Here is a 55,342-nt window from a genome sequence, read left to right on the forward strand (position 1 = left end):
ATCAAAACCAAAAAGCCCGCCCCACAAAGGCGGGCTTTTCGGCGTCTGAATACCGCCGGGCGGGCCGGGTGTGGAAGCTGCCCGGATTACAAGGCTATGTGTCCCGCTGCGCGTCTCGGACACGCTCGACCTCCTCGGGCTCCTCGTCGTCCAGGCGCGTCAGCTCGGACCGGGCCTTCCCGTCGACCCGCAGCAATTCGTCCAGCTTCGCGTGAAGCGCCTGAGTATCGCGGTGCTCGGAGCGCTGGATGAACAAGGTCATCAGCCAGGTGAACAATGTCGCGGCTCCGTGCCAGTCCAAGGTGTCCGGCTGGAACACCGCCCACATCGCCGTGAAAACGATCACGATGAGGAACGCCGAAGGGCGCGCCATCAAGGTGCCGAGCGAAGTCAACCAGGAGTGGACATGTGGCATGGGGCGGCAACGTGCCTCCCCGCAGAAGGTTCCTCGATGGCGGGCCGCTAAGGGACCAGTTCGTGCCTTCGCCCGATCAAGGCCGCGGATCTTTGTTCGTCGCGGGAGAGGAACCACCCTCCCCGCCCTCGACGTTGTCACAGCAGCTACAGGAGACCGGAATGGCAGCCCCCAAGACATTGTCCAAGTTCTCGATCACGTCCAAGGGTGAGGAGTTCCTGCTCCGCATCGAGAGCGAAGGCGGCGAGGCCCTCGAATTGACCGCGTCCTACGACCAGCTCGACGTGCTGGCTGACCAGATCGACGAATTGCTCGACGCCGATGAGGACGTCCTCGAAGTGGAGGCGGACGAGGAGGCCAAGTAGCGCCTCGGATGGCAACGTTCTTCACCTCGGACACGCATTTCGGGGATCCGCGTGTCCTGCGGATCGACAAGCGGCCCTTCAAGCCCCTGCCGGTTCACGACGAGACGCTGATCGCCCGCTGGAACGAGACCGTGGCGGCCGAGGATATCGTCTGGCACCTCGGCGATTTCGCCCTTGGTCCGCCGCAAGCGCGCGTGCACGAGATCCTTGCCTCGCTCAAGGGCACGAAGCATCTGATCATCGGCAACAATGACGGTCCGTCCACGCTCGCTGCGCCCGGCTGGGCCAGCGTCCAGCATTACGCGGAGATTCGGATCGACGGAGTCGAACTCGTGCTTTGCCACTACCCCTTCCGCACGTGGAATCATATGGGGCGCGGCGTGATCGACCTGCATGGCCACAGCCACGGCAAGCTGAAGCCCCTGCCCCGTCAATATGATGTGGGCGTCGATGTGTTCGACTTCCGGCCCGTCACCTTGGAGGCCGTGCTTTCCTCTCGCACCCGGCGCCAGAGCGGAGACGCATGAGGCAGCCCCTGCTTGCGTACCATTGCCCGCTTGCCGTCCCGTTCCGTACCGAACCCCGGCCGATCGCCTGCGTTGATTTGAAAACGGGGCGTCGGTGATCGATGGCCCGGTTCAAACGGAGGTTCCATGTCGAAGCACATCAAGACCACCACCCCGAGCGACAGCGACTTGGCCGCCAATCCGCTGATCGGCGGCTCGAAGGGCGTGACCATGGCCGGCATCAGTCCCGACGAGCTCGCCAGCTTCGAGGGCGAGAACACGATCGAGGGCGATGTTGCAAACGACGTCAACGCACAGGGTGGGGTCGACAAGGCGATTGCCCTCAATGGTGCGCCCCGCCGCTGAGGAGAAGAGGAGAACGCCATGCAGGGCAACAAGACACACGAGCAGCTGACCCGCATGCTCGAACGCAAGCCCGACATGCCGGATGCCCGCCGCGTCGAGGCGGAGTCTGGCGAAGACACCGGAGCGGGCCTGCCGCGCGAGACGCATCCTGAAGCGCGGCAGAGCGAATTCGCCGTCAGCGTGCAGGGAGCGGCTCAGGAAAGCGACCACAACAAGCACAACAATGGCGGGCAGGCCGGGCACAAGCCGCAGAAGCACAGCGCCGCCGAAGAGAAACACTGATCAGCCGAAGGATCGACCATCATGGCCAATGCCAGCAAGAAGCATATGGGCGTCGGCGCGCAGGGTAAGCGCGACGGCTCCGGTGCGATGACCGAGATCGACAAGGATCTGGTGCCGGAGAACATGATCCTCTCCAACCGAGACAAGTCGGCACACACCGACGAGCGTGGGCTGGACAGCAAATGGGTCCAGACGGAGCAGTTTCAGGACCACCCCGAAGACCGGCTCGAAGACTGATCGGCGTTCGCCCGTCCGCTGCGATGCTTCGGAGCCGCGGCGGCGGGCATGCCGCTCTCGGATGGGGCAAACGACTTGATGCGCGTGTTGCCGGCGCCAGTTTATAGCTCATCCTGCTTGGACTATCGTGAGGCCGCTGCGCTAAGCTGGGCTCAGGTGCTGGAGAAATGATGGCGGCGTCCGGTCTTTCACGGGTGGCACGTCCGGCGGTGTTCAGCGCCGGGCTGGTGTTCCTTGCCGGCGCGATCACGCTGCCGCTGATGGAGCTTGGCACGCTTTCTCTGGGCATGGCGCTGCACATCCTGGCGATGAATGTGGTCGCGCCGATCGCGGCCATTCCCTTGATCGGCCGGATCGGTTCGGGGGTCATTCGGCCCGGCATCCTGGCCTTTGCGGCGACGGCCCAGATGGCGCTGCTATGGGCGTGGCACGCACCCGTCGTGCAACTGGCCGCCTCTGGCTCTCCAACTGCGCACTTCACCCTCGCGGCTCTGCTGTTCCTGGCTGCCCTGACGTTCTGGACCGTGTTGCTCGCGCTTCATGCGCGGCAGCGCTGGCGCTCGGTCGTGGCTCTGCTCCTGACCGGCAAGATTGCCTGCCTGCTCGGCGGCCTTCTGATCTTCGCGCCGCGCGATCTCTATGGCATTCCGGGCCTCGACCTCGTCTTCTGCAGCACCGGTCCTTCCTCTCTCGAGGACCAGCATCTGGCGGGGCTTCTGATGATCACGGCCTGCCCTCTCAGCTACGTCGTGGCGGGCGTCGTCGTCGCGGCGCAGATGCTCTTTGATCTCGAAGAGCGGGGTCCAGCGACCGCGTCTGCGCGCCTTGCTGCAAGCTAGGCTTTTCATCCAGTGGCTGCGGAGGCATTGGCGGCGGGCACTGGGCCTGACCGCGATGCTGGGACTTTCGGCGCTCGCGGGCGCCGTGCTGTTCGCGTGGTCCGGCGTCTACAATGTTGCCGCCAGCCGCGGGCACTGGTGGGTCACAGATGTGGTGCTGCGCTTCGCCATGGAGAGCTCCGTGCGCACCCACGCTCCCGACGTGGAGCCTCCCGAACTGAACGATCCGGATCTCGTCCTGCTGGGTGCCGGGCATTACTACTCCGGCTGCGCCTACTGCCATGGCGCCCCGGGAGACCCGATCGATCCGGTGGCCTCACAGATGCTGCCGAGCCCGCCGGATCTTTCCGAACGATCCGCACAGTGGACCGACACGCAATTGTTCTGGCTCGTGAAGCACGGCCTGAAATATGCGGGCATGCCTGCCTGGCCGGCGCAGGACCGGGATGACGAGGTCTGGGCGCTGGTGGCGTTTCTCCGCACCCTGCCAGACCTGGATGAGGCGGGTTACCGGCGGCTGGTGCATGGCCCCGAACGAACCGAAGCACCTCCCGGAGCAGCAGTGCTCGCGGCCGGCTCGCCTGACGACGTGCAATCCTGCGTTCGCTGCCATGGTGACGCCGATGCGCCGCGCAGCGCGCTCGTTCCTCGCATCCAGGGCCAGCCGGTGGAGGTTCTCAGCCGCGCGCTGCGTGATTATGCCTCCGGGCGCCGCCACAGCGGCGTCATGCAACAGATGGCCGCGGATCTGAAGTCGCCCGAGATCGACGCCCTCGCCGCCTATTACGCCAGCCTTCCCCGTATCGCGGCCGACCACGCCCCCGATGCCGAGGCGAACTTCGAGGCCGGGCGTGCGCTCGCGGAACAGGGGCTGCGGTCGGCGGATCTGCCCTCCTGCCTGTCCTGCCACGGCAATGACGGGCTGCCCATCTTCCCCCGGCTTCTCGGCCAGAACGCCCGCTACATGGAAGAGCAGTTGCGGGCGTGGAAGCGCGGCGGCAAGGGAACCTCGGACGCCGACCGCCTGATGGGGAACATCGCCCAGCGGCTGAGCGACGAGCAGATTCGCGATGTCTCGGCCTGGCTTGCGGCGCAGCCGGTGGACGGCGTGCGATGAGAGCGCGGTGGCGAGGGCCGTTCCTCCTCCTGCCGCTCCTCCTCGCCGGCTGTTCCACGATTCAGTCGGCGCTTCATCCGGTCGGGCCCGAAGCAAGCCGGATCCTCGATCTTACCTGGGTGCTCTTTGCGCTGGCCGCTTTCGTCACAATCATCGTGCTGTCGGCACTGGCGCTGGCCCTCTTTGGACCCGATCGGGCACGCCGGCGCATTGCCGATGGACGGACCATCGTCGCGCTCGGCATCGTCTTCCCCGTCGTCACTTTGACGGCGCTGCTGGGCTATGGCCTGTGGGTAATGCGCGAGAACACCTCACCTTCACCGGCCCAACCCGGGCTTCAGGTGGAGGTGATCGGCGAGCAATGGTGGTGGCGCGTCCACTACCGGCTGCCGGACGGCACCATAGTCGCCAGCGCCAACGAGGTGCGCATCCCCACCGGACGCGAGGTGGAGTTCGCGCTGCGCTCGGCGGATGTCATCCATAGCTTCTGGGTGCCCAGCCTTGCCGGAAAGCTCGACATGATCCCCGGCCGCACAAACCATCTGCGCTTCAGCGCCGACCGGCCGGGCGTGTATCGCGGCCAGTGCGCGGAATATTGCGGCGGCGCGCACGCCCTGATGGCCTTCGAGGTCGTGGCCATGGCTCCGGAGGATTTCGACGCGTGGCTGGCAGCCTTGCCGGCCACGCTGCCGCCGCCTGCGGAACCGGAGGCGACGCGCGGCGGCGAGCTCTTCGTGGCAGCAGGCTGCGGCGGATGCCATGCGGTGCGCGGGACGGCGGCTGACGGTACGACCGGGCCCGACCTGAGCCGCGTGGGCGAGCGTCGCACCATTGCGGCCGCCACGCTGCCGAACACGCCGGACAACCTTGCCCGCTTCATCGCCGAGCCGTCGCACATCAAGCCGGGAGTGCTGATGCCGCCCTTTACGGTGCTGTCGGCGGACGAGCGGCGGGCGATCTCACTCTATCTCGCGGGCCTCCGATGACCGCCGCTGCGTCCGAACTCGACCGCGACCTGCCGAACCCGCTGCCCCGGCCTGAGGGCGAGCTCGAACAGCTGCAGGCCATCTGGGCCAGTCCCAAGGGCTGGCGCATCTTCAGCGACGTCAACAACACCGTCATCGGCCTGTTCTACATCGGCACGGCCTTCCTGTTCTTCCTGATGGCGGGCGTGCTCGGCCTGCTGATCCGGCTTCAGCTGGCGGTTCCCAGCAACACCTTCCTCGACCAGAACACCTACAATCAGGTCTTCACCATGCACGGCACGGTGATGATGTTCCTGTTCGCGGTGCCGGTCGTGGAAGCCCTCGGGGTGCTGCTGCTGCCGCAGATGCTGGCAGCGCGCGACCTGCCCTTCCCTCGCCTCAGCGCCTATGCATTCTGGGCCTATTTCGTGGGCGGAATGGTGTTCTTCACCACACTGTTCTTCGATCTGGCGCCGCAGGGCGGCTGGTTCATGTACCCGCCTCTGACGAACGAGCGCTATTCGCCCGGCATCGCCGCCGATTTCTGGCTGCTCGGCATCGGCTTCATCGAGATCTCGGCCATCGCAGGAGCTATCGAGATCGTCGTGGGCGTGCTGCGCACGCGTGCGCCCGGCATGTCCCTGACGCGGATGCCGATCTTCGCCTGGACCATGCTGATCTTCGCGGGGATGATCATCTTCGCCTTTCCGGCGGTGATCCTCGCCACCATGATGCTGGAGCTTGAGCGCGCCTTCGGCTGGCCGTTCTTCAATCCCGATCTCGGTGGCGACGCGCTGCTCTGGCAGCACCTCTTCTGGTTCTTCGGCCACCCCGAGGTCTACATCATCTTCCTGCCGGCGGCGGGCATGATCTCGATGATCGTTCCCGCCATGGCGGGCGTGCCGCTGGTCGGCTACCGGCTCATCGTGGTCGCGCTCATCGCCACGGGCTTCTTCAGCTTCGGGCTGTGGGTGCACCATATGTTCACCACCGGCATCCCGGTGCGCTCGCTGGGCTTCTTCTCGGCGGCCAGCATGGCGGTTTCGGTGCCGAGCGGCATCCAGGTCTTCGCCTGGATCGCCACCATCGCAGCCGGGCGCATGAAGATGACGGCGGCCAGCCTCTTCGTCTTCGGTTTCCTCGTCATCTTCACCCTCGGCGGACTCACCGGCGTGATGGTGGCCATGGTGCCGTTCGACTGGCAGGTCCACGACACCTATTTCGTGGTGGCCCACTTCCACTATGTGCTGGTGGGTGGCATGGTCTTCCCCATGTTCGCTGCGTTCTATTACTGGATGCCGGCCATCAGCGAGCGCCCGCTCTCGGAGCGGCTCGGCAAATGGGCCTTCTGGCTCATCTTCCTCGGCTTCAACACCACCTTCTTCCCCATGCATCTCACCGGCCTGATCGGCATGCCGCGCCGCGTCTACACCTATCCGGAGGGGCTGGGCTGGGAGTTGCCGAACATGATCTCGACTCTCGGCGCATTCGGCATCGCCGCCGGCGTCGGCCTCGTCGTGGTCGATCTCATCCGCAATTTCCGTCCGGCCTCCAGCGGCGGGCCGGGCAATGTGTGGAACGCCGGCACGCTGGAATGGCTTCCGAACGACACCTACGCGACCCGCAGCGTGCCGCGCGTCGTCAGCCGCGAACCGCTGTGGGATCAGCCGGGCCTGTCCGAGGATGTCGAGGCCGGCCGTTACTACCTGCCGGGATCGGCGACCGGGATGCGCGAGACCATCGTCACCTCTCCGATAGACGGCGAGCCGCAATACCTGATGCGCCTGCCCGGCCCCGGCTGGTCTCCCGTGTTCGCGGCGGTATTCACGGCGGCGTTCTTCCTGCTGCTGACCGTCAAGCTCGTCACCATCGCCATGATCTGCGGGGTGCTGGCCATCGTCTCGGTGCTGGTCTGGATGTGGGGCAGCGATCCCGCCCCCACCGAGCCTGCCGATATCGGCGGCGGCGTGGTGCTGCCGACCTATGCCACCGGGCCGCTGTCGCACTCATGGTGGGCCATGATCGTGCTGATGCTGGTGGCCGGTGCGCTCTTCTTCTCCTACCTGTTCGGCTACCTCTATCTCTGGACGGTGAGCCCGCAGAACTGGCCGCGCCTCGACGCGCTGCCGCCGCTCCAGACGGCGCTCACCGCAGCGGCGCTTCTTCTGGTGAGCGGCTCGGCGATCCCCATTTCCGCCGCTCTTCTCAAGGCCCGCCGGTGCTGGCCGTCGCTCGTGGTCGCCACTCTTGGCGTCGCCACCTACGTCGCGGCCATCACCGTGGACGGCTGGAGCCAGTGGGCCAGCGGCTTGCGCCCGGACGGCAGCGGCTATGCCGCCCTCGTCTTCATGTCCTCCGTTCTGCAGGCGGAAATCGCCATTCCCTGCGTGCTGATGGTCGGTTTCCTCCTCGTGCGGCTGGCGGCCGGGCGCTTCGACGCCACACGGCGGGTGATGTTCGACAATCTGGCCTTGCTCTGGGGCTACGGCATCGCGCAGGCCCTGTTCGGCATGCTGCTGACGCACGGCTTTCCCCGGCTGGTGGGCTGATCCGTGACACGCCCTTCGAACCTCGCACCGCTGCGCTGGCTGGGTGGTCCGCTGATCTGGACCGCCCATTTCTTGCTGGTCTACGCGGCGGAATCCCTTGCCTGCACGCGGGGTGGTGGGCCGTTGCTGCACGATGCCATCACGGCGGTTGCCACCTTCGCCGCGCTGCTGGGGCTGGCCGTCCTGTTTCGCATAAACAAGCGCGCGGCTGATGCACCTTCCCGCGAAGACTTCGAGATGGCCGAGTGGATCGGCCTCGGACTTGTCGCGATCTCGGCGCTTGCCGTGGTGTGGAGCGGCTTGGCGGCGCTGCTGATCCCCGCTTGCGTGCTTCCCGCCTAGCGCAGCCTCTGGCGTGCCCGGTCGACGTCTTCCGGCGACAGGCCGAAGCGCGCCAGGAACTCGGCGTCCGCCGCCTGCCCCTCGCGGCGCACAGAGGCGTTGAAATCACGCCGCCAGTCTGCGAACGGCCCGTGCGTCTCCGAGTGGTTCACCGACGTGTTGACCACGTAGCTGCCCTCCACCGGCAGGCGCGCGACCGCGAGACCGTGCTCCCCGGCCACTTGGCGCCAGCGGTAATGCTCGTGCAGCAGGCTGTGAGGATCGCGCCGCGCCGGATCGGGATGCGAGGGGTCCAGCCGCGCGACGGTGCTCGACCCGCAGATCTCGTGGAAGCCCTTGTCGAAGACGCGGGGATGCGGCAGCGGCGCGGCGCGCAGTCCAAGCAGATCGGTCGCGTAGCCCGTTTCCACCAGCGCCCCGACATGCTCCCGCGTGATCTCGGCACGCGCCGCAGCCACCGTCCGGCGATCCACCCAGTCATCGGCGTCCACGAACATGAGCAGCCCGCCGCCCCGCTCCAGAACATGGCGCTGCATGGCGAACTTCTTGCGGCCCGCGTCCAGATTGTCCGCCCGCACCGCCTCGGCGCGCCAGTCAGCAGCAAGGAAGGTCGCGTCATCAAGCGGCAGATCGGGACGGTCATGCCCGGCGATCAGGATCTCGATGTCCGCTTCCGTCTGAGCGCGCAATGAGGTGAGCGTCAGGCCCAGCAGGACCTGTACCGCCTCCCAGTCCTGCGCTGATGCGCGCGCGATAAGCGGAACGCCGAAGAAGAACCTCTCGCCCTTCATGCCCGCACCACGAGCGTTGCCGCATGATCGGCGTAGAGGCGGCAGCACCGTTCATGAAGGCGGCGTAGTTCCGCATCCTTCATCCACTGGTCCAGCACCGCGCGAACCGCCGGAAGATGCCGCTGGATGCTGAGGTCCCGCTCCTCGTTGCGGTCGAACACCGGCCACCATTCGTCGCGCTCCCACGGGATGTTGAGCCCGCCACCCCTGTGGTGCTTCACGCGGTAATCCGCGCGCGAGCGGGTGTTGTAATGGTTCACCTGCGCCAGATCCCACGACACGGTGCCGGGCTCCGACTGCAGGAAATCGCCGCGCGTTTCGTCGTGGTACCAGTCCGGCAGCGCCCGCCCGCCGCCATCGACATAGACGAGCCGCTTCTGGCGCTCGTCGCGGGGAAAGCGCGGCTGATGCGGCATCACCGGGCAGTGGTAGAGATCCACACCACGATAGAGGGTCTTGAACGACAGGTTGACGCCGTGATCGAGCGGCGCGGCGCGGGTGAAGCGGTCCAGCACCGGCGCGGGCTTGAAGTCTTCGTGGCCGGAGCTGCCGAAGATGCGCCAGTTTACGAGGAAGGCCGTGGCCTCCGGAACCGCAGCGACGAGATCGCTCACGCGGCCCTCTCCGATGTGCACGTTCAGGAACTCGTCGGCGTCCAGCACCATCAGCCAGTCCGCCTCGCGGACCACCGGCAGTTCGGCGGCGCGGGCATAAGCGGCGAGCTGGGGCTTCTCGTCGGGCGCGAAGCTGTTGCGCAGGTGAGTGAGCGGAGCGAGTGCGGAGAGGCGGTCCAGCAGATCGGGTGAGCGATCGGTGCAATCATTGGTGCCGACGACGAGATGCGTGAAGCCGATGGCCAGATGATAAGCCGCCCATTCGAGAAGGAACGGCCCCTCGTCTCGCATGGTTGCCACAAGCACGGTGGAGAGGGTCATCGGGAGCCGCTTCGTGATCGGGAGCGGATCTCTCGCCCGCCGATGCAGGATTTAGCCGCCAACCGTGGATCCGGCCAGCAGGATGGTGCCGATACCTCAAGACGAGAAAAGGCGGCCTCGCGGCCGCCCCTCCTGCATCAGCCCTTAAGGGAGAAGCTCACTCCCACCAGGCGATGTCGCGAAGCTCGCCCTGTACGTCGAGCTTCACGGCTTCCTTGGCAGCGCCGGTCTTCATATCGACCGAGTAGAGCGTGCCGCCATGTGCGAGCCATGCATCGTTCTCGCCGCCGGCCTTGGCCACGATGTTGAACGCCACTGGGCCGGTCGGCGTCATGCCGATGGAGCCGACGGTGTTTAGGATGCCGTCATTCGGCGGAGCCTGCGTCACCAGCGCGCCGGTGGCGGCGTCGATGTTGTGCAGCGCGGTCTTCTCCGGCTTCGGGCCGTTCATCGAATTCGTATAGGCGCCGGCCACGACCTTGGGGGTCTTGCCCGCGTTCGCGTCGCCGTCCTTGTACTTCAGCGTGCCGTCGACCGTGGCCTTGCCGTCGTCGACGTTGACGCGGAGATTGGTGCCGTCATCGGCGATGACGCGGAGGCGGTCGGCCACGGGGTTGAAGTCAACGGTGGCGGTCACGCCGGCCTTGAGCATCTCGCTCATCTTGGCCTTCTCGGTGGTCTTGCCGGATTTCGGATCGATGGTGACGATCGCGTTGTCTGCGGTCAGGCCATAGAGCATGCCATCGGCCGGGCGCACATCGAGGCCCCAGATGGGCTTGTCGATCTTGACGGTGGCGGTGGTCTTTCCGGTCGCCGGATCGATCAGGACAAGGCTGTCCATGCCGACGAGGCCAACAAGGGATGCGGCCGATGCGGCCACGGGTGCGGCCAGGGCGCCGGCGGCGACCGAGGCGAGAAGCAGGGCGGACGTGATTTTCATGTCGTTCTCCCGAAAGGGTTCGAAACCGTGTGGTCTCGATGCGGCGGATACACACGGGACCGTGCGACTGGATGCAGCGGGATCACGAAAAACTTGGCTGCATCCATCAGCGGCCTCATGCGTGTATGGTGATGACGGCGGCCTGCGGAGATCCACGTGCTGAACCCCACGAGTTCTGGAGCGACCATCGACCATTCAGCGGCTTTGGCAGGATGCGCCTCGGGCAATGCGGCTGCCCTCCGCCATATTTATGAGGCCGAGGCCCCGGCCATGCTCGGCGTCGCCATGCGCATCGTCCGACGGCGCGACCTGGCGGAAGAGGTGGTGCACGACGCCTTCGTCCAGATCTGGCGCAAGGCCGACCAGTTCGATCCGGCGCTCGGTTCGGGCCGAAGCTGGATGTTCGCCATCGTGCGCAACCGCGCCCTGAACCTCATCCGGGACCGCAGCCGCGAGGAACTGACGGACGACGCGACACTGGAAGGACTGGCGGAGATCGGCGACCACGATGATCTGATCCAGCGCCTTGGCCAAAGCGAGGCGCTGCGCGTCTGCCTCGAGCGGCTGGAACGGCCGCGCCGCGCAAGCCTTGTGCTGGCCTATGCCGGCGGCTTCTCCCACGGCGAGATCGCCGGGCGCCTCGGCGTGCCGCTCGGCACGGTGAAAGCCTGGATTCGCCGCAGCCTTCTTTCGCTTCGGGAGTGCATGGCATGAGCCCCGACCGCGAACTGGACGCACTGGCCGGCGAATACGTGCTTGGGCTGGCCGAGCCCGAGGACGCCGCCGAGATCGAGCGCCGCATGCGCCATGAACCTGAATTGGCGCGGCTGGTCTCCGTGTGGCGGGAGCGTTTCGCACCGCTCGACATGGTTGCGGACCGCATCGAACCGGGCGAAGCGCTGTGGCAGCGCATCACCGCCGAACTGCCCGCCGCCGCGCCGAGTCCGGCTGTCGCCAAAGCGCCGGCCGGAGTTCGTCCGACATCTTCGCTGTGGAGCAGCATAGGCTTCTGGCGCGGATCCGCTTTCGCGACCGGGTTCGCCTCTGTGGCGCTGGTGGCGGCACTCGGCAGCGTCCTGCTCCGGCCGGAGCCCCAGCCCGTCGTGGTGGCCGTGCTGCAGGGCGAGGCCTCTGCCGGACCCGGCGCCATCGTCGAGGCGTTCTCGGACGGCAGCATCCGGCTCCGGCCGCTGGTCGATATCGCGGTGCCGGAAGGCAAGACGCTTCAGGTCTGGACGCTGTGGGACCGAGCCGTGGGGCCTGTTCCGCTCGGGCTGCTGCAGCAGGCGCAGGAATCGTGGCTCGCACGCGAAGGCCAGCCGGTGCCGCGTTCCGAGCAGATCTACGAGATCACCCTGGAGCCCGAGGGCGGTTCTCCGACGGGCCGACCGACGGGGCCGATCCTCTACAAGGGCCTCGCAAGCCGCCCGCTTTAGTATCTCAGGAGGCTGGATCGGCTCCGGCCCCTCATCCCCCGCGTTCCGGGAGGCAAAGCCTGTCCGGGACCCATACGCCGTGTGCTGTCGATGGGGTCGAGCTTCGCCGAGAACACACGGCGTATGGGTTCCGGACAGCGCAAAGGCGCTTCCGGAACGCCCAGACTTCAACCACCGCCACAAGAAAAAGGCCCGGATCGCTCCGGGCCTTTTTCTTCGTCGTTTGTGCTTCGCTCAGGCTTCCGAGACCGGCGGCGGCACGATGTCGTGCGTGCCGGCGCGGCGGGCCTTGATCTTGGCGAAGGTGTCGCTCAGCAGCGGCAGCACCAGCAGCAGGATGCCGAGCGTCGTGATCGTGCCGACCAGCGGGTTGGAATAGAACACCCACATGCTGCCGCGCGCGCCGATCATGGCCTGCCGGAAGGCGTCTTCCGCCTTGTCGCCGAGGACGAGGGCGAGGACCAGCGGGGCCAGCGGGTAGTTCAGCTTCTTGAACACATAGCCGAGGATGCCGAACAGCAGCATCAGCCAGATGTCGAAGGTGGCGTTCTGCACCGCATAGGCACCTACCGCGCAGGACACGAGGATCATCGGCGCGATGGTCGCGAACGGCACCCGCAGCACGGCTGCGAAGAGGGGCACCGTCGCCAGCACGATGATGAGACCCACGATATTGCCCAGATACATGGAGGCGATGAGGCCCCACACGAAATCCTTCTGCTCTACGAAGAGCAGCGGGCCCGGCTGCAGGCCCCACACCATCAGGCCGCCGAGCAGCACCGCCGCCGTGCCGGAGCCGGGAATGCCCAGCGCCAGCATGGGCAGCAGCGCCGAGGTGCCGGCAGCGTGCGCCGCCGTCTCGGGCGCAAGCACGCCGTCGATGCGGCCCTGGCCGAAGCCCGTCTTGTCGCGCGCCACCTGTTTGGCGATGCTGTAGCCCATGAAGCTCGCCGCGATGGCGCCGCCCGGCGTGATGCCGAGCCACACGCCGATGGCCGACGAGCGGAACAGCGTCATGTAGTATTTCGGCATCTTCTTCCAGGTCTCGAAGACGACGCGCGGGTTGATCTTCGCCTGCTGGCCACGGAAGGAGAAGCTCTCCTCCATGGTGAGCAGGATCTCGCCGACGCCGAACAGTCCGATGACCGCCACGAGGAAGTCGAAGCCGCGGAGCATCTCTGTCGAGCCGAAGGTCATGCGCAACTGGCCTGACACCGTGTCCATGCCGACCTGCGTGAGCAGGAAGCCGATGGTGAGCGCGATGACGATCTTGTGCTTGTCCTCGCGGCCAAGGCCGATGAATGAGCAGAAGGTCAGCAGGTAGACGGCGAAGAACTCCGGAGGCCCGAACCGTATGGCGAAGCCCGCGACGAGGGGTGCCAGGAAGGTGATGACCACAACGGCGACGATGGAGCCGAAGAACGAGGCCGTGAACGCCGCGGTGAGGGCTTCGCCGGCCTGCCCCTTCTGGGCCATGGGATAGCCGTCGAACGTGGTGGCGACCGACCAGGCCTCGCCCGGGATGTTGAACAGAATGGCCGTGATGGCACCGCCGAACAACGCACCCCAGTAGATGCAGGACAGGAGGACGATGGCCGAGGTGGGCTCCATACCGAAGGTGAGCGGCAGCAGGATGGCGACGCCATTGGGGCCGCCAAGTCCGGGCAGAACGCCGACAAAGATGCCGAGCAGGATGCCCACGAGCATCAGCAGCATATTATGCCAGGTCAGCAGGACCTCGAAGCCGTGGAGCAGAGACGATAGCTGGTCCATCTGTGTGCTCCGTCAGTACATGATTGCGTTTTCGAGGGGGCCCTTCGGTAGAAGAACCGTGAACTGCACCTCGAAGACGTAGAACATGATGGCGACGAAGATCGCCGCGGTGATGATGGACTTGATCGGCTTGCTCTTGCCCAGCACGATCATGAAGCCGGAAATGAGCAGGAAGCTCGCGACATAGATGCCGAGGAAGTCGATGGCCGCCACATAGGCGATCGAGGGTGCCGCGACCTGCAGCACGCGCTTGAACTGGCCGCGCCCGACAAAGCTTTCCGCGCCATCCGTCCTGAGCGCCTTGACGATGCCGACAATGCTGGCAATGCCGAGGATGACCGACAGGTAGAAGGGGAAGTAGCCCGATTCCGGCCCGTCCGGAGCCCAGCCGGCACCAAGCTTCAAATTGTCCCAGCCAAGCACGAAGGCGCAGATGAGAAGCACGACCGAAACAGCCAGGTCGACGCTGCGATAGGATACGAGGGATCGCTCCTCGCTGTGGCTTTCTAAGCTCACGGCCTTGCTCCTGCTGAATAAGAAAATGGCTCCCGGTCAGGCAAGACCGGGAGCCAGGTTGGAGGTTACTGTGCGAGGAAGCCGGCCTGGGACATCAGGTCCTTGTGCAGGGCCTCGTCCTTCTCGAGGAAGGCAGTCATGTCGGCGCCCGCAATAAAGACACCCTTCAGCGCCTGCGCCTCGAGATAGGCCTTGTACTCAGGCGTCTCGACGATCTTCTTGAACAGGTCGACATAGAAGGCCGTCTGCTCTTCCGTCACGCCCTTGGGCAGGAAGATGCCGCGCAGCATGGTGTAATCGAAGTCGATGCCCTGTTCGCGGCAGGTGGGGATGTCGCCCCATGCGAGATCGGTCGTCACCTTCTTGGTGTAGGGCATGCGCTCCTTGTCGAAGACGCACAGCGCGTTCACCTGCCCGGCGCGCCAGGTGGCGATGTTCTCGGACGGATTGTTGAGGTTGGCCTCGGTGTGCTTGCCGACCAGCTGGGTCGCGGCCTCACCGCCCGATTTGTAGGGAATGTAGCCGAACTTCACGCCGCCGCTGCGCTCCAGCGCCGCGGAGATGATGTGGTCCTCGCGCTTGGAGCCCGTGCCGCCCATGCGGAACGAGCCTGGGTCCTTCTTGGCGGCTTCGAGGAACGCGGCGGGGGTCTTGTACTCGCTCTCGGAATTCACCCACAGCACGAACTCGTCCATGGCGACGATGGCGACGGGCGTCATGTCCTTCCAGCTGAACGGCAGCTTGGTGGAAAACGGCAGCGTGTAGATCGAGGACTGCGCGATGATGAACTTGTGGGCGTCCTTGGGGCTCGCCTTCATGTCCATCAGGCCTTCGCCGCCAGAGGCGCCGCCCTTCAACTGAACGGCCGTTGGCACCTTCAGCAGGTCGTGCTTCTGGATGGCCACCTGAATCATGCGCGCCATCTGGTCGGACGCGCCGCCGGCACCGGCCGGTACGATGATCTCGATCGGCTTGTTGGGCTCCCACGCCATGGCGGCGGTGGAGGTCAGTGCCAATGCTGCAACAGCGCCAAGCGCCCGCAGGCCTGCGACAAGTGCCATCTTTGGTTCTCCCATGCGTGCCCATTCGGGCTCTGAATTATGAATTCATTATTCAGCTATTTGCATGGCTGACAAGCGGGGAATGCATGGAGTCCCGGATTTTCCGGTTCGTCGGCTTTTTCAGAGAAGGCAACCGCGCCCATCGACCGGCCACACTGCTTCGACCTCCTCATTGCGCACGGCGACGATCCAGTCATGCTGGTTCACCGTCGGATCGCAATGCGAGGGAACGAGCATCAAGACCTCGCCAAGTTCGGGCGCCGGACCTGCCGGAGAGGCTTCGATGCGGCCCTGTTCGTCGCTCGCCTTCGTGAAGCCGAGGTCAGGCCGGCCTTTGACCAGAGGCATGCCGCTGTCGAGGTTCAGCGACTTCACGCCCGCATCCAAATAGACCACGCCGGCGCTTGCCGTCCGAATGACCGTGGTCTGCACGAAGAGGCTTTGACGGAAGGCGGACACCTGCGCACCGGAAGCGTCGAGGTTCCGGCCATAATCGGCATCCATGAACACATAGGATCCGGGCTGCAGCTCGGTCAGCACGCCGGCCTCGACATCCGCGGTGAAGCTGCCGGTGCCACCGCCGCTGATGACTTCGCAGGAGAGCCCCGCGTCTTGAAGAAGCTGGGAAGCTGCCTTCGCGCGGTTGGCGGCGAGCACAGCGGCTGAAGTGCGCTCTTCATGGGAGCGAATGTGCTGGAAGGGACCGTTGTAGACCTGAAGCCCCCGCAGCCGCAGGCCCGGAGCGTCCTGCACCATCTGTGCAATCTGGAGCAGGCCCGTCGTGTCCCCGTCCGGAAGACCCATCCGGGCATCGCCGGCGTCGATCTCGATCAGGATCTCCAGCTGGACACCGGCGGAGCGCGCCGCGTCCGACAGGACGCGCGCATGGCGGGTATCGGAGCAGAGCGTCGTCGTCCGCACCTCACGGGCCAGCGCGCAGAGGCGCTGCGCCTTTCCGGCCCCCACCACATGGTTCGAGATCAGGAGATCCCGAACCCCGCTCGGCAGCAGCGCCTCACCCTCGGAAACCTTCTGGCAGCACAGGCCGACGGCGCCGGCCGCAAGCTGCCGCCGTGCAACCTCTACGGATTTGTGCGTCTTCGCGTGAGGCCGGAGCACTTGGCCCGTGCCACGCACATGCGCCGCCATGGCTCCGATGTTCGCATCCAGAGCGTCGAGATCGACGATCAGGGCCGGGGTCTGGACGCGGCTGAGCGGATCGCCGATCCGCGCAGGCATGGGCGAGGTCATGTCTACTCCGCGGCAGCGATGGACGGCTCTTTCAGGGATTCATGGACCATCCCCGCCTTGTGGCGGAGGTGATCCTTCAGCAGCGTGCCGAGGCGCGGACCGTCGCGAGCTTCCAGCGCCTCGATGATGCGGACATGGTCCTCGACCGCTTCGTTCCAGCGCTCCGGCGACTTCTTGGCGGTGAAGCGCACCGCATGCGTCCGGACCATGATGGTGTGGTAGAGCTGCGTCAGTTCCGCATTCCCGGCGGCTGCGAAGATGGCTTCGTGGATCGCACGGTTCAGCTTCAGGTAGGGTGCCTGGTCGGCGTTCTGGTAATGCGCGACCATTTCGTCGTGCATTGCGCGCAGGCGCCTGATCCCCTCATCGCTGATGCGCACGGCGGCGAGCTCGCCCGCCAGACTCTCGAGGGCCCCCATGATGGGGAAAAGTTCGTCCACCTCCTGGGGGGAGATCTGGGCGACGGTCGCGCCGCGATTGGGGGAGAGGATCACCAGGCCGCCCGAGGCCAGCACCTTCAGCGCCTCGCGCAGCGGCGTGCGGGAGACGCCGAAACGGGCGCACAGCGCCTGCTCGTTCACCTTGTCCCCGGGCCGGAGCTCTCCCGACAGCACCATGTCGTGCAGGAGATCGACCAGTTCGCCGTGAAGGCTCCGTCGCGCAATCAGCCCCGTTTCAGACACGTCGATCCTCCATCCGGCGCATCCGCCACCACATCAGGGTGACTATGCCCTTGCGCTCCGGGCGCCACAACCGCGCCCGGAGTGCGGTCTTGCGGCTACTCGGCAGCCGCGAGGCTCGGCTGGTTCTTGCGGGCCTCGCTCGTGAAGTACTCCATGGCCGCAGCAACGCCGCCCTTCTTGTGCGGGATGCCGGCCAGTTCGAGGCCCATCTCCACGCCGGCCAGCGCCGCCATGATGGTGAGGTCGTTCGTGTCGCCGAGATGGCCGATGCGGAACACCTTGCCGGTGAGCTTGGTGAGGCCGGTCCCAAGCGACATGTCGAACGCGTCCAGCACCTTGGCCCGGAAGTCGTCGGCATTGTGGCCGTCGGGCACGATCACGGCGGTCAGCGACGAGGAGTAATGCGCCGGCTCGCGGCACAGGATTTCGAGGCCCCAGGCGCGGACAGCGCGGCGGGTCGCCTCGGCATGGCGATCGTGGCGGGCGAAGACGTTATCGAGCCCTTCCTCGTTCAGCATGTCGATGGCGGCGTCGAGGCCGTAGAGCAGGTTGGTGCCCGGCGTGTAGGGGAAGAAGCCGTTCTTGTTGTGCGGGATCATCTCTTCCCACGACCAGAACAGCTTCGGCAGCTTCGCGGTCTTCGACGCCGCGAGGGCCTTCTCGCTGACGGCGTTGAAGCTCAGGCCCGGCGGCAGCATCAGACCCTTCTGCGAGCCGGAGACGGTGACGTCCACGCCCCATTCATCGTGGCGGAAGTCGATGCTGGCCAGCGAGGAGATGGTGTCCACGAGGTAGAGCGCCGGATGGCCCGCCGCGTCGATCGCCTTGCGCACGGCGCCGATGGGCGACACGCAGCCGGTCGAGGTCTCGTTGTGGACCACGCAGACTGCCTTGATCTCGTGGTTCTTGTCCTCGCGCAGGCGAGCCTCGATGGCGTCGGGCTGGGCGCCGGTGCGCCAGTCGGCCTCGATGAAGATCGGCTCGAGGCCGAGCTTGATGGCCATGTTCTTCCACAGCGTGGAGAAATGGCCGGTCTCGAACATCAGCACCTTGTCGCCGGGCGAGAGCACATTGGTCAGCGAGGCTTCCCACGCGCCGGTGCCCGATGCCGGGAAGATGAAGACATGGCTCTTGGTCTTGAACACGCCCTTGATGTTCTCCAGCACCCGGCGGCCGAGCTTCTGGAACTCCGGGCCGCGATGGTCGAGCACAGGCATGTCCATGGCGCGCAGGATGCGGTCCGGGACCGGCGTCGGACCGGGGATCTGGAGGAAGTGACGGCCCGCGACTCGGGTGCTGTTGGAGGGCATAGGGGTGCTCCGGCTGTTTCGAATTGTTCGAATGGGCTTGATGAAATGAATTATGAATGCAAAATTCAGTCAAGCTTTTTCGTGAGAGACCTCGTTCGACATGGCCATCAGCATCACTCCCGGTCTTGAACGGCGCCTGCGCTCCGAACTCTCCGGAGACGTGCTGTTCGACATTACGAGCCGCGGCCGCTACGCGACCGACGCTTCCGTCTACCAGCAGATGCCCGCCGGGGTCGTGATCCCGCGCACGGTGGATGAGGCCGAACGCGCCATCCGCATCGCCCGCGCGGAAGGCGTTCCTGTGACCGCGCGTGGCGGCGGCACGTCGCAGTGCGGACAGACCATCAACACCGGCCTGATCGTCGACTGCTCGCGCCACCTCAACAAGATCATCGAACTCGACGTGAAGGGCATGCGCGCCCGCGTCGAGCCGGGCATCGTGCTCGACGAGCTGAACCGGCAATTGAAGCCGCATGGCCTGTGGTACCCGGTCGATGTCTCCACGGCCTCGCGCTGCACAATCGGCGGCATGGCGGGCAACAATTCCTGCGGCGGCCGTTCGCTGCGCTACGGCACGATGCGCGACAATGTGCTGTCCATGCGCGCCGTCCTCGCCGACGGCAGCGCGGGACGCTTCGGCTCCGTGGCGTCCGACCTCTCGGATCTCGCCCTCGATTCGCCGTTGCGCCCGCTGGCGCAGGACCTGTTCGGGCTTGGTGCCCGCGAGGCGGACGAGATCGAGGCGCGCTTCCCGAAGGTGCAGCGCCGGGTCGGGGGCTACAATCTCGATGCGCTGGTGCCGCGCGGCACCAACAATCTCTCCCACATCCTCGTCGGCTCGGAAGGCACGCTCGGCTTCACCACGGAGGTGGAGCTGAAGCTGTGGCCCCTGCTCGGCAAGCGCACCGTGGGCGCCTGCCATTTCGGCTCGTTCTATGAGGCCATGGACGCCGCCCAGCATCTCGTGACGCTCGGCCCCATCGCCGTGGAACTGGTGGACCGGACTCTGCTGGAACTCGCGGGCAATATCGCGATGTTCCAGCCGACGCTCGCCAAGTTCGTGCGCGGCACGCCGGACGCCGTGCTGCTGGTGGAATTCGCGGAAGAGCCCGAGGAGAACGCCCGCCGCATGAAGCGGCTCGGCGACATGATGGGCGATCTAGGCTTCGGCTGGGATCGCGACGGCGCCAAATGGGGCGGCGTGGTGGAGATCACCGATCCCGGCCTGCAGGCCGCCATCGCGGATGTCCGCACCTCCGGCCTCAACATCATGATGTCCATGAAGGATCAGGGGAAACCGGTCTCCTTCGTGGAGGATTGCGCGGTGCCGCTGGAGCACTTGGCGGAATACACCGACCGGCTGACGCAGGTGTTCGAAAAACACGGCACGCGCGGCACTTGGTACGCCCACGCCTCCGTCGGCTGCCTGCATGTGCGGCCGGTGCTGAACCTGCGCCTCGACAAGGATGTCGCCACCATGCGCGCCATCGCCGAGGAGGCCTTCGACATGGTGCGCGCCTATAAGGGCTCGCATTCCGGCGAGCACGGCGACGGCATCGTGCGTTCGGAATTCCACGAGACCATGTTCGGCACGCGCCTCGTCCGCGCCTTCGAGGAGGTCAAGGACCGCTTCGATCCGGACGGCTTCTTCAATCCCGGCAAGATCGTCCGGGCGCCGAAGTTCGACGACAAGACGCTGTTCCGCTACGGCCCCGACTACAAGCCGGTCGAGATCAAGACGCAGCTCGACTGGTCGTCCTACACCGGTGCGTCCGGCGGCCTGCAGGGCGCGGTCGAGATGTGCAACAACAACGGCGCCTGCCGTAAGTTCGTGGCCGGCACCATGTGCCCGTCCTACCGCGTGACGAAGAACGAACGCGACGTGACGCGCGGACGGGCCAACACGCTTCGCCTCGCATTGTCCGGCCAGCTCGGCCCGGACGCCATCACATCGGACGAGGTGATGGACACCCTGAAATATTGCGTGTCCTGCAAGGGCTGCCGTCGCGAATGCCCGACCGGCGTCGACATGGCGCGCATGAAGATCGAGGTCATCGGCCAGCGCGTCGCCAAGTATGGGCACACGCTGAAGGACCGGCTGGTCGGCTGGATGCCGCGTTACGCGCCCTATGCCGCGCGCATGCCGTGGCTGCTGAACCTTCGGGACCGCCTTCCCGGTGCGGCCAAGCTCAGTGAGAAGGTCGCGGGCTTCAGCGCGGAACGCCCACTGCCGCTCTGGCGCAGCGACATCTTCAAGGACAGCCGCACCGCCTATGGTCCGCAAGACGGCGCACCCGTGGTGCTCTTCGCCGACACGTTCAACCGTTATTTCGAGCGCGAGAACCTCGATGCCGCGCGCGACGTGCTGGTCGCCGCCGGCTATCGCGTCCACATCGCCACGCCCGTGGACGGCTCGTCACGCCCGCTGTGCTGCGGCCGCACCTTCATGAGCGTGGGCCGCACCGACGAGGCGAAACGCGAGGCGCAGCGCGTGCTGGACGCCATGAAGCCCTATCTCGACATGGGCGCCACCATGGTGGGGCTGGAGCCGAGCTGCCTGTACTCCTTCCGCGACGAGGTGCCGAGCTTCCTGCCCGGCGAGCTCAGCCAGCAGCTGGCTGGCCGCTCCATGCTGTTCGAGGAATTCCTGGCCAGGGAGGCCGATGCCGGCCGCCTGCGGCTCGATCTCAGTCCAATTGCTGAGCGCGCACTGCTTCATGGGCATTGCCACCAGAAGAGCTTTGCGGGAATGGGAGCGGTGGAAAAGGTGCTGCGGCTCGTGCCGGGCCTCACGGTCGAAACCGTGGAGTCCAGCTGCTGCGGCATGGCCGGGTCGTTCGGCTATGGCGTCGACACCATCGAGGTGTCGCGCGCCATGGGCGAGCTCAGCCTGCTGCCGGCCGTGAGGGCCGCAGACGCCGACACCATCATCGTGGCCGACGGAACGTCCTGCCGACAGCAGATCGAGGACGGCGCCGGCCGCGACGCCATTCATGTTGCACAGGTGCTTGCCCGCAGCCTTGCAGCCGCGTCCAGCCGGACAGGCATGCCGCTGCGCGAAGCCGCCGAATGAGAGGACATCCGACGATGCTGATCGACAACGTAGCCGAAGCCATGTGGAACGCCGAAGCCGGCCGCTCGCCGGAGACTAAGTTCCGGCACGCGCCCGCCGAGGACCAGGAGCGCTTCCGCCGCCTGGCCACCGCAGCCGTGGCGGCGATGGCGCATCCGACGCAGGATATGCTGGTGCGCGGCAATCGCGCCTTGCAGGCCTGGGAGCAGGCGCAGCATTACCGCAGCCCGGTGGACGGCATCTACCACGCGATGCTGGCCGCGGAGATGCCCGCCACGCAGCGCACGCGCGAGGTCGGCTTCGACCCGCTCTGAGGTCAGTGCCCTCGCAGCGCGGCGCCTTCTTTGTCGTGCACCGCGAAGCGATCCATCATCGTGGAGCTGGCCTCATTCAGGCCCACCACGGTGACGGCTGACCCAAGGCCCCGGAAGCGCAGGACCACCTTGTCCAGCGCTCCCACGGCCGTGATGTCCCAGAAATGGGCGCGGCTGACATCGATCACCACCTCCGGCGCCGGCTGCGCGGCCCGGAACGCCTCGATAAACACCTCGGACGAGGCAAAGAAGATCTGCCCCTCCACGATGTAGGTGTGCCGGGCATCCGTGCTGTCGGACGAGAGGCGGATCTGGACGAGGCGCGCCACCTTTCCGGCGAAGAAGATGCCGGACAGCAGCACGCCGACCAGCACGCCTTGGGCGAGATCGCGCGTGGTGACCACCGTCGCGACCGTGGCCAGCATCACCACCGAGGACTGCCAAGGGTTCTGTCCCAGATCGAGCACGGAGCGCCACGAGAAGGTGCTGATCGACACCATGATCATGACCGCGACAAGCGCGGGCATGGGGATGATGCGGACGAGGTCATCCAGCACGAGGATCAGGAACAGCAGGAACGCGCCGGCCACGAAGGTGGAAAGCCGACCGCGCCCGCCCGACGTGACGTTGATGACCGACTGCCCGATCATGGCACAGCCGCCCATGCCGCCGATCAGTGCGGAGGCGATGTTGCCGGTGCCCTGCCCCACACATTCGCGGCTCTTGTTGCTGGTCGTGTCCGTCATGTCGTCCACGATCTGCGCGGTCAGCAGGCTCTCCAGCAGCCCCACGGCGGCAAGCGTGACGGAACAAGGGAAGATGATCTGCAGCGTCTCAAAAGTCAGCGGCACCTGCGGCCATGCGAACACCGGCAGCGATGACGGAAGCTCGCCGAGATCGCCCACCATGCGCACGTCGATCCCCGCGTAGAAGACCACGCCCGTCAGCACGGCGATGGCGACCAGCGGGGACGGCACGGCCTTCGTCACAAGCGGGAACAGGTAGATGATCGCCAGCCCGGCCGCGACGAACGCATAGGTCAGTGGCGTAACGCCGATGAGTTCCGGCAGCTGCGCCATGAAGATCAGGATGGCGAGTGCGTTGACGAAGCCGGTGATGACCGAGCGCGAGACGAAGCGCATCACGCGCCCGAGCCGCAGCGCGCCGGCGGCGATCTGAATGACACCCATCAGGATCGTGGCGGCGAACAGGTATTGCAGGCCGTGGTCGCGCACGAGGCTGCCCATCAGCACCGCGGTGGCCGCCGTCGCGGCCGAGATCATGGCCGGGCGACCACCCGTGAAGGCGGTGACGCAGGCGATGGCGAAGGAGGCGAACAGGCCGATCTTGGGATCGACGCCGGCGATGACGGAGAACCCGATGGCCTCGGGGATCAGTGCGAGGGCGACGACGATGCCTGAGACGACATCACGCGGTGCGTTCGCGAACCACTCGCGTGCGTAGCTGTTCTGGATTTTCATGTTCTGGTTTCCGCAAGACATGCGCGGACGAGCGCTCACCTGCGGCGCGTCGGTCATCGATGTCGGTTGCGTGGTCCGGCGGATCGGCGGCCGGAAGAGCCACCCGGATTTTCACCGGGTCCAGTCGAATGCCTGCCCTCTAACAACAAAAGGCCTGCGGCACAATTGCGTGCGCCGCAGGCCTGAGATCCGCTCAACCTGTTTTCAGAGCAGGATGAGCCCGACGATCCACACCGTGGTTGCGGCGACGAGGCCCTGGAACAGGGTGCCCAGCGTCTGGAGGCGATAACCCGTCTTCACGTCCATGTTGGAGAACTGCGTCACCACCCAGAAGAAGCTGTCATTGGCGTGCGAGACCACCATTGAGCCCGCACCGATAGCGACCACAACGAGCGCCTTCGCGATGTCTCCATCGAGCCCGAGCGCCGGAAGAAGGGGCGCCATCAGTCCGGCGGTGGTGATGATCGCAACGGTGCTGGAGCCCTGCGCGGTCTTGATGCCGGCCGCGATGACGAAGGGCAGCCACAGCCCAAGATTGGCGCTGGCCAGGCTGTCGCCGATGACCTTTGCGATGCCGGAGTTCTGCAGCACCTTGCCGAAGGCGCCGCCCGCCCCGGTGATGGTGATGATGATGGCGGCATCGATCACGGCCGCACCGACATAGCCGTCGGTGGAAAGCATGTTCCGGTCGAGCTTCTTGGGCAGAAGCAGCGCAAAGCCGACGCCGATCAGCAGAGCAACGACGGGCTGGCCCAGGAAGGACAGCACGTTCACGATCGGGCCTGTGCCGAGAGGCTTGGACGGCAGCTGCGCGATCGAGAGCATCACGATGAGGATGATCGGGACGACGATGGGCAGGAGCGACATGAAGGTCGAAGGTGCGTTCTCGACCGAGAGCTCGGCAGCGCCGTCCGGGATCTCGCCTTCCTTGTAGGGCGGCACTTCGATCCGCGCGGCGACGGTGATGGCGAACAGCCACCCGCCCAGCGTGGCAATCAGGCCGATGATCATGCCCCACAGGATGACGAGGCCGAGATCGGCGCCGAGGATGCCCGCGGCGGCGACCGGGCCGGGCGTCGGCGGCACCATGGTGTGGGTGGCGTACAGCCCAAGCGCCAGCGCAATGGCGGTGGCGGCGAGGCTGATGCCTGCGCGCTTGGCGACCGCCTTGTTCAGCGAGGACAGGATCACGAAGCCGGAATCGCAGAACACCGGGATCGAGACCACATAGCCCATGATGGACATCGCGAGCGGCGCATTGCGCTGGCCGGTGACCCTCAGAATGCTTGCGGCGAGCCTGAAGGCCCCGCCCGACTTTTCGAGGAAGACGCCGATGATCGTGCCGGCGATGATGACGATGCCGATGGACCCGATCGTGCCCCCGAAGCCCTCGTTCACGGACTTCACCACCTCCGCCAGCGGCATTCCGGAGAGGATGCCGAACCCGAATGCCGTCAACAGCAGCGCGAGGAACGGATGCAGCTTCAGATAGGCCGTCGTGAAGACGATGAACGCGATGGACAGCAGAAGAAGCAGGACAAGAAGCATCGACATCTCTCCCGGGGATCGTGCCCCGAAACACCGCACATGCGCAGGCATCTCGGTTGCCAGCACGTCCAGCCGAATGGCGCGGCTGGGATGCCGCCTGATAAGTGGCTGAATACACGTGAAAACGTGAGGAAGAGATAGAGCTTTGGTTCAACCATCCGCGGAGCGGAATGCCGTGGCGGATGCGAATTCCGCCACGGCAGGACTTTTACTTGCGCCGTTCGTCGTGCGTGTGATGCGTGTCGGCTTCGCCGCCGCCGCCCGAAACGCGGCTGCGCTGCGTCTCACGGTCCGGCTTGGTGGGAGATCCCAGGGCGGCCTTCGCGGGAGGCCTGTCGCGGTTCTCGTGGCTGGCTCCGGGGCCGCCGATGCGTTCAGAGGCTTCGTTCTTGTCCGGCATGTCAGCGATCCTGCTGGTAGCCCTGGTTGGTGGTGTTCTGCTTGATGTTGCCCGTGCGGCCACGCTTGTCGGCGTTATCGGTCGTGTGATCCTTGGCCATGGACGTATCCAAAGGCGCCTTCGAGGCGGCATCCTGCGGGCCCTTGGGCGACAGGTTCTCGGCCGGGATTGGTGGCGGACGATTGGTCATCGCGATCCTCTCCTTGTTGTCCTGACCAACACACGGCACCCGCGCAGGTTCCCCGATCCGGGGCACCCGTTCCGGACTGCACGATGGCGTGCTCTTTGCTCTGCACGATGGCGCGCTAGATAGATGCGCATGCAAGACATCCCCATCGAAACCTACGACGACGACCGGCTCCCTTGGGGAGATGTGCGCCTGTGGCTGGCTCTGGCTCTGGCGGTGATCTTCGTCCTGCTCGGCCTCCTCTTCGTCCTGGCTCCGGATGCGGGGGCCGCGTTGTTCGGCCTCTCGGCGCAGATCAGCGAGACCCTGTCTTATGTCGTTGCGCTGGGCATCCGGGACATCGTGCTCGGCGGCCTGATCGGGGCGATGGCGTTCCAGGGGAGGCGCCCCCTTGCCGTGCTGCTGGCGGTGAGCGCAATCATCCCCCTCTTTGACGTGCTGCTCGTCGCCTCCGTCGAAGGCTTCTCGTCGATACTCAACCTCCTGGTCCATGCCTTCGCCGGTGGCGTGCTGGCCACCCTCAGCATCATGCTGTTCCGGACGAAGCCCCGCCGCGCTCTGTGATGGGCCGCGGATGGCTCGCTGGAGCCGCGCTCTGCTGCGGCGCACTCGGCGCTGCCTGGCTGGTCAATCATCGGCGGGAACGGCGGGCTTTACGCCGGAATCCGCCCGCCGGCCATGTGCTGCGCCTTGGCCGCGCCCGGCTCCATGTGCATGTCGCGGGGAGCGGTCCCGACATCGTGCTGCTTCATGGAAACAGCAGCATGGTGCCGGACTTTCTCGCAAGCCCGCTGCATTCGATGCTGACCGAGCAGCGGCGCGTCTGGACCTTCGATCGTCCAGGCTTCGGCCACAGCAACCGTCCCGAAGGCACGGTCTGGACCGCCGACGCGCAGGCCGACCTCATCCTCGGCGCGATGGACCGTCTCGGCATCCGGCAGGCAGAGGTGCTCGGCCATTCCTGGGGATGCCTCGTGGCCATCGCCATGGCTTCGCGCGCGCCCGGCGTCATCACCGGCCTTCACCTGCTGTCGGGATATTATCACCCTCCGGAGCGGCCCTCGCAGCTGGCTTTCGCACCTGCCGCGCTGCCGGTACTCGGCCCGCTGATCCGCCACACAGTGCTGCCGCTGGCCGTGAGGCCGTTCCTCCGCCGGATCCTGCGCAAGATGTTTCGCCCGACCGATGTTTCGCACCGCTTCCGGCGAGCGATGGACAGGGACATGCTTCTGCGGCCGCCGCATGTGCAGGCAACCGCCGAAGATTCCACCCTGATGATGCGCGAGGCTCTGCGCCAGAGCCATGCGGCATGGCACCTGGATCAGCCGGTGACCATCATTGTCGGCGAGGAAGACAGCGTCATCGACTGGCGGCGGCAGTCTGCTCGCCTGCATCGAGCGCTGCCGGGAAGCCGGCTGCTGGTCGTGCCCGGTGCCGGCCACATGGTCCATCATTCGGCACCGGATCTGGTCGGCGCGGAGGTCCTTCGCGGCACCTCCCGATAAAGGGGCGATCCGGTATGGCGGATCGCCCGGATCGTCTTCAGGCGGAACGCATGGAGCGCAGCATTGCGAGATGCGTCTCGATGCTCGGCACAGCCACGGTAGCGGCGCCGCGCGCCATGGGATCGGATCCCCGTCGGGCATAGTTGCGGTGAATGCGGAGAAGCTCCTCGTGGCCCATGATCTGGCCGCGCACATACATCGCGTCGAACGCGGACCCGTCGAGAGCCGCAAGCTCGTCAACCATCTGCCGATGGCGGGCTGTCAGGCCGGTCATGCCGGGGCGCCCTCCAAATGCACGCGCGGTCGCTTCCTGCTCGTTGATCTCGAGCCGCGCGAAGGTCCTCACCGCAGCACTGCGGGATTTGCGGAGCGCAAGCTCGCTGGTCATGGTGGCGAAGTCGCCGCCTTCCAGCGCGCTGGCCTTCATGCTGTCCATCGCGGCGGGCTGGGCCTGCGCAGTGAAGGCCATTCCGGCGGGAAGAAAGAGCGCAGCTCCAGCGGCTGCCTTCAGCATGTTGCGTCTGTCCATCGTGTTCCTCCTGTCTGTGGGGCAAAGAAAAAGGCGGGGCACGCGGCCCCGCCCGTGAGATCGATCAGAAGATCTTGTCGATGAGGGACTTGGCGCCCATCTGGCCGGACTGCGCGCCACCGCCCATGCGCGGCGGCGAGAGCATCGGCTCCTCGCCCATGGGTTCGGACGGGGCGCTGCTGAAGACGCCCTTGCCGTCGATCGACGGGCCTTCGGACCAGCGGCCCTGCACCGGCGGGGCACCGGCGCGGTCGAAGCCCAGATAGGTGTAGGCGAACTCGCTCTTCTCTTCCGACTGCGGATGGCTGTTCGGGATCGGGAAGTTCTCCTGCACGCCGCCCATATCCTCGAGCGCCGCCATCCACTGGTTCTGGTGCATGGTGTCGCGCGCGATAAGGAACTGCAGCATGTCCTTCATGCCGGGATCGTCGGTCATGTTGTGCAGGCGCACGGCCAGCACGCGGCCCGTGGACTCCGCCGCGATATTCGCCGTCAGGTCGGCCGCGATGTTTCCGCTGGCATAGATGTGCGACATGTCGAACGGGATGCCGTCGCTGTCCACGGGCATTGCATTCAGGCCGGAGGACAGGATGTTCTTCATGTTCACGCCGCTCAGAACCGAGCCGGCGATGGGGTCGGCCGCGATTTCTTCCTGAAGCGAGATGGGTGCGTTTTCGAGGTTCAGGGCCACGGCGGTCGCCAGCATCTCGATGTGGCCGATTTCCTCGGTCGCTGTCGTCAGCAGCATATCGCGATACTTCTTGGGGCCGCGTGCGCCCCAGCCCTGGAAGAAGTACTGCATGCACACGCGAATTTCGCCCTCGACGCCGCCGATGGCCTGCTGCAAGGCACGGGCGAATGCGGGGTTTGGCCGGTCGACGCGGACCGGGTACTGCAGGCGAGGATCGTTGAAGTACATCGACGTCTCCTGGAACGTGATCGGGGAAAGGATTTCCGCGGACCAACGTGAACCCAGGTAGAGAGTTTCAGCAGTTGCTTTCGGGGTTCGCTACCGCACCCTCTTACCGACGTCTTCAGCGTTACTTCTGTTGTGACGAGCACTTCTGTCGAGATGAACGGAACCTGTGCTCTGGATCAGCTCAGCCGTCGAGAATGGCCGGCTCCCGGATCATGGCCGTGATGACGTCGAACGGGGCGGGCCGTGCCAGAAGATAGCCTTGCCCGAGGCGGCATCCGAACCCGAGCAGGCGGGCAATCTGTTGCTCCGTCTCGATGCCCTCGGCAACGATCCTGATCCCAAGCTTCGCGGCCATGCCGACGATGCCTTCCACGATGATGGCGCTCAGGGGATCCGATTCCAGCCGTCCAACGAAGGATCGATCGATCTTGATGATATCGACCGGAAAATCCAGCAGATGGGTCAGGGAGGCATAACCCGTGCCGAAATCGTCCAGCGCCACGAGCATGCCTTCCGCCCGCGGCGCGGCAACCGATCTCGCTGCTTCACCGAGATAGACCTCCTCCGTAACCTCCAGCACGAGATTCTTGAGCGGCACGCGGTGTTTCTCGAACGCACGCGCGATCTGTCCACAAAGGGCACCGGACTGGAAGTCCCCTCCGGAGACGTTGATGCCGACATGCTCGATGCCGATATCCATGTCGAGCCAGCGCCGCATGTCCTGCGCGGCCTGCGAGACCATGAAGGTGGTCAGCCGCCGCGCGATCGCGGGGTCGCTCATGGCGGCACTGAACATCTCGGCTTCGAGCAGCGCACCGTCTGTACCGCGCAGGCGACACAGGGCTTCCACGCCCACGATGCGGCGCGTATCCAACCGCAGGACGGGCTGGTAGTGCGCCTCCATCCGCATATCGTCCAGGGCAGCGCCCACCTTCCTGATGGCTGCGAAACGACGGGCGATCGACGAGCCCAGGTCAGGGGTATGAGCCACGAAACCGCCGCGCGTGGTCTCCTTCGCGTGATAGAGCGCGAAATCGGCCCTTTGGCGCAGATCCTCCGCCGCGTTCTGCCCAGTCTCCAGCCGCGCACCTCCGATGGTGATGCTCGGAGACATCATGTGGTCGTTCAGGTCAGCCGGTTGACCTGCGCTGGCGATCAGCCGTAACGCCATCGCCTCCAGCGCCTTGTCGTCCACGACGCCGTGCATCAGGACGGCGAGTTCGTCACCCCCGACGCGATATGCGGCAGCCGGAGAGCACGCCTCGCTGACGCGGCGGCTGACGGCCTGGATCAGGAGGTCACCGACGATGTGACCCGCCGTGTCATTGGTCAGCTTCAAGCGGTCGATGTCGATCAGCAGGAGGCCGAGGGGCTCGCCCCCGCGAAGCGCTTGCTTGAGATCGATCTGGAAGCTGGCGCGGTTTCGCAGCCCCGTCAGGGGGTCGAAATAGGCAAGCCTTGCATTCTCGCGCTGGATCTCGTCGTGCTCGATCGCCAGTGCGCAAATTTGGGTGCAGGTTTCGACGATCGCTCGTTCCAGGCTGTGCGGCCCCCGGCTCTCGGGGAAGTAGAAGGCGAAGGTGCCGGCCACCCTGCCGCTGGCCATCACGATGGGGGATGACCAGCACGCCTTCATGCCCGGCGGGATCAGGATCTCATAGCCGGCCCAGAGCGGGTCGGACTGCAGGTCCAGCACCACCACTTCCTCGCGCAGATAGGCCGCCGTGCCGCAGGAGCCTGCGCGTGGGCCGATCTTCACCCCGCTCAGCGCCTCGCGCTGTTCCGGGCGCAGGCTCGGTGCCGCCAGCACCTGCATCGCGCCTTCGGCATCCACGGTGACGACAGAGCAGATGACGCCCGGCACAAGCGCATCGACATGAGAGCACAGCGCCTCCGCAATGTCCGTGAGGGGTTCGCCGCGGGCGACCATCCGGAGGATCAGGTTCTGGAGACGCAGCAACATCATCGATCCGTTTCTAGGACGACCCTAGGTGGTAATCACTAAAAGACGCCTGCACGGAATTCGGAAGACTTTAACGATCATTAGCCTCATGGACAGCTTGCAGGCCGCTCGCGCGACCGCCACACAGACGCTTTGCCGGCGGAGAGGTGCAGCACGTGGCGATTGCAGGCACGAGGCGCGGTGAGCGTGCGCACCTGATCGAACTGTCGTTGGCCGCCGGCGGTTTCGGCATCGGCGTCGGCGAGTTCGCAATCATGGGCCTTCTGCCCAACATCGCCCGCGGCTTCGACGTCACGGTGCCCTATGCGGGGCACGCCATCAGCTTCTACGCGCTGGGGGTCGTGGTGGGTGCGCCCGTCATCGCGGTGCTGGCGGCGCGCCTGCCGCGCAAGACCCTGCTCATCGGGCTTATGGCTGTATTCGCCCTGGGCAACCTGCTCAGCGCCCTTGCTCCGACCTATGGGAGCTTCGTGCTTCTGCGCTTCCTCTCCGGGCTGCCACATGGCGCCTATTTCGGGGTCGCTTCGCTGGTCGCGGCCTCGATGGCGGATCCGTCGAAGCGGACGCAGGCCGTGGGCCGGGTGATGCTGGGCCTCACGGTCGCGATCCTCGTGGGCACCCCGCTCGTGACCTGGACGGGCCAGCTATTCACCTGGCGGCTGATGTTCGCGGCGGTCGCCGCGATTGCGCTGCTGACCATGCTGATGATCTGGCGTTTCCTGCCCCATGCTCCGGCCGAACATGGGGCAAGCCCGCTTCGGGAACTGCGGGCGTTCGCGCGGCTGCAGGTGTGGCTGACGGTGGCAACCGGCGCCGTCGGGTTCGGCGGGCTTTTCGCCGTGTTCTCCTACATCGCGCCGACCATGACGCAGGTCGCCGGCATGCCGGAAAGCGCGGTGCCCTTCGTCATGGCCATCTTCGGCGGCGGGATGATCGTCGGCATGACCTTCGGTGCGTGGCTGGCAGACCGCAACCTCATGAAGACGGTAGCCGGCTTCCTGATCTTCAGCGTGCTTGCCCTGGCGCTCTTCTCGGTCACCGCCGGCAATGCCTGGCTGCTTTGCCTTTTCGTGTTCCTCGTCGCCTGCGGCGATGCCATCGCCCCTGCCCTCCAGACGCGCCTGATGGACGTGGCTGCGGAGGCGCAGACCCTGGCTGCCGCGCTGAACCACAGCGCGTTCAACATCGCCAACGCGCTTGGCGCCTGGCTGGGCGGGCTCGCCATCACCTGGGGCTATGGCTACGCGTCCACCGGCTGGGTGGGTTCCGCGCTTGCCTTCGGAGGCCTGCTCATCTTTCTCTTATCCATGGCCGTGGAGCGACGGGTTGCCGGCCGCGTCCGGCCCCAGGAGGCTTAGCCCCCGCACCCGGAACCCTGCTGCCTGCCATCTTGTTTGTCCGGCAGAACCCGCAAGAGAGGTCATCATGCTGCGCGTCCTCGTCCTCGCCTCAGCACTGTCCCTGGCCGTTGCCGGCCCACTCGCTGCACAAACCGGCGGACATCACGATCACCCATCGCCCGCAGCATCTTCCGGTTCGCCCTCCACTGAGGAGTTCCAGAAGGCGGACATGGAGATGATGCAGAACATGAAGGTTCCCTACACGGGGAACCCCGACGTGGATTTCCGCACGCACATGATCCCTCATCACGAGGGCGCCGTGGCGATGGCCAAGGTGGCCCTGCGTCACGCCAAGGACGAATCCACCCGTCAGATGGCGCAGAAGATCATCGACGACCAGGAACGCGAGATCGGCGAGATGCGGGCCTGGCTGAAGGCCAATGGTCACTAGGTGTCGGGAACAAGCGCCCGCTCAGGCGGAACCGCGGTCGACGCGACGCATTGATGCGTAAACGTTAAGGACCGGCCATGCAGATCAGCGACAGCGTAGCAACGCTCGTAAATATTCCCGTAGAAATCGATGACGTGCTCAACGAATGGATCGCTGAGCAGCGTGATCCGACACTTACGAAGGCGGGGGCGATCAACCTCGCGGTTCGGGAATACCTGCTGACCCGGGGTCTCCTGAACCCGCCAGGCCCGCTCCAGCAGGTGGACGACGACATGCTGAAGCTGGTCGAGAAGGCCTTCTCGGACGAACCACGCCCCTGAGGGTTGAAAGCGTTCAGGCGGCCAGCACCACCCGGTCGCCCGAGCGCACAGCGCCATCATCCAGCGCCTGCAGGTAGACGCCCAGATCGGTGTGGCCAAAATTTCGCATCAGCGCCTTCGGGAGGTTCTCGTCCCGCTCGGCAGTCTCCGGATTGACGTTCACGGCCCCGCAGCGCGGAGTTCTCTCCAGCCCTCGGAAGCGCAGGCCTCCGATTGTCAGGTCCTTGCCGGCCCAGGCGAGTTCGTCCCAGGGCTCGAGCCCGGTGACATAGATATTGCCGCGGAAGCGAAGGGGATGGATCTCGCGCCCCAAGGCTGAACCCAGCGCACGCACCGATGCGAGGTTGATGACGGAGACGGCCCTCATCATCACCGGCGACATCACGCTGGCGTCGGTGAACTTGTGGTTCTCGCTTTGCAGGACGCGCGGCCGGCCTTTCGTCGCCGGGCCAAGATAGTGCTGCATGTAGGTCTCGACTTGCGCGCGTCCCCCCTCGGTCGACAGATCTGCGGACAGCACCTGCGCCTCGCCCTTGTGGATGCTGAGGGTGGTGGTGGCGGGATCGAACCGGGTGCGCAGCGCCGCGAGTTCCTCATTGTTGCGGAGCATCAGGAAGAAGCCCTTGTCGAGCGGCTCCGGCCTCGCCGGGTCGAACGCCGTCGTTCCCAGCGCCACAGCATATTCCCGATCCCAAGGAATGCCGTGTTCGGGGCTCACCTCGAGCACAGCCAAAGGCTCCGCCGAGAGCCCCTTGACGGGGTAGCGGTACAGATCTGTGACCGTAATCATGCTGCTCCTGCCTGCCCGCAAGGGAAGCGGGACGCGTGCCCCCCGGCCGCGTCCCGCCCCGTGCCTAGTGGCTTATCATCCACGGACGGCTGTTGGGGAAGCTCTTCGAACCGTCGGGACGATAGAGCGTCTTGCGGCTCGGCTTGGAAGAACTGCAGCAGCTGCAGCCCGCTCCATGGCCCAGGCTCTTCGAGCTTTTCGGCGCGTGCTGGCTGCGCTCGTTGGTGGCGAACGCGGTGCGGCGGGCCGGATCCATGCCGGCCATGGCCGGTGCGGTCAGCATCACGCGCGGGGCACTCGACGCGCAGTCCGGGCAGGGCTGCGGGTCGGCGTACTCGGCCATGGGGCGAAGTGCGGCAAAGGGGCCGCACTCCCGACACTCATATTCGTAGACCGGCATCCTACAGGTCCGGAGCGATCGGCATCTTCACCGACCCATCGAGGAACTTGGTCGGCCCATCGGCGCCGGGGTTGACGTCGAAGTGGAAGATCTCGGTCGGGATCCACAAGGTTGCGCAGGCATTCGGGATGTCGACGACGCCCGAGATGTGGCCTTGCACGGGTGCCGTGCCGAGGATCGAATAGACCTGATCGCCCGTATAGCCGAACTTCTTCAGGTACTCGATCGCGTTGAGGCAGGCCTGCCGATAGGCGACGTGAACGTCGAGGTAATGCTGCTTGCCGGCCTCGTCGACCGAGATGCCCTCGAAGATCAGGTAGTCATTGTAGGTCGGCACGATCGGCGACGGCTTGAAGATGGGATTCTTGATCCCGTACTTCTCCATGCCGCCCTTGATGAGGTTGACGCGCAGGTGCAGCCAGCCCGCCATTTCGATGGCGCCGCAGAAGGTGATCTCGCCGTCGCCCTGGCTGAAGTGCAGGTCGCCCATGGAAAGGCCTGCGCCGTCCACATAAACGGGGAAGTAGCACTTGGAGCCGCGCGACAGGTCCTTGATGTCGCAATTGCCGCCGTGCTCGCGCGGCGGCACTGTGCGTGCGCCCTCGGCTGCGGCCTTGGCCTTCGCGTCACCCTTGAGGCGGCCCATATGGGCGGTCTCGGCATAGGGCAAGGTCGTCAGGGCGGGAACGCGGTTCGGCTCGGTGTCGTAGAGTGCCTTCTCGCGGGTGTTCCACTCGTCCAGCATCTTCTGGTCGGGCAGGCAGCCGATCAGGCCGGGATGGATGAGGCCGGCCCAGCTGACGCCCGGCACGTGCCGGGATTCCGTGAACATGCCCTTGAAGTCCCAGATGGACTTCTGCGCCTCGGGGAAGTGCTCCGTCAGGAAGCCGCCGCCATTGTTCTTCGAGAAGAAGCCGTTGAAGCCCCATTGGCTGTCCTGGAAGGCGCCGATGTCGAGGAACTCGACGACCAGCAGGTCGCCCGGCTCCGCGCCCTTCACACCGACGGGTCCGGAGAGGAAATGCACCTGCGTCAGGTCGACATCGCGCACGTCGGACGCATCGTCGTTGTTCTTGATCTGGCCGCCGGTCCAGTCGACCGTCTCGATGATGAAGTCGTCGCCGGGCTCGACCCATTCCACGATCGGGATATCGGGATGCCAGCGGTTATGGATCTTGTCGTTGTCGTAGGCGGAGCCGTTCAGATCGACCTTGATCAGCGTGTCAGCCACTTCTCTTCTCCCCTTGAACCCTGAATGTTTTGCGCGACCGCCGACCGTCAGACGGACAGGTAGCTCGCGACTTTCTTCTCATCGACATCGGCACGGGCATCGTCGCGGACGATCTCGCCGTTCTCGATCACCAGCACCCGGTCCGCGATGTCGAGCGCGAAGCTCAGCACCTGCTCGGACACGACGATGGACAGCCCCTTCTCGTCCCGGATCTTCTTCAGCGTGCGGCCCATCTCGCGGATGATGGAGGGCTGGATGCCTTCCGTCGGCTCGTCGAGCAGCAGCACCTTGGGCTTGGAGGCCAGCGCACGCGCGATGGCGAGCTGCTGCTGCTGCCCGCCCGAAAGATTGCCGCCGCGGCGGCCCTTCATCTCCAGCAGCACCGGGAACAGCTCGTAGATGTCGCCGGGCACCTGGCTTTCGCCGGTCACCGTCAGGCCCGTCTCGATGTTCTCCTTCACCGTCATGGTGGAGAAGATCATGCGGCCCTGCGGCACATAGGCGATGCCCTTGGCCACGCGGTCATAGCTTTTCAGGGCAGTGACGTCGGTCTCGCCGACGCGCACGGCGCCGCTCTTCGTCGGCACCACGCCCATGAGGCTCTTCATCAAAGTGGTCTTGCCCATGCCGTTGCGGCCCATGATGGCCACGATCTCGCCGGGCTTCACATCGAAGGAGAGACCGTGGAGCACCTCGCTCTGGCCATAGGCGACGTGCAGATCCTGTACGTTCAGCATGATCGCGCCCCTCAGTGCCCGAGATAGACTTCGACGACCTTGGGGTCGTTCTTGACGCGCTCCATGGAGCCCTCGGACAGCACCTTGCCCTGGTGCAGCACCGTGACCTTGTGGGCGATGTCCTCGACGAACTTCATGTCGTGCTCGATGACGATGATCGACCGGTTGGCGATGATCTTGTTGAGCAGTTCGGCCGTCTTCTTGCGCTCGGAGACGCTCATGCCCGCAACCGGCTCGTCCAGCATCAGGAGGTCGGGGTCCTGGATCAGGAGCATGCCGATCTCGAGCCATTGCTTCTGGCCGTGGCTGAGGAACTCGGCGCGCTCGTCCAGCAGGTTTTCGAGGAAGATCATCTCCGCGACTTCCTGCACGCGGTCGCGCACTGCCGCATCGCGGCGGAAGGTCAGCGCGCCGAACACCGAGCGTCCCTTGGGATAGGAGATCTCGAGGTTCTCGAAGACCGTGAGGTCATCATAGATCGACGGCGTCTGGAACTTCCGACCGACGCCAGCCTGAACGATCTTCGACTCGCTCATCTTGGTCAGTTCCTGGCCGCGGAACTTGATGGACCCGGAGGTCGCACGCGTCTTGCCGCAGATCAGGTCCAGCACCGTGGTCTTGCCGGCGCCGTTGGGGCCGACGATGACGCGGATCTCGCGCTCGTCGACGTAGAAGGACAGGTCGTTGACGGCCTTGAAGCCATCGAAGGAGACCGTCAGCCCCTCCACCGCGAGGAGGAAGTCCGGGGCCATCTGGTCGGAGATGGGCGCGTGAGCGAGCGCGGCGTTCATAGGTGCTGTCCTCTCACTCGGCGGGGCTGCCCTGCGGCAGCTGGGCCGGCAGGCTGGGGGCGGTCACGCGGCTGGCGGAGCGCTTCAGCCGCGGGGCGATGTAGGTGGAGTAGATGCCGGCCAGGCCGTTCGGGAAGGCGAGCACCACGGCGATGAACAGGCCGCCGAGACCGAACAGCCACAGCTCGGGGAAGCTCTCCGAAAACGTGGTCTTGGCCCAGTTGACCAGCAGCGTGCCGTAGACCGCGCCGAGGATGGAGAGCCGACCGCCGACCGCCGTGTAGATGACCATCTCGATGCTCGGCACGATGCCGACGAAGCTCGGCGACATGAAGCCGACCTGCAGCGTGAACATCGCGCCGCCGATGGCCGCGACACCGGCCGCCAGGCAGAACACGAAGATCTTGAAGCCTGCGACGCTGTAGCCCGAGAACCGCACGCGGTCCTCCTTGTCGCGCATGGCGAGCAGGATGCGGCCGAGCTTGGAGTGCTTCACGAAGTACAGCGCCACCACGCAGGCCAGCAGCAGCCCGCCATTGACGAAGTACAGGATGGTCTTGGCCTCGTCGGTGCGGATGTCCCAGCCGTTGAGCGTGCGCAGGTCCGTGATGCCGTTGATGCCGCCGGTATAGCCCTGCTGCCCCACGATCAGGATGGTCGCGATGGCGGCGATGGCCTGCGTGATGATGGCGAAGTAGGTGCCGCCGACGCGGCGGGTGAACATCGCGAAGCCGAGGATGAAGGCGAAGAACACCGGCACGCCGACGACCAGCAGCACCGTCGCCGGGAAGGAGTGGAACGGCTGCCAGAACCACGGCAGGGAGGTGATCTGGTTCCAGTCCATGAAGTCCGGAATGCCGGGCGTGGACTGGATCTTCGTGTTCTCGATGCTGGAGGCTTCCAGCTTGAGATACATGGCCATGCAGTAGCCGCCGAGGCCGAAGAAGATGCCTTGGCCAAGGCTGAGGATGCCGCCGAAGCCCCAGCACATCACGAGGCCGAGCGCCACGAAGGCATAGGTCAGGTACTTGCCCACCATGTTGAGCCGGAACGGCTCAAGCACCATCGGGAAGACCACCAGGATCAGGCCCGCGAGGATCGCGACGCCGATCAGTTCGGAGCGGGAGAGGAAAGCGTTCGTCTTCATCATGGCCTCCTCAGCGCCGTACCTTGAGGGTGAACAGTCCCTGCGGGCGCAGCATCAGGATGCCGACGACGCTGAGCAGGGTGATGACCTTGGCCGTGGAGCCGGAGAGGAAGAACTCCAGCGTCGACTGGGCCTGCGAGATGGTGAAGGCCGAGGCGATGGTGCCGAGCAGGCTGGCCGCGCCGCCGAACACGACCACGAGGAAGGTGTCGACGATGTAGAGCTGGCCGGAGGTCGGACCCGTGGAGCCGATCATGGTGAAGGCGGAGCCCGCGACGCCGGCGATGCCGCAGCCAAGGCCGAAGGTGAGGCGGTCGACGCGCTCGGTGTTGATGCCGACGGCGCCGGCCATGACGCGGTTCTGCACCACGGCGCGCACCTGCTTGCCCCAGCGCGAGCGGTACATCAGGGCCGCGACAGCAATGGTGATGGCGGTGGTGAGGCCCATGACGAACAGGCCGTTGATCTGCACCTCGATGGTGTCCGTGATCGGCACCGAGCCCATCATCCACTGGGGGAGATCGACGCCGACTTCGCGCGGGCCGAAGAAGGAGCGGTAGAGCTGCTGCAGGATGAGGCTGAGGCCCCATGTCGCGAGCAGCGTATCGAGCGGACGCTTGTAGAGATGGCGGATCAGGAGCCATTCCACCGCCATGCCGAGCGCGCCGGCGGCCAGGAAGGCAAGGATCATCGCCACGAAGAAGTAGCCGTCGAACAGCGAGGGCACGTAGTTCAGGAAGAACTGAGACGTGAAATAGGTGACGTAGGCGCCCAGGATCATGAATTCGCCGTGGGCCATGTTGATGACGCCCATCTGGCCGAAGATGATCGCAAGACCAAGCGCCATCAGCAGGAAGACCGAGAACAGGATAAGCCCGGCAAAGCCCTGCATCGCGAAGATGGAGCCAAGCTCGGCGATCGAATATTCAGAAAACATCGTGGGCCCCCGGTGCGCCCGCACGGCGCAGTCCAAGCTCAGGCTGGAAGTGCATCCGGGAGGACGGGCCTCCCGGATGCGGGGATCAGATCACTGGTAGCCGGCCGGGAACGGGTTCGGCTCGATGAGGTCGGGCGTCTCGAACACGATCTTGAACTGGCCATCCTTCTGGGCCTGCGCAACGCGCGTCTTGGACCAGAGATGGTGGTTCGGATGGACCTTGACGTAGCCTTCCGGCGCCTTGGTGAACTCGATGTCGGCGGAGGCCGCCGCGATCTTGTCCACGTCGAAGGAGCCGGCCTTCTCGACGGTCATCTTCCAGATCCACGGGCCGAGATAGGCGGCCTGCGTCACGTCACCGATGACGGTCTTCTCGCCCCACATCTTCTTGAACTCGGCGACGAAGGCCTTGTTGTTGTCGTTTTCTAGCGACTGGAAGTACTTCATGCAGGAATAGGCGCCCGCAATGTTCTCGCCGCCGATGCCGTCGATCTCGTCTTCCGTGACGGAGATGGTCAGGAGCGTCTGCTTGGAGAGGTCGATGCCGGCCGCCTTCAGCTGCTTGTAGAAGGCGACGTTGGAGCCGCCGACGACCGCGCAGTAGATCACGTCGGGCTTCTTCAGCTTGATCTTGTTGATGACCGAGTTGAACTGGGTGTGGCCGAGCGGGAAGTACTCCTCGCCGACAACCGACGAGTCCTTCAGGTGACCCTCGATGTGCTTGCGCGCGATCTTCATGGAGGTGCGCGGCCAGATATAGTCCGAACCGATCAGGTAGAAGGTCTTGCCGGACTTCTCGCGCTGCACCCAATCGAGGCCGGCGAGGATCTGCTGCGTGGCTTCCTGGCCGGTGTAGATGACGTTCTTGGACTGCTCGAGGCCTTCATAGAAGGTCGGGTAGTACAGCATGCCGTTGTACTGCTCGAACACCGGCAGCACCGCCTTGCGGGAGGCGGAGGTCCAGCAGCCCATCACGGCCGCGACCTTGTCCTGCACCAGCAGCTTCTTGGCCTTCTCGGCAAAGGTCGGCCAGTCGGACGCGCCGTCTTCCTGCACGTACTTGATCTTGCGGCCCAGCACGCCGCCCATGGCGTTGATCTGCTCGATGGCGAGCTTCTCGGCCTGCACCGATCCGGTCTCGGAGATGGCCATCGTGCCCGTCACCGAATGCAGGATGCCGACGGTGACTTCCGTGTCCGTCACGGCAAGGCCGGTGGTGTTCACGGCCGAGGTGGCCGGAGCCTGCGCGAACGCAACCTTCGGGAACAGCATCGCAGCCGGAGCCGCGGCCATGCCCATCAACAGCTTGCGGCGCAGCGCCGATTCAAGCCCCTGCTTCTTGTCATCAGCCATAGACCCGAGACCCCCATTTTGGTGACGTGAGGCAGTCATCGCTGCCTCATTGGCGGGCAATGTCCGCCGGGTCCGGGTCTTCCTGGTATACGCTAATTGCCGTATGCCGAGCAAACGGCGCCCGTTGCACGCTTGAGGACAGGCTTGACGGCGCCCGTCCGCTCCGTGGGAACAGGAATTGCATATCCCATGCTGCGGAGAGGGAAAGGGCTGTCGAGGAGCATGAGCGTCCAGGGCCAGCAGCGCATCGTGCGCGTGCGCCGGCAATACAATCAATGGGTCGCGAACCAGACCCTCGAGGACTATGCGCTGCGCTTCACGGCGGAGAGCGCCCGTCGCTGGTCGGCCGTCCGCGTCAGCCACACCGCGCTTGCAGCGATCTCCTTCCTCGCCCTCGAAGCCATCGGCGGCGCGCTGACCCTCAGCTACGGTGTCACCAATGCCATTGCCGCGATGGTCGTAATCTGTGCGCTGATCTTCCTCACGGGCCTGCCGATCAGCTATTACGCGGCAAAATACGGCGTGGATGTCGACCTGCTCACGCGTGGCGCGGGCTTCGGCTATATCGGCTCCACCATCACCTCGCTGATTTATGCGAGCTTCACCTTCATCTTCTTTGCCATCGAGGCGGCCATCATGGCGGCGGCGCTGAAGATGTGCTTCGGCATCGAGTTGTGGATCGGTTACCTGATCTCCTCGGTCGTCATCATCCCCATCGTCACGCACGGCATCACCTGGATCACGCGGTTCCAGCTCTGGACCCAGCCGGTCTGGGTGGTGCTGCACATCCTGCCCTTCGCCTTCATCTTCTGGGCGGCACCCGAAACGCTGGCCCAGTGGCGTGATTTCCCGGCCGATGGAGGCGGCGCGTTCAACATCACCCTGTTCGGCGCGGCGGCGGGCGTGGCCTTCGCCCTCATTGCGCAGACGGGCGAGCAGGTGGACGTGCTGCGCTTCGTGCCGCGCGCACGCGCCGGCAACCGCCTGAAATGGTGGCTCGCAGTGCTGGTCGGCGGTCCCGGCTGGACGGTGGTCGGGCTCGTCAAGCTGCTGGCCGGTTCCTTCCTGGCCGTGCTGGCGGTGCGGCACGGGCTGGATTTCACCGATGCCGCCGAGCCGACGCAGATGTACCGCGTGGCGTTCGGCTATGTGACGGACTGGCCGCAGTTGGCGCTGGTCCTCACTGGCATCTTCGTCATCGTCTCGCAGCTCAAGATCAACGTCACCAATGCCTATGCCGGCTCCATTGCCTGGTCGAACTTCTTCTCGCGGCTGACGCACAGCCATCCGGGCCGCGTGGTCTGGCTGGTCTTCAACGTCGCGATCGCGCTGCTGCTGATGGAGCTCGGCATCTACCGGGCGCTGGAACAGACGCTCGGCCTGTATTCCATCGTCGCCGTGGCCTGGGTCGGCGCGCTGGTGGCCGATCTGGTCATCAACAAGCCGCTGGGCCTAAGTCCGCGCGGCATCGAGTTCAAGCGCGCCCATCTCTACGACATCAATCCCGTGGGCGTCGGCTCCATGCTGCTGGCGTGCGTGGCGGCGCTTGCGGCCTTCGCCGGCCTGTTCGGCGATGTCGCCCAGGCGCTGGCCTCGTTCATCGCACTCGGTGTGGCGATGGTCACGAGCCCGCTGATCGCGCTTGCCACCGGCGGGCGCTATTATCTTGCCCGCACTCCGAAGACCAATTGGGGCGGCGCGGCACTGGTGCGGTGCTGCGTGTGCGAGCACAGCTTCGAACCGCAGGACATGGCGGGCTGCCCTGTCTATTCCGGTCCCATCTGCTCCCTGTGCTGCTCGCTCGACGCGCGTTGCGGGGATGGCTGCAAGCCGCATGGCCGCATGTCGGCGCAGGCCTCGGCCTTCGCCCGCGCGGCATTGCCGAAGCGGGCGGCGGAGGTGGTGGATTCCGGCATCGGCCGCTTCATCGCGCTGTTCCTGTTCAGCACCGGCATGATCGCGATCATGCTGGGCCTCGTCTTTTTCCAGGCCACCATCAACGCCGCCGACCAGAAGCCCATCATCGGCCACGCGCTCTGGGTGGTGTTCTTCATCCTCGTCATCGTGGCCGGCATCGCGTCCTGGCTGTTCGTGCTGGCGCATGAGAGCCGGCGAGTGGCCGAGGAGGAATCCGAGGGGCAGACGCGTCTCCTGCTCCGCGAGATCGCCGCGCATGAGGAGACCGATGCCGAGCTGCAGAAAGCACGCGACGTGGCCGAGGCCGCGAACCAGGCCAAGAGCCGCTACGTCATGGGCATCGGCCACGAACTGCGGACGCCGCTCAACGCAATCCTGGGCTACGCCCAGCTGATGGAGCGCGACGAGCGCATCCCGCAGGCGCGGCAGGGCGGCGTGCGGGTCATCCGCCGCTCCGCCGAGCACCTGTCCGGCCTGATCGACGGCCTGCTCGACATCTCCCGCATCGAGTCGGGGCGGCTTCAGCTGAGCCGCGATTATGTTCGCCTGCCGGAATTCCTCGAGCAGGTGGTGGAGATGTTCCGCCTGCAGGCTGCGGCCAAGAACCTCGAGTTCCGCTTCACCCGCCCGGAAAAGCTGCCGGCGGTCGTCGCATCGGACGAGAAGCGGCTGCGGCAGGTGCTGATCAACCTGCTGTCCAACGCCATAAAGTTCACGGACCGCGGGCATGTCGCACTGCGGCTCCGTTTGCGCAGCGGGGTGGCCGAGTTCGAGATCGAGGACAGCGGTCCCGGCATTCCGGCCGACGACCTGGAGCGCATCTTCGCGCCGTTCGAACGCGGGCGCGGCCTCAATGCGGAACAGACGCCCGGCATCGGGCTGGGGCTGACGATCACCAAGCTGCTGACCGAGATCATGGGTGGCGAGGTCACCCTGCGCAGCCGGGTGGGGGACGGCACGGTCTTCACGGTCCGCCTGCTGCTTTCGGCCGTGGAAAACGCGAAGCTGGCGGCCCAGCCGCGCCGCCGCCTCGGCTATGTCGGACCGCGCCGCACGGTGCTCGTCACGGATGACGACCCCAACCACCGCGACCTGATGCGCGAAGTGCTGACGCCGCTCGGCTTCGTGCTGCTGATGGCTCAGGATGGCCCTTCCTGCCTCACCCTGGCATCGGAGTGCCAGCCCGACCTGTTCCTGCTGGACATCTCGATGCCGGGCATGAGCGGCCTTGAGCTTGCCCGTACCCTTCGTGCGACAGGCCACGAGGAGGCACGCATACTGATGGTGTCGGCCAATATGATCGATCATGGATCGGCCAAGGGCGAGGATTACGACGACCTTCTGCCGAAGCCGGTCGACATGGAGAAGCTGCTCGACCGGGTTCAAGCCTTGCTCCGGCTCGATTGGGTCTATGACAGCGATGCGGAGGCAGCGCCCGTGGTCCTTCAGGAACCGGCGCGCTATGTGGTGGCACAGCGCCATGTCGATGAATTGAAGCGGCTCGGCAGCATCGGCTACATCCGCGGCATCGAGGCCAAGCTGGCGGAATTGAAGGCCGAAGCACCTGGGAGCGGACCACTGGCGGACGACCTTGGAGCGCACATCCGCAATTTCGACCTGAAGCGCTACATGCTGGTTCTGGAGAACCTGACCGGTGAGTGAGCAGGCCCGCCCCCGCGACATCGTCCTCGTCGTGGACGACAGCCCCGACAATCTCGGCATGCTGACGACCGCCATCGAGGAAGCCGGCATGACGGTGCTGGTGGCCATGGACGGCGGCAGCGCGCTTCGCCTCGTGGAGCAGATCACGCCCGACATCATCCTGATGGACGCCGTGATGCCCGGCATGGACGGCTTCGAGGCGACGCGGCTGCTGAAGCGCAGTCAGGGCGCGGGCCACGTACCGATCATCTTCATGACCGGCCTGAACGAGACGGAGGACGTGGTGCGCGGTCTTTCTGCCGGCGGCGTGGACTACGTGGTCAAGCCCATCGTCCCCGATCAATTGCTCGCGCGCATCCGCGTGCATCTCGCCAATGCACGGGCGCAGCAGAGCGCGCGTGTGGCGCTGGATGCGAGCGGCAGGTTCCTGCTGTCCTCGAATGCGGCCGGACAGGTCCTGTGGGCAACACCCCAGGCACGGCGGCTGCTGGCCGATCTCTTCACCGAGGCATCGGGCGAGGAACTTCATCTTCCTCCGGACGCGCAGGAATGGATCGCGGGGCTGACCGGCGCTTCCGCCCCTCCGCAGGTCAGCCTTTCCAGCGGCGAGCGCCGGCTGCAGATCTCCTTCCTGGCCCGCACCGGCCCGGATGAACTGCTGCTGCGGCTGGCCGAAGAACGCACCGCCTTGCCGGAGGCCGTGCTGCGCGAGAAGCTGTCGCTGACCGCGCGCGAGGCGGAAGTGCTGCTCTGGCTGGCGCGCGGCAAGGCCAACAAGGACATTGCCGACATCCTTGAACTCAGCCACCGCACGGTGAGCAAGCACCTTGAACAGGTGTTCTCGAAGCTCGGCGTGGAGAACCGCGCATCGGCGGCAGCCGTGGCCATCCGGGCCATGTCCCAGGAGGTCTGACCTGGAGGCCGTTCCGGGCCTCTGCCGTTAACGGGAACCTTAGGGCCCGTGCGGTTTTCTTTCCCCAGCGCGCGGTGGAAGTCATTCGCGCGAGACGGCGCATGGTCTAGCCTGCCCGTGAATCAGCCGGCGGGAGAAGAGCACAGATGACGATCGAGACGGTCACGACAGCACCGATCGAAGGCCAGAAGCCCGGCACGTCCGGCCTGCGCAAGAAGACGCCCGTCTTCATGCAGCCCGGTTATCTCGAGAACTATGTGCAGGCGGTCATCGAGGGCGTGGGCGGCGTTTCCGGCAAGACCATCGTGGTCGGCGGCGACGGGCGCTACTTCAACGACCGGGCCATCGCCACCATCCTGCGCATGCTGTCGGCCAATGGCGCCAGGAAGGCCATTGTCGGCCAAAGCGGCCTGCTCTCCACGCCTGCGGCGTCGAACCTCATCCGCACGCGCCACACCGATGGCGGCATCATTCTCTCTGCCAGCCACAATCCCGGCGGCGAGCACGGCGATTTCGGCCTGAAGTTCAACACGCCGAACGGCGGCCCTGCCGCCGAGAACGTGACGGACGCCATCTTCGCCCGCTCCACCGAAATCACTCAGTACAAGATCCTCTCGGATGAGGCGCCCGCGCTCGACGTCATCGGCACCAGCACGCTCGGCGAGATGGAAGTGGAGATCGTCGATCCCGTCACGGATTACGTGACGATGATGGAAGGGCTGGTGGACTTCGACCGCCTCCGTGCGCTGTTCAAGTCCGGCTTCCGCATGCGCTTCGACGCCATGCATGCCGTGACCGGTCCCTATGCGAAGGCGATCCTGGAGGACCGCTTGGGCGCGGAGCCGGGCACTGTCGTCAACGGCACGCCACTGCCGGATTTCGCCGGCCACCACCCGGATCCAAACCCCGTCTATGCCAAGGAACTGTTCGACCTGATGGCCTCGGCCGATGCGCCGGACATGGGCGCGGCATCCGATGGCGACGGCGACCGCAACATCGTGCTGGGCAAGGGCCTGCCGGTTTCGCCGTCGGACAGCCTGGCCGTGCTGGCGGCCAACCTGCATTTCGCCAAGGGCTACACCACGGGCCTCAAGGGCATCGCCCGCTCCATGCCGACGAGCCGCGCCGCGGACCGGGTGGCCGAGAAGCTGGGCGTTGGCATGTACGAGACGCCCACCGGGTGGAAGTTCTTCGGCAACCTACTGGACGCCGGGCGCGTCACCATCTGCGGCGAGGAAAGCGCGGGTACCGGCTCCTCCCATGTGCGGGAGAAGGACGGCCTGTGGGCCGTGCTGGTGTGGATGGACATCGTGGCCGCCCGCGGCGAGAGCGTGGCCGAGATCCTGCGCGACCACTGGCAGCGCTTCGGTCGGGATTACTACACCCGCCACGACTACGAGGGGATCGCCTCTTCGGCGGGCGACGAGTTGATGGCCGATCTGCGCGCACGCATCGAAACCTTGCCGGGCCAGAGCTTCGCCGGCCTGACCGTGACCAGTGCGGACGATTTCGCCTATGCCGACCCGACCGATGGCTCGGTGAGCCGCAAGCAGGGCATTCGCGTGAACTTCGACAACGGTTCGCGCGCGGTGTTCCGCCTCTCGGGCACGGGAACCGAGGGCGCAACCCTGCGCGTCTATCTCGAGCGCTTCGAGGCGGACCTGACGAAGCAGGACATGGACCCGCAGGAGGCGCTGGCGGACATCATCGCCGCCGCAGGCGAACTGGCATCGATCCAGCAGCGCACCGGGCGCAATGCTCCCGACGTCATCACCTGATGACGACGAGGGGCAAGGTGCCCGGCGCCTCGCGCCGTCAGGCGTGTTCGAGCAGCGGCAGGATCAGCCGTTCGATGGCGTCCGCCAGCCCGTCATCCTCGTTCGAACCGGTGATGTAGGTCGCGGCTGCCCTGACTTCCTCCGGCCCCTGCCCCATGGCGATGGACGTGCCGGCGCGGGCGAACATGGGCAAATCGTTTCGCATGTCGCCGGCAACGACGACGGATGCGAGATCGACGCCGGCTGCCTCCGCCAGGAAAGCCACGCCATCGCCCTTGTTGGCGATGATCGCGGTCACGTCCAGATAATAGGGCTGCGAGCGCGCGACGGTGGCGTCCGCCAGCAGGTCCTGCGCCTGCTCTTCCAGACCCGCAAGCAGGGGCTCGTCGTCGCTGACGCCGACGATCTTGTCGATGCGCGGCAGGATGGCCTCGAAATCGTCGGTGAGGATGGGCTCAAGCTGGGCCGCCGCGACTTCGCGCTCGTGGTGGATGCCCTCGGCCTCGCTGGCGAACCACTTGCCGTCTGCAAACACCCAGCGGGTGACGCCGTTCTCCCTCAGTAAGTCGAGCGCCTTCCGGGAGACGTGCTCCGGCAAATGGTTCTGGCTGATGATGGTGCCGTCGCGGCGAAACACGGTGCCGCCGTTGAAGGCGCCTAGCGGCTGGTCGACATCGAGCGCTTCCGCCAGCCAGTAGATGCCGCTGGGCGGGCGGGCGCTGATCAGCGTCACAGGCACACCGGCGGCCTTCAGGCGCCGCACCGCCGCGATGGTGGCGTCCGCAAGGCTCTTGTCATGCCGCACGAGGGTACCGTCCACATCGGACACGAACAGGCGGATCGGGCGGCTGGTCATCATCTTCCTCTCAAAGGGGCGTGCATCGCGATGGAGCTATGGCACACCGACAGTTTAACCAGCCAAAGGTTGCCGGACGATAGCCCGGCTGCACCCCGAGGATGTCAGCCGGCGCGCTGCATCACGGCCCGGACCGCATATCCCCGGAACGGCCGGGAACAGGCGGCGCTCAACCCGGCCATGCGCGCCAACGCCGCCACCTCATCCGCGAGATCGGCGCGCGGCGTGACGTGGAACATGGCCAGCCATCGCTTCAGCGCGGAGCGGAACGGCGCCGGCAGGCCGTGCTGGTCTCCGAAATCCACGATGTGCAATTGCCCGGCCGTGTCGAGATGGGCCGCCGCGCCGCGAAGAACGGAGCGCCAGCCCGGGATCATCGACAGGGCATAGGAGATCACTACCCGGTCGAACTTCTCCACTCCGAACAAGGCCTTCGGATCGAAGCAGGTCGCGTCTGCGGCGGCCAGCCTTATGCGGCCTTCAAGACCGGCGCGGGCGATGGAGCGGCGCGCGGTTTCCAGCATCTCGTCGGAAACGTCCAGCCCATAGCCGCGGGCATTTGGATAGAGCCGGGCGATCTTCACCAGATTGCGCCCCGTGCCGCAGCCGATCTCAAGCACTGTTCCCCCGTTTGGCGGTGCGAGATCGGCGATCATCTCGTCCCGGCCGAGCAGGTAGAACTTGCGGCTCGCGTCGTAGATGTGCCGCTGGCGGCGGTACATCCGGTCCATGAGGGTCGCGGCGTCGCTCACGCGGCGGCGGGCAGCGTGTAGAGGTGGAACGCGCCGTAGATCGAGGAGCGGTCTTCGCGGCTGAGGCGGCGGCTCGTCTCGTCCTGACGGGTCCAGCGGCCGAGCACCTCCTGCGCGACCTTGCCGGGCAGGCAATCCTCTTCGGCGGCCGTACGGAAGATAACGCGGGCGCCCGGTCGCGCGGCGCGGGTGATCTCGCTCCAGAGCTCGGTGAGTTCGTCGCTGTTCATCCAGTCCTGCGCGTCCAGAAGCACCACGCAATCGACTGTGCCATCGGGGCTGCTGCGCAGGAAGTCCGTCACGCTCTGCTGGCGATAGGTGACACGCTCCGCCCGCTCACGCACGGCGGCGTAATTGGCCTCCTGCAGATAAGGCGGCAGCGCGGCATCGGGCGCCGGCTGGTAGCTGCGGCCGAAGGCTTGCCAGGCGAAATAGTTGGTTGAGATATCGAAGTCGCAAGCCAGCCGCTCGAGCCGCTGGCGCAGCACGCGGGCCATGCCGTCCGGCTGGTCGCCGCACAGCGCGCGGAACTGGGCCGGCGGGATGCCGAGGCCGTAGAGCGAAGCCGGCTGGCGCATCAGCCAGCGGATGAAGCGCTTGTCGAACAGCGGAGCGAAATGCCGGTCGAACAGGGTGCGCTGCTCATCGCGCGTGCGGGCTGCCAGAACGGCGCGGGGATCGCAGCCGTAGAGGCGAGCCAGAAGATGGCCGGCGCCGATGAAGCGGCCCAGCAGGCCGTGGGTGTAGAAATTGTCGGCGAACTGGTCGATGCGCCGGCGGCCGTCCACGCGGCGCGCCGTCCAGTAGGCGCGGGACAGTTCGTCCAGCTCCGGTGCGATGACGCTGTCGAAGGTGCGAACATTGTCCTTCGAGTCCGAGCGGCCGAAGAAGTGGAAGAAGGCCGCGTGATCGGGAAGTGTGCGCAGCGCGGCCAGCTTGAGCCGGCCGAGCGCGACATGCGCGCCGTTGAGGTCCACCGCCGTGATGCGCGACGGATCGGCCGTGAGGTAGGACAGCACATTGCAGCTGCCGGAGGCGATCGCGACCACATGGTCGCTCGGCCGGATGTCCAGCGCCGCCATGTCCACCACCGGGTCTTCCCAGATCTGCGGGTAGACGAGGCCGCTGAAGGCATAGGTGAACATGCGCTCCAGCAGTCCATCCCGCGACAGCGCCTTGCTGCGGTGAACGGCGGTCTCGAGGATCGTGCTGGTGGCCCGCTGGGCGTCACGCAATGGCTGCGTCATGGATTTACCAGTTGCAGAATGGCAATTCATGACGGGGTTACCGCAGGCGCGTGACCCGCATGTGACTGGCGCTCGCACGCCGGCCCTCCTATAGAGCGGGCAGACCAACCCTCGCCTGGAGCCGCAATGACCGACACCCTGCCCGACCGTCTCTCCGTCGATCCGTCGAGCCCGTTCTACGACGAGGCCCTGATGCAGCGCGGCGTCGGCATCCGCTTCAATGGCGCCGAGAAGACCAATGTCGAGGAATACTGCGTCAGCGAAGGCTGGATCCGTGTGGCCGCCGGCAAGGCGAAGGACCGCCACGGCAATGCCATGACGATGAAGCTGAAAGGCCAGGTGGAGCCTTATCTGCGCGACGAGGCCGAAACAGCCGAGGCCTGATCAGCCCAGCCGGCGATATTCGTAGACGGGTTCGCCGGCCGGCAAGGCGATCTCTTCCGTCGCCTCGGCCATGACATGGTGCCGGGGCGACAGCACGCAGGCGGGATCGGTGGCCGAGGCATCGCCCGCCAGCGCCAGCGCCTGACAGCGACAGCCGCCGAAATCCACCGTCTGGCGCGGGCAGGAGCGGCAGGGCTCCTGCATCCAGTCCGTGCCGCGATAGGCGTTGAAGGCGGGCGCATCGGCCCAGATCTCGGCCAGCGAATGATCCCGCACCGACCAGAACTCCAGGCCCGGAATGGTCTGCGCGGCGTGGCAGGGCAGCACGGTGCCTGACGGCGTCACGTTGAAGGTGCGCCGCGCCCATCCGCCCATGCACGCCTTGGGATATTTCGCGTAATAATCCGGGATGACGTGGTCGATGGCGATGCGACCTGCCAGTTCCGTCTTCAGCCGCTCGATCTCGGCCACCGCCGCACGTGCGTCCTCACGCGAGGGCATCAGGGCGGAGCGGTTCCTCAGCGCCCAGCCGTAATATTGCGCGTGGGCGATCTCGACCCGGCGTGCGCCAAGCTCCATGGCCAGTTCCACCATGGCGGCGGCGTGATGCACATTGGCGCGGTGGATGACGGCGTTGACCGTAAGCGGCAGGCGCGCCGCCGTGATCCAGCCGGCGACCTCGCGCTTTCGCTCGAAGGCGCCGCGATAGCCGGCGATGCGGTCGGCACCAGCGGCATCCGCGTCCTGGATGGACAATTGCACATGGTCGAGGCCTGCCGACTTCAGCTCAAGCAGCCGCGCCTCCGTCAGCCCGACGCCGGAGGTGATCAGGTTGGTGTAGAGCCCCTCCTCTGCGCAGCGGCGCACGAGGTCCGCGAGATCGCGGCGGGCGAGCGGTTCGCCGCCGGAGAGATGCACCTGCAAGACGCCGAGCGCGGCCGCTTCCGAGAACACGCGCTGCCATGTGGCGGTGTCGAGTTCGCGGTCCCGCCCCTCCATCTCGATGGGGTTGGAGCAATAGGGACAGCCCAGTGGGCAGCGGTACGTCAGTTCCGCAAGCAGGCCGACCGGCGGCTGAAGGGCGGCGCTCATGGCTCCACCAACCCCTTGCCGATCATCTTGTCGAGAAGGGCGCGCACGTCAGCCTCGATCAAGCTGCGCTCCGCGGTGAAGGCGCCGGCAAGGTCGTCAACGACTTCGGCCAAAGTCGCATCGCCGGTGAGGCGGCGGATGATTTCCACGGCCACCGGATTGGCGTCGATGATCGTTTCCGGCGCCAGCAGCACCCAGGCGTCGCGCACCCCATCGTGGCGCAGGCGCACTCCGGGCGCCAGACGCGGGCGGCTGTCGGGGCCGAGCGCGGTCATGCCTCGGGGCTCCACGCGCCCGGCGGGCGATGGCCTTCTACGTAAGCGTGCCACAAGGCATCGAGCTGCGCCCACAGCACGTCGGTCTTGAACACAAGCGCGTCCAGCACCTTTTGCTGAAGCTCGCGCGTCGTTGCGTGCTCCCGCACATAGGCCAGCGCGAAATCGGAATCCCGCTGGGCCTGCGGCGGCCGCGCCGTGAAATAGGCAAGCGTGCGCTCGTCCACGAAATCGTAGTGCGCCAGCATTCCGGAGACCCGTTCCCCGATGACCTGCGGCGAGAACAGCTCCGTCAGGGAGGACGCGATGGCCTCCAGCAGGGACCGCTCGGCGCAGAAATGCACGTAGGCCTCCACGGCGAAGCGCGTGGCCGGCAGGATGCCCTGCGTGGAGGCCACATAGTCCCGGCTGAAGCCGAGGCTGTCGGTCAGCACCAGCCAGCGCTCTATGCCGCCATCGCCTTCGCGCTCGCCGTCATGATCAAGGATGCGCTGCCGCCACTCGCGACGCAGCGCGCTGTCCTGCATGCGCGCAAGGATGGTCGCGTCCTTGATGGGGATCTGGGACTGGTAGAAGTAGCGGTTCAGCGCCCAGGCCTGTACCTCGGCCCGCGAGCACTGGCCGTCGTGCAGCCGGTGATGGAACGGATGGAGGTTGTGGTAGCGCTCGGCGCCCACGGCCCGCAGCGCGGCTTCCAGTTCGTCCGGCGTCATCGTGGTCAAAGCTCGATCCTCATGCCGTCATGGGCCAGCTGCCAGCCGGCGACCTCCACCGCCTGGCGCTCCGGCGAGCCGTCCACCAGCGCCGGATTGCTGTTGTTGATGTGGATGAACAGCCTGCGGCCGGCATCCACATCCGCGAGCGCAGCCATGGAGCCTCCCTCGCCGCTCATCGCGAGATGACCCATGCGCGCTGCCGTCTTCTGCGAAAGACCGAGGCTGGGCATCTCGTCATCCGTGAATGTCGTGCCGTCGAACATCAGCAGGTCCGCGCCCTTGGTGCGTTTTCGGACCGCATCGGAGACGCGGGCGCAATTGGCGATGAAGACGAGCCTTTTGCCGCCGGCGGTGATCTCAAGGCCGATGACGTTTTCGCCTTCTTCGGCAAGAACAGGATCGCTGCCTTCCAGATAGAGCGGCACCTTGCCGGGTACGGTAAAAGCCTCAACCTGAAGGCCCGGCACAGCCTCAAAGACCTTACCGAACGTGAAATCCCGGCGCTCCACCAGATCGGACAGCACGTTGAACACCGTGTTGCCGTCCAGCACATCGAGCGCAGCCTTCGTCCCGTAGAGCAGGAACGGCTGCCGCTCGCGCAGTGTCAGAAGGCCCGCGATTGCATCGAGATCGCCATTCGTCAGGAGCACCGCTCCTATGGGGCTGTGGCGCAGTCCATGCCGGGGATGAAGCTCGGGCGTGCTGATGATCTGCTGCCGCAGGTCTGGCGAGGCATTCACCAGCAGCCAGCTTTCGCCATCGGCGCTGACCGCGATGCCGGCCTGGGTGCGCGGCTGGACGCGCGGGTCGCCGGCCCGGGCCAGTTGGCAGGTGGGGCAGCGGCAGTTCCACTGGGGGAAGCCGCCGCCCGCCGCGGAGCCGAGAACGATGATCTTCACGGCGTCCGCGTCACCTCTTCGGAAAAGCAGTTCAATCGATGGTGTCGATGTCCGCCGACTCGTAGCTGGTCACTTCCATGCCGCAACGGGCTTCGGTGATCTCGGGTGTGGTCCAGGTCATAAAACTCTCCTTGCACGTGAGCACTGAAGGTCCAGCGCCTACTGGCCATAGGGAAGGCTATAGGCAATTACATAGTCACCCGCTTTGGTTCCGACAGAACCATGGCCGCCGGCGACGATCACAACATATTGACGTCCGTCCTGCTCGTAGGACATCGGCGTGGCCTGTCCGCCGGCGGGCAGGCGGGCGCGCCAGATCTCGTCGCCAGTCGTGACGTCGTAGCCGCGGATGTAGTCGTCGATGGCCGCGCCGAGGAACGCCACGCCGCCGGCCGTGATCATCGGCCCGCCGATGCCCGGCACGCCAAGCTCGATGGGCAACGGAATGGGCGAGGCGTCGCGCACCGTGCCGTTCTTGTGCTTGTAGGCGATCTTGCCGGTGCGCAGGTCCACGCCCGTCACATAGCCCCATGGCGGCGCCTGGCAGGGCAGGCCGAGAGCCGACATCAGCGGACCCATATAGACGCCATAGGGCGCGCCCTCGTTGCGGTTCAGGCCCTGTTCGCTGCCCTTCTCATCGCCGCCGGGAGCCGGCACCTCGTCACGCGGCACGAGGCGCGAGGTAAAGGCCAGATAGGTCGGCATGCCGAACATGACCTGCCGCACGGGATCGACCGCCACGCTGCCCCAGTTGAAGACGCCGAAATTGCCGGGATAGACGATCGTGCCCTTCACCGAAGGCGGCGTGTAGCGGCCCAGATAATTCAGCGAATGGAACTGGATGCGGCACGCCAGCTGGTCGAACATGGTCACGCCCCACATGCTCGCGCCCGTCAGCTTCGGCGGGTTGAAGCTCAGCCCCGACAGCGGCTGCGTGGGCGAGGCGCGGTCCTCCGGGATGGTCCCGCCCGGCGCGGGCTCCTCCGTCACGGGGATGATCGGCTCGCCCGTGCGGCGGTCCAGCACATAGATGTCGCCCTGCTTGGTGGGGCCGACCAGCGCCGGAACCGGGCCGTTCGCGGTGTTGAGGTCGATCAGCACCGGCTGTGCCGGCACGTCCATGTCCCACAAATCGTGATGCACGGTCTGCCGCACCCAGCGCAACTGACCGGTGCGGATGTCGAGCGCCACGATGGACGACGAGAACCTCTCCACATTCTCCGAGCGGTTCATGCCCAGCTGGTCCGGCACCTGGTTCCCCAAGGGCACATAGAGCAGCCCCAGCGCGTCGTCGGAGCTCATGACCGACCATGAGTTCGGCGAGTTGGCCGTGTAGGTCTCGTCAGGCCCGACGGGCGTGGTGCGGTCGGGATTGCCGGAATCCCAGTTCCACACCAGAGCGCCGGTGTTGATGTCGAAGGCGCGGATCACGCCCGATGGCGACTGGATGGAGAAGTTGTCGTTCACCGCGCCGGCCACGATGATGAGGTTGCCGGAAACGGTGGGCGGCGAGGTCGAGTAGTAATAGCCGGCCGGCTTGTAGGGCATGTTGGTCAGCAGGTTCAGCGAACCGCCTTCCGCGAAGCCGGTGCAGACCTGGCCGTTTGCCGCATCCAGCGCGATGAGCCGCGCATCCGATGTCGGAAGATAAACACGCGTGGCGCAGGGCGCATCGGCCGCCGCCGCGCTGTCCTGGTAGTAGGAGACGCCACGGCAGGTCTGGTGCTGGCGCTGGTTCTCCAGCCCCACCTTCGGATCATACCGCCACTTTTCCTTGCCGCTCGTGGCGTCCAGGGCGATGGCGATGTTGTGGGGCGTGCAGAGATAGAGCGTGCTGCCGATCTTGAGGGGTGTCACCTGATAGGTGGTTTCCGTCACATCGTCGGGGCCGCGGATGTCGCCGGTCCGGTAGGTCCACGCCACGTCGAGCTTCTTGACGTTCTCCGGCGTGATCTGCGCCAGAGGTGAATAGCGCTGGCCGTAATTGGTGCGGCCGTACTGATGCCACTCGCCGTCCGGCACGCTGTTGCCGAGATTGGGCTGCGGCGTCACCGCTTCGGCGCTGAGCCGCCCCTCGATGCGGTGCGGGTCGAGGAACATGGAATAGACCGCCGCAGCCAGCGCGATGAGCACGGTTGCCGCCAGTGCGCCGGTGGCGATGCGGTCGGGAGCGCGGTCCGTGACGGAGCGCGGCCCGATCCCACGGGCAACCCACGGCGTCAACAGCCACAGGCCCAGCAGGATGACGACGCCGCCCCTCGGCGCGAGCTGCCACCAGTCGAAGCCGACTTCATAAAGCGCCCATGCGAGCGTGCCGAGGATGACCAGCCCATAGACCAGCAGCGCCGACCTCTGCCTGCGGAACAGGAGGAAAGCCGTGACGATGAAGCCCAGCCCGGCCAGCAGATAATACCAGCTGCCGCCGAGCTGGATGAGCCATCCGCCCCCGCCTGTCAGCGCCAGGCCGACGAGCAGGAATACGACACTTGTGATGACAGTGACCATCTTGCCTCCGGAAGGTTCCGCAATGGGTCCAGCTTGGTGCCTCACATGTGGCGTAAAGCGGCCGAGGCAAGCAGACGAAAGTGGACACTGATCCAAGTCATAGGTCGAATGCGCCAGCGTAAATCGGGCGTTAACGAAGATGGTGAATGAATCCTTGCAGGATCTTCATTCACGCTGAGCCAAGATGCAGCTGCCTTCGAACCGTGCCTACGCCCGCCGCGCCTGCCTGCCCGACGCAGGGCGGACGTCCG

56 protein-coding genes, 1 pseudogene and 1 other annotated feature (1 of these 58 cut by a window edge) are annotated in these 55,342 nt (G+C 65.8%); of the genes and pseudogenes, 24 read left to right on the plus strand and 33 right to left on the minus strand.

Translation table 11 applies throughout. The features are described 5' to 3' along the window. Positions 1-94 precede the first annotated feature (94 nt). Positions 95-373, minus strand: coding sequence for a low affinity iron permease family protein (locus SCD90_RS14085; RefSeq protein ID WP_319845334.1), 279 nt, complete (start codon positions 371-373; stop codon positions 95-97). 203 nt (positions 374-576) lie between these two features. On the opposite strand from SCD90_RS14085, the gene SCD90_RS14090 reads away from it, so the two are divergent. The 10 genes from SCD90_RS14090 to SCD90_RS14135 all read left to right on the plus strand — a co-directional run bounded on the left by SCD90_RS14090 (position 577) and on the right by SCD90_RS14135 (position 7,983). Next, on the plus strand, positions 577-780 hold the full coding sequence (locus SCD90_RS14090) for a hypothetical protein (RefSeq protein WP_319845335.1): 204 nt from the start codon (positions 577-579) through the stop codon (positions 778-780). Between the two features lie 8 nt (positions 781-788). After that, on the plus strand, positions 789-1,307 hold the full coding sequence (locus SCD90_RS14095; protein ID WP_319845336.1) for a metallophosphoesterase family protein: 519 nt from the start codon (positions 789-791) through the stop codon (positions 1,305-1,307). 126 nt (positions 1,308-1,433) lie between these two features. Continuing rightward, the gene (locus tag SCD90_RS14100; RefSeq protein ID WP_319845337.1) at positions 1,434-1,652 is read left to right on the plus strand and encodes a hypothetical protein; all 219 of its coding nucleotides are present in this window, start codon (positions 1,434-1,436) and stop codon (positions 1,650-1,652) included. 18 nt (positions 1,653-1,670) lie between these two features. Beyond that, on the plus strand, positions 1,671-1,934 hold the full coding sequence (locus tag SCD90_RS14105; RefSeq protein ID WP_319845338.1) for a hypothetical protein: 264 nt from the start codon (positions 1,671-1,673) through the stop codon (positions 1,932-1,934). A gap of 21 nt (positions 1,935-1,955) precedes the next feature. Continuing rightward, complete coding sequence (locus SCD90_RS14110) at positions 1,956-2,171, plus strand: hypothetical protein (RefSeq protein ID WP_319845340.1); 216 nt, start codon at positions 1,956-1,958, stop codon at positions 2,169-2,171. Between the two features lie 167 nt (positions 2,172-2,338). Then, the gene (locus tag SCD90_RS14115) at positions 2,339-3,010 is read left to right on the plus strand and encodes a cytochrome c oxidase assembly protein (protein ID WP_319845341.1); all 672 of its coding nucleotides are present in this window, start codon (positions 2,339-2,341) and stop codon (positions 3,008-3,010) included. A 55-nt stretch (positions 3,011-3,065) separates the two neighbouring features. Next, the gene (locus SCD90_RS14120) at positions 3,066-4,127 is read left to right on the plus strand and encodes a c-type cytochrome (RefSeq protein ID WP_319845342.1); all 1,062 of its coding nucleotides are present in this window, start codon (positions 3,066-3,068) and stop codon (positions 4,125-4,127) included. Further along, positions 4,124-5,113: a cytochrome c oxidase subunit II gene (coxB, locus tag SCD90_RS14125; protein WP_319845343.1), complete on the plus strand. Its 990-nt coding sequence runs from the start codon at positions 4,124-4,126 to the stop codon at positions 5,111-5,113. The genes SCD90_RS14120 and coxB overlap by 4 nt, the downstream gene beginning before the upstream one ends. Next, positions 5,110-7,641, plus strand: coding sequence for a cytochrome c oxidase subunit I (gene ctaD / locus SCD90_RS14130; protein WP_319845344.1), 2,532 nt, complete (start codon positions 5,110-5,112; stop codon positions 7,639-7,641). Before coxB ends, ctaD begins: the two co-directional genes overlap by 4 nt. A gap of 3 nt (positions 7,642-7,644) precedes the next feature. Beyond that, entirely contained in the window at positions 7,645-7,983 is a 339-nt protein-coding gene (locus SCD90_RS14135; RefSeq protein WP_319845345.1) for a hypothetical protein, read from the plus strand. On the opposite strand, the gene SCD90_RS14140 is transcribed toward SCD90_RS14135, so the two are convergent. The 3 genes from SCD90_RS14140 to SCD90_RS14150 form a co-directional block, all read right to left on the minus strand. Continuing rightward, positions 7,980-8,774 (minus strand): glycosyltransferase family A protein, encoded by a 795-nt coding sequence (locus SCD90_RS14140; RefSeq protein WP_319845346.1) that lies wholly within the window; start codon positions 8,772-8,774, stop codon positions 7,980-7,982. The two genes, SCD90_RS14135 and SCD90_RS14140, sit on opposite strands and share 4 nt — an antisense overlap. After that, positions 8,771-9,709, minus strand: coding sequence for a glycosyltransferase family 2 protein (locus SCD90_RS14145; RefSeq protein ID WP_319845347.1), 939 nt, complete (start codon positions 9,707-9,709; stop codon positions 8,771-8,773). Before SCD90_RS14145 ends, SCD90_RS14140 begins: the two co-directional genes overlap by 4 nt. Positions 9,710-9,866: 157 nt before the next feature. After that, positions 9,867-10,649, minus strand: coding sequence for a DUF4394 domain-containing protein (locus SCD90_RS14150; RefSeq protein WP_319845348.1), 783 nt, complete (start codon positions 10,647-10,649; stop codon positions 9,867-9,869). Between the two features lie 150 nt (positions 10,650-10,799). Between SCD90_RS14150 and SCD90_RS14155 the strand changes: the two genes are divergently transcribed. Together SCD90_RS14155 and SCD90_RS14160 are read left to right on the plus strand one after the other, a co-directional pair. Beyond that, complete coding sequence (locus SCD90_RS14155) at positions 10,800-11,363, plus strand: sigma-70 family RNA polymerase sigma factor (protein WP_425265701.1); 564 nt, start codon at positions 10,800-10,802, stop codon at positions 11,361-11,363. Next, on the plus strand, positions 11,360-12,085 hold the full coding sequence (locus SCD90_RS14160) for an anti-sigma factor (RefSeq protein WP_319845350.1): 726 nt from the start codon (positions 11,360-11,362) through the stop codon (positions 12,083-12,085). The genes SCD90_RS14155 and SCD90_RS14160 overlap by 4 nt, the downstream gene beginning before the upstream one ends. Positions 12,086-12,319: 234 nt before the next feature. On the opposite strand, the gene SCD90_RS14165 is transcribed toward SCD90_RS14160, so the two are convergent. From SCD90_RS14165 to SCD90_RS14190, 6 genes are all read right to left on the minus strand, one after another. Next, on the minus strand, positions 12,320-13,858 hold the full coding sequence (locus tag SCD90_RS14165) for a tripartite tricarboxylate transporter permease (protein WP_319845351.1): 1,539 nt from the start codon (positions 13,856-13,858) through the stop codon (positions 12,320-12,322). 12 nt (positions 13,859-13,870) lie between these two features. Further along, positions 13,871-14,374, minus strand: a complete 504-nt coding sequence (locus SCD90_RS14170; protein WP_319845352.1) for a tripartite tricarboxylate transporter TctB family protein — start codon at positions 14,372-14,374, stop codon at positions 13,871-13,873. A gap of 65 nt (positions 14,375-14,439) precedes the next feature. After that, positions 14,440-15,435, minus strand: a complete 996-nt coding sequence (locus SCD90_RS14175; protein WP_319845353.1) for a tripartite tricarboxylate transporter substrate binding protein — start codon at positions 15,433-15,435, stop codon at positions 14,440-14,442. A gap of 120 nt (positions 15,436-15,555) precedes the next feature. Continuing rightward, positions 15,556-16,686 carry a DSD1 family PLP-dependent enzyme gene (locus SCD90_RS14180; protein WP_319845354.1) on the minus strand — a complete coding sequence of 377 codons (1,131 nt, stop codon included), beginning with the start codon at positions 16,684-16,686 and terminating at the stop codon, positions 15,556-15,558. 2 nt (positions 16,687-16,688) lie between these two features. Then, complete coding sequence (locus SCD90_RS14185; RefSeq protein WP_319845355.1) at positions 16,689-17,369, minus strand: GntR family transcriptional regulator; 681 nt, start codon at positions 17,367-17,369, stop codon at positions 16,689-16,691. Positions 17,370-17,464: 95 nt separating this feature from the next. Beyond that, positions 17,465-18,679, minus strand: a complete 1,215-nt coding sequence (locus SCD90_RS14190; protein ID WP_319845356.1) for a pyridoxal-phosphate-dependent aminotransferase family protein — start codon at positions 18,677-18,679, stop codon at positions 17,465-17,467. Between the two features lie 100 nt (positions 18,680-18,779). Here SCD90_RS14190 and SCD90_RS14195 point away from each other — a divergent pair, with 100 nt between their 5' ends. After that, positions 18,780-21,752, plus strand: coding sequence for an FAD-binding and (Fe-S)-binding domain-containing protein (locus tag SCD90_RS14195; RefSeq protein WP_319845357.1), 2,973 nt, complete (start codon positions 18,780-18,782; stop codon positions 21,750-21,752). A gap of 14 nt (positions 21,753-21,766) precedes the next feature. Next, a complete protein-coding gene (locus tag SCD90_RS14200; RefSeq protein ID WP_319845358.1) occupies positions 21,767-22,066 on the plus strand; it encodes a hypothetical protein in 300 nt (99 codons plus the stop codon). A 2-nt stretch (positions 22,067-22,068) separates the two neighbouring features. Here SCD90_RS14200 and SCD90_RS14205 read toward each other — a convergent pair whose 3' ends face one another. The 4 genes from SCD90_RS14205 to SCD90_RS14220 form a co-directional block, all read right to left on the minus strand. Further along, a complete protein-coding gene (locus SCD90_RS14205) occupies positions 22,069-23,547 on the minus strand; it encodes a SulP family inorganic anion transporter (protein WP_319845359.1) in 1,479 nt (492 codons plus the stop codon). 69 nt (positions 23,548-23,616) lie between these two features. Further along, positions 23,617-23,672: a sequence feature (sul1 is cis-regulatory element that is thought to sense ions involved in sulfur or methionine metabolism; They are found in Alphaproteobacteria), on the minus strand. Positions 23,673-23,751: 79 nt separating this feature from the next. Next, on the minus strand, positions 23,752-25,095 hold the full coding sequence (locus SCD90_RS14210; RefSeq protein ID WP_319845360.1) for a GntP family permease: 1,344 nt from the start codon (positions 25,093-25,095) through the stop codon (positions 23,752-23,754). 208 nt (positions 25,096-25,303) lie between these two features. Then, positions 25,304-25,495: a hypothetical protein gene (locus SCD90_RS14215; protein ID WP_319845361.1), complete on the minus strand. Its 192-nt coding sequence runs from the start codon at positions 25,493-25,495 to the stop codon at positions 25,304-25,306. 1 nt (position 25,496) lies between these two features. Then, the gene (locus SCD90_RS14220; protein ID WP_319845362.1) at positions 25,497-25,685 is read right to left on the minus strand and encodes a hypothetical protein; all 189 of its coding nucleotides are present in this window, start codon (positions 25,683-25,685) and stop codon (positions 25,497-25,499) included. Positions 25,686-25,814: 129 nt separating this feature from the next. Here SCD90_RS14220 and SCD90_RS14225 point away from each other — a divergent pair, with 129 nt between their 5' ends. Together SCD90_RS14225 and SCD90_RS14230 are read left to right on the plus strand one after the other, a co-directional pair. Beyond that, the gene (locus tag SCD90_RS14225) at positions 25,815-26,246 is read left to right on the plus strand and encodes a DUF4267 domain-containing protein (RefSeq protein ID WP_319845364.1); all 432 of its coding nucleotides are present in this window, start codon (positions 25,815-25,817) and stop codon (positions 26,244-26,246) included. Then, entirely contained in the window at positions 26,246-27,187 is a 942-nt protein-coding gene (locus SCD90_RS14230; RefSeq protein ID WP_319845365.1) for an alpha/beta fold hydrolase, read from the plus strand. The genes SCD90_RS14225 and SCD90_RS14230 overlap by 1 nt, the downstream gene beginning before the upstream one ends. Before the next feature lie 37 nt (positions 27,188-27,224). Here SCD90_RS14230 and SCD90_RS14235 read toward each other — a convergent pair whose 3' ends face one another. From SCD90_RS14235 to SCD90_RS14245, 3 genes are all read right to left on the minus strand, one after another. Then, a complete protein-coding gene (locus tag SCD90_RS14235; RefSeq protein WP_319845366.1) occupies positions 27,225-27,716 on the minus strand; it encodes a DUF4142 domain-containing protein in 492 nt (163 codons plus the stop codon). Positions 27,717-27,780: 64 nt separating this feature from the next. Then, positions 27,781-28,635, minus strand: coding sequence for a manganese catalase family protein (locus SCD90_RS14240; RefSeq protein ID WP_319845367.1), 855 nt, complete (start codon positions 28,633-28,635; stop codon positions 27,781-27,783). A gap of 181 nt (positions 28,636-28,816) precedes the next feature. Continuing rightward, positions 28,817-30,601: a bifunctional diguanylate cyclase/phosphodiesterase gene (locus SCD90_RS14245; protein ID WP_319845368.1), complete on the minus strand. Its 1,785-nt coding sequence runs from the start codon at positions 30,599-30,601 to the stop codon at positions 28,817-28,819. A gap of 152 nt (positions 30,602-30,753) precedes the next feature. Here SCD90_RS14245 and SCD90_RS14250 point away from each other — a divergent pair, with 152 nt between their 5' ends. The 3 genes from SCD90_RS14250 (at position 30,754) to SCD90_RS14260 (ending at position 32,709) form a co-directional block, all read left to right on the plus strand. Beyond that, a complete protein-coding gene (locus SCD90_RS14250; RefSeq protein WP_319845369.1) occupies positions 30,754-31,956 on the plus strand; it encodes an MFS transporter in 1,203 nt (400 codons plus the stop codon). Positions 31,957-32,023: 67 nt separating this feature from the next. Continuing rightward, complete coding sequence (copM, locus tag SCD90_RS14255) at positions 32,024-32,389, plus strand: CopM family metallochaperone (RefSeq protein WP_319845370.1); 366 nt, start codon at positions 32,024-32,026, stop codon at positions 32,387-32,389. A gap of 77 nt (positions 32,390-32,466) precedes the next feature. Further along, complete coding sequence (locus tag SCD90_RS14260; protein WP_319845371.1) at positions 32,467-32,709, plus strand: hypothetical protein; 243 nt, start codon at positions 32,467-32,469, stop codon at positions 32,707-32,709. Between the two features lie 13 nt (positions 32,710-32,722). Here SCD90_RS14260 and SCD90_RS14265 read toward each other — a convergent pair whose 3' ends face one another. The 8 genes from SCD90_RS14265 to urtA form a co-directional block, all read right to left on the minus strand. Then, positions 32,723-33,499: an MOSC domain-containing protein gene (locus SCD90_RS14265; protein ID WP_319845372.1), complete on the minus strand. Its 777-nt coding sequence runs from the start codon at positions 33,497-33,499 to the stop codon at positions 32,723-32,725. Between the two features lie 64 nt (positions 33,500-33,563). After that, on the minus strand, positions 33,564-33,899 hold the full coding sequence (locus tag SCD90_RS14270; RefSeq protein WP_319845373.1) for an FmdB family zinc ribbon protein: 336 nt from the start codon (positions 33,897-33,899) through the stop codon (positions 33,564-33,566). 1 nt (position 33,900) lies between these two features. Then, on the minus strand, positions 33,901-35,130 hold the full coding sequence (gene fmdA / locus SCD90_RS14275; protein ID WP_319845374.1) for a formamidase: 1,230 nt from the start codon (positions 35,128-35,130) through the stop codon (positions 33,901-33,903). Positions 35,131-35,177: 47 nt separating this feature from the next. Further along, a complete protein-coding gene (urtE, locus tag SCD90_RS14280; protein ID WP_319845375.1) occupies positions 35,178-35,867 on the minus strand; it encodes an urea ABC transporter ATP-binding subunit UrtE in 690 nt (229 codons plus the stop codon). 11 nt (positions 35,868-35,878) lie between these two features. Then, positions 35,879-36,658: an urea ABC transporter ATP-binding protein UrtD gene (urtD, locus tag SCD90_RS14285; RefSeq protein ID WP_319845377.1), complete on the minus strand. Its 780-nt coding sequence runs from the start codon at positions 36,656-36,658 to the stop codon at positions 35,879-35,881. A 13-nt stretch (positions 36,659-36,671) separates the two neighbouring features. Continuing rightward, positions 36,672-37,808, minus strand: a complete 1,137-nt coding sequence (gene urtC, locus SCD90_RS14290; protein ID WP_319845378.1) for an urea ABC transporter permease subunit UrtC — start codon at positions 37,806-37,808, stop codon at positions 36,672-36,674. Between the two features lie 7 nt (positions 37,809-37,815). Further along, positions 37,816-38,742: an urea ABC transporter permease subunit UrtB gene (gene urtB / locus SCD90_RS14295; protein WP_319845379.1), complete on the minus strand. Its 927-nt coding sequence runs from the start codon at positions 38,740-38,742 to the stop codon at positions 37,816-37,818. Between the two features lie 90 nt (positions 38,743-38,832). Then, on the minus strand, positions 38,833-40,095 hold the full coding sequence (gene urtA, locus SCD90_RS14300; RefSeq protein ID WP_319845380.1) for an urea ABC transporter substrate-binding protein: 1,263 nt from the start codon (positions 40,093-40,095) through the stop codon (positions 38,833-38,835). Positions 40,096-40,317: 222 nt separating this feature from the next. Between urtA and SCD90_RS14305 the strand changes: the two genes are divergently transcribed. The 3 genes from SCD90_RS14305 (at position 40,318) to SCD90_RS14315 (ending at position 46,365) form a co-directional block, all read left to right on the plus strand. Then, positions 40,318-43,674: a hybrid sensor histidine kinase/response regulator gene (locus tag SCD90_RS14305; protein WP_319845381.1), complete on the plus strand. Its 3,357-nt coding sequence runs from the start codon at positions 40,318-40,320 to the stop codon at positions 43,672-43,674. After that, positions 43,667-44,587, plus strand: a complete 921-nt coding sequence (locus SCD90_RS14310; protein WP_319845382.1) for a response regulator — start codon at positions 43,667-43,669, stop codon at positions 44,585-44,587. The genes SCD90_RS14305 and SCD90_RS14310 overlap by 8 nt, the downstream gene beginning before the upstream one ends. A 146-nt stretch (positions 44,588-44,733) precedes the next feature. After that, positions 44,734-46,365: an alpha-D-glucose phosphate-specific phosphoglucomutase gene (locus SCD90_RS14315; RefSeq protein ID WP_319845383.1), complete on the plus strand. Its 1,632-nt coding sequence runs from the start codon at positions 44,734-44,736 to the stop codon at positions 46,363-46,365. Between the two features lie 37 nt (positions 46,366-46,402). Here SCD90_RS14315 and SCD90_RS14320 read toward each other — a convergent pair whose 3' ends face one another. The 3 genes from SCD90_RS14320 to SCD90_RS14330 form a co-directional block, all read right to left on the minus strand. Next, positions 46,403-47,224 (minus strand): Cof-type HAD-IIB family hydrolase, encoded by an 822-nt coding sequence (locus tag SCD90_RS14320; protein WP_319845384.1) that lies wholly within the window; start codon positions 47,222-47,224, stop codon positions 46,403-46,405. A gap of 101 nt (positions 47,225-47,325) precedes the next feature. Continuing rightward, positions 47,326-47,943, minus strand: a complete 618-nt coding sequence (locus tag SCD90_RS14325; protein WP_319845438.1) for a class I SAM-dependent methyltransferase — start codon at positions 47,941-47,943, stop codon at positions 47,326-47,328. A 26-nt stretch (positions 47,944-47,969) separates the two neighbouring features. Beyond that, positions 47,970-49,220, minus strand: coding sequence for a BtaA family protein (locus tag SCD90_RS14330; RefSeq protein ID WP_319845385.1), 1,251 nt, complete (start codon positions 49,218-49,220; stop codon positions 47,970-47,972). Between the two features lie 126 nt (positions 49,221-49,346). On the opposite strand from SCD90_RS14330, the gene SCD90_RS14335 reads away from it, so the two are divergent. Further along, the gene (locus SCD90_RS14335) at positions 49,347-49,604 is read left to right on the plus strand and encodes a DUF3297 family protein (RefSeq protein WP_319845386.1); all 258 of its coding nucleotides are present in this window, start codon (positions 49,347-49,349) and stop codon (positions 49,602-49,604) included. On the opposite strand, the gene pqqE is transcribed toward SCD90_RS14335, so the two are convergent. From pqqE to SCD90_RS14365, 5 genes and pseudogenes are all read right to left on the minus strand, one after another. Further along, on the minus strand, positions 49,605-50,696 hold the full coding sequence (gene pqqE / locus SCD90_RS14340) for a pyrroloquinoline quinone biosynthesis protein PqqE (RefSeq protein ID WP_319845387.1): 1,092 nt from the start codon (positions 50,694-50,696) through the stop codon (positions 49,605-49,607). Then, positions 50,693-51,684: pseudogene (pqqC, locus tag SCD90_RS14350) on the minus strand (pyrroloquinoline-quinone synthase PqqC). The gene pqqE and the pseudogene pqqC overlap by 4 nt, the downstream one beginning before the upstream one ends. Positions 51,685-51,689: 5 nt before the next feature. Next, a complete protein-coding gene (gene pqqB / locus SCD90_RS14355) occupies positions 51,690-52,586 on the minus strand; it encodes a pyrroloquinoline quinone biosynthesis protein PqqB (RefSeq protein WP_319845389.1) in 897 nt (298 codons plus the stop codon). Positions 52,587-52,617: 31 nt separating this feature from the next. After that, positions 52,618-52,707, minus strand: coding sequence for a pyrroloquinoline quinone precursor peptide PqqA (gene pqqA / locus SCD90_RS14360; protein ID WP_319845390.1), 90 nt, complete (start codon positions 52,705-52,707; stop codon positions 52,618-52,620). Positions 52,708-52,745: 38 nt separating this feature from the next. Further along, the gene (locus tag SCD90_RS14365) at positions 52,746-55,091 is read right to left on the minus strand and encodes a glucose/quinate/shikimate family membrane-bound PQQ-dependent dehydrogenase (RefSeq protein WP_319845391.1); all 2,346 of its coding nucleotides are present in this window, start codon (positions 55,089-55,091) and stop codon (positions 52,746-52,748) included. Positions 55,092-55,275: 184 nt separating this feature from the next. Between SCD90_RS14365 and SCD90_RS14370 the strand changes: the two genes are divergently transcribed. Continuing rightward, a protein-coding gene (locus tag SCD90_RS14370; protein WP_319845392.1) for an autotransporter domain-containing protein crosses the window boundary here: on the plus strand, positions 55,276-55,342 show its 5' portion. The gene runs 3,566 nt beyond the window's last position; the window shows 67 of its 3,633 coding nt (coding positions 1-67); the start codon lies at positions 55,276-55,278; the stop codon falls past the right edge of the window.

The organism is Terrihabitans rhizophilus (genome assembly GCF_033898525.1).
In the GTDB taxonomy this organism is placed as follows: Bacteria; Pseudomonadota; Alphaproteobacteria; order Rhizobiales; family Methylopilaceae; genus Flaviflagellibacter; species Flaviflagellibacter rhizophilus.

Coding starts and splice junctions, on each gene's coding strand:
- SCD90_RS14225 (WP_319845364.1), top strand. CDS start 25,815: ATGCAAGACATCCCCATCGAAACCTACGACGACGACCGGCTCCCTTGG.
- coxB (WP_319845343.1), top strand. CDS start 4,124: ATGAGAGCGCGGTGGCGAGGGCCGTTCCTCCTCCTGCCGCTCCTCCTC.
- SCD90_RS14140 (WP_319845346.1), bottom strand. CDS start 8,774: ATGAAGGGCGAGAGGTTCTTCTTCGGCGTTCCGCTTATCGCGCGCGCA.
- SCD90_RS14160 (WP_319845350.1), top strand. CDS start 11,360: ATGAGCCCCGACCGCGAACTGGACGCACTGGCCGGCGAATACGTGCTT.
- SCD90_RS14175 (WP_319845353.1), bottom strand. CDS start 15,435: ATGGCACTTGTCGCAGGCCTGCGGGCGCTTGGCGCTGTTGCAGCATTG.
- ctaD (WP_319845344.1), top strand. CDS start 5,110: ATGACCGCCGCTGCGTCCGAACTCGACCGCGACCTGCCGAACCCGCTG.
- SCD90_RS14265 (WP_319845372.1), bottom strand. CDS start 33,499: ATGATTACGGTCACAGATCTGTACCGCTACCCCGTCAAGGGGCTCTCG.
- SCD90_RS14220 (WP_319845362.1), bottom strand. CDS start 25,685: ATGACCAATCGTCCGCCACCAATCCCGGCCGAGAACCTGTCGCCCAAG.
- SCD90_RS14270 (WP_319845373.1), bottom strand. CDS start 33,899: ATGCCGGTCTACGAATATGAGTGTCGGGAGTGCGGCCCCTTTGCCGCA.
- SCD90_RS14230 (WP_319845365.1), top strand. CDS start 26,246: ATGGGCCGCGGATGGCTCGCTGGAGCCGCGCTCTGCTGCGGCGCACTC.
- SCD90_RS14145 (WP_319845347.1), bottom strand. CDS start 9,709: ATGACCCTCTCCACCGTGCTTGTGGCAACCATGCGAGACGAGGGGCCG.
- SCD90_RS14100 (WP_319845337.1), top strand. CDS start 1,434: ATGTCGAAGCACATCAAGACCACCACCCCGAGCGACAGCGACTTGGCC.
- SCD90_RS14245 (WP_319845368.1), bottom strand. CDS start 30,601: ATGATGTTGCTGCGTCTCCAGAACCTGATCCTCCGGATGGTCGCCCGC.
- SCD90_RS14150 (WP_319845348.1), bottom strand. CDS start 10,649: ATGAAAATCACGTCCGCCCTGCTTCTCGCCTCGGTCGCCGCCGGCGCC.
- urtB (WP_319845379.1), bottom strand. CDS start 38,742: ATGTTTTCTGAATATTCGATCGCCGAGCTTGGCTCCATCTTCGCGATG.
- urtA (WP_319845380.1), bottom strand. CDS start 40,095: ATGGCTGATGACAAGAAGCAGGGGCTTGAATCGGCGCTGCGCCGCAAG.
- SCD90_RS14215 (WP_319845361.1), bottom strand. CDS start 25,495: ATGCCGGACAAGAACGAAGCCTCTGAACGCATCGGCGGCCCCGGAGCC.
- pqqA (WP_319845390.1), bottom strand. CDS start 52,707: ATGACCTGGACCACACCCGAGATCACCGAAGCCCGTTGCGGCATGGAA.
- SCD90_RS14240 (WP_319845367.1), bottom strand. CDS start 28,635: ATGTACTTCAACGATCCTCGCCTGCAGTACCCGGTCCGCGTCGACCGG.
- SCD90_RS14210 (WP_319845360.1), bottom strand. CDS start 25,095: ATGCTTCTTGTCCTGCTTCTTCTGCTGTCCATCGCGTTCATCGTCTTC.
- SCD90_RS14095 (WP_319845336.1), top strand. CDS start 789: ATGGCAACGTTCTTCACCTCGGACACGCATTTCGGGGATCCGCGTGTC.
- SCD90_RS14105 (WP_319845338.1), top strand. CDS start 1,671: ATGCAGGGCAACAAGACACACGAGCAGCTGACCCGCATGCTCGAACGC.
- SCD90_RS14190 (WP_319845356.1), bottom strand. CDS start 18,679: ATGCCCTCCAACAGCACCCGAGTCGCGGGCCGTCACTTCCTCCAGATC.
- SCD90_RS14330 (WP_319845385.1), bottom strand. CDS start 49,220: ATGACGCAGCCATTGCGTGACGCCCAGCGGGCCACCAGCACGATCCTC.
- SCD90_RS14315 (WP_319845383.1), top strand. CDS start 44,734: ATGACGATCGAGACGGTCACGACAGCACCGATCGAAGGCCAGAAGCCC.
- SCD90_RS14305 (WP_319845381.1), top strand. CDS start 40,318: ATGAGCGTCCAGGGCCAGCAGCGCATCGTGCGCGTGCGCCGGCAATAC.
- SCD90_RS14335 (WP_319845386.1), top strand. CDS start 49,347: ATGACCGACACCCTGCCCGACCGTCTCTCCGTCGATCCGTCGAGCCCG.
- SCD90_RS14205 (WP_319845359.1), bottom strand. CDS start 23,547: ATGAAAATCCAGAACAGCTACGCACGCGAGTGGTTCGCGAACGCACCG.
- SCD90_RS14110 (WP_319845340.1), top strand. CDS start 1,956: ATGGCCAATGCCAGCAAGAAGCATATGGGCGTCGGCGCGCAGGGTAAG.
- SCD90_RS14085 (WP_319845334.1), bottom strand. CDS start 373: ATGGCGCGCCCTTCGGCGTTCCTCATCGTGATCGTTTTCACGGCGATG.
- SCD90_RS14180 (WP_319845354.1), bottom strand. CDS start 16,686: ATGACCTCGCCCATGCCTGCGCGGATCGGCGATCCGCTCAGCCGCGTC.
- pqqE (WP_319845387.1), bottom strand. CDS start 50,696: ATGAGCGCCGCCCTTCAGCCGCCGGTCGGCCTGCTTGCGGAACTGACG.
- SCD90_RS14260 (WP_319845371.1), top strand. CDS start 32,467: ATGCAGATCAGCGACAGCGTAGCAACGCTCGTAAATATTCCCGTAGAA.
- urtC (WP_319845378.1), bottom strand. CDS start 37,808: ATGATGAAGACGAACGCTTTCCTCTCCCGCTCCGAACTGATCGGCGTC.
- SCD90_RS14090 (WP_319845335.1), top strand. CDS start 577: ATGGCAGCCCCCAAGACATTGTCCAAGTTCTCGATCACGTCCAAGGGT.
- copM (WP_319845370.1), top strand. CDS start 32,024: ATGCTGCGCGTCCTCGTCCTCGCCTCAGCACTGTCCCTGGCCGTTGCC.
- urtE (WP_319845375.1), bottom strand. CDS start 35,867: ATGCTGAACGTACAGGATCTGCACGTCGCCTATGGCCAGAGCGAGGTG.
- SCD90_RS14120 (WP_319845342.1), top strand. CDS start 3,066: ATGCTGGGACTTTCGGCGCTCGCGGGCGCCGTGCTGTTCGCGTGGTCC.
- SCD90_RS14200 (WP_319845358.1), top strand. CDS start 21,767: ATGCTGATCGACAACGTAGCCGAAGCCATGTGGAACGCCGAAGCCGGC.
- SCD90_RS14365 (WP_319845391.1), bottom strand. CDS start 55,091: ATGGTCACTGTCATCACAAGTGTCGTATTCCTGCTCGTCGGCCTGGCG.
- SCD90_RS14165 (WP_319845351.1), bottom strand. CDS start 13,858: ATGGACCAGCTATCGTCTCTGCTCCACGGCTTCGAGGTCCTGCTGACC.
- SCD90_RS14320 (WP_319845384.1), bottom strand. CDS start 47,224: ATGATGACCAGCCGCCCGATCCGCCTGTTCGTGTCCGATGTGGACGGT.
- SCD90_RS14195 (WP_319845357.1), top strand. CDS start 18,780: ATGGCCATCAGCATCACTCCCGGTCTTGAACGGCGCCTGCGCTCCGAA.
- SCD90_RS14235 (WP_319845366.1), bottom strand. CDS start 27,716: ATGGACAGACGCAACATGCTGAAGGCAGCCGCTGGAGCTGCGCTCTTT.
- SCD90_RS14325 (WP_319845438.1), bottom strand. CDS start 47,943: ATGTACCGCCGCCAGCGGCACATCTACGACGCGAGCCGCAAGTTCTAC.
- SCD90_RS14115 (WP_319845341.1), top strand. CDS start 2,339: ATGATGGCGGCGTCCGGTCTTTCACGGGTGGCACGTCCGGCGGTGTTC.
- urtD (WP_319845377.1), bottom strand. CDS start 36,658: ATGAACGCCGCGCTCGCTCACGCGCCCATCTCCGACCAGATGGCCCCG.